Genomic DNA, 56475 nt, shown 5'->3' with positions numbered 1-56475 from the left:
TGGAACTCGCCGAGATCTGGACTGCAGCCCACCCCGCCCGAGGGCGGCCGAAAAAGTTGTCGGAACAGGGGCTGAAGGTGAAGTCGCTGAAGCGTTTGCAGCTCACCACAGCCAGTTCCCGGAAACCCTCGGGCACGGTTTTGTGAAGTTCCTCATCGACGAGTGCCTCCACACATCGCTCGTGGCCGTGGCGCAAGATCACGGCCACGATTGCTTTCACATCAATTGGTTGGGCCTGAGCGGCGAAACCGATTGGGATCTGATGCCTCGGATCGTCGCGGAGGACTTCACCTTCGTGACGAACAACGCGCGCGACTTCAGAAAACTCTACGCAAAGGAGGAGTTGCACGCCGGCCTTGTCATCATCGTTCCCCAGGTTCTGCCGGCACTGCAGCGGGAGCTGTTCTCGGCTGTTCTGCAAGAACTCGCCATCTCCGAAGGCATCGTGAATGAAGTGGTCGAGATTGCCATCGAAGGCGGTGAAGCCATCCTGACACGCTATGCACTGCCGGAATGAGGATCAATTCCCGCCGATGCGGGACAGATCGATCCGTATCCCGGCGCGATCGACATCTTGCGCCGCCTCTGGCTGTTTCTCCCCTGGTCTCGCTCGGGCGTCGTCTTCCTCGGCAGGGATCTCCTCCCTATCTTGCTGCGACGCCTCAACCGGTGTTCCCGGATCCTCCGCCTGAAACACGCTCACGCCCTCGAACTCGCCGGTCTTCCATGCGTAGACCGCATCCTCGAAGATCTGCGGGAAAACGTCTTTGCTTGTCGGGTTGCCATACCATTTCGCAACGATCCTCAGGACCTTGGCGAACATTGCCGTGCCTTTGCGGAGGTTTTGGCAGGCATCGACGAGGTCCGGCTTTAGATCCGCTGGTTCCTTGACGCCAACGCCTGCGGGAAACTGTGTGAGGCCGACACGGACGACCGCCTGACCAGCATATTGCCGAACGGTCGCCATCGCCTCTTCTGCCGACGTCGCTTTCGGCACGAGGACCAATCGGCCCCCCGATTTGACTGTGACGGCGAGGGGATCAGCCGAACCCGCAGCCATCACGAACTGCTCGACGATAGCGGGCTTGAGAGAAGAGTCGGCGCATTCTTTTATGAGGGCGGCGTCGAGCATGGTGTCTCCTTGGCGCTCAGGTGTTGATGGCAGTAACAAGTGGCTTGTCGAACAGCCGTGCCCAGGCTTCGGTGCTGGCACGCTGGATGGCGACGATCGATGTCCCCTCGGTCCACCAGCCGTTTCCGACGGCGACGACTAAATCCGGATCGTGAAGCATGGACTGAAGGATCGGCCAAACGATCAGCTGTTCGTAACAGATCAGCGGTGCTGCCCGGCCGGCGCCGATAGAGACGACCGGGTTTGCGAAAAAGTCCGCCCTGGCGCCGCCGCTCTCACCCAACAAGGATCGCCAAGGTTGCCACATGGAGCCAGGGACCGGCATGCGTTCGCGATAAAGGACGCGACTGCCCTTCCCGTCGATCGCAACCAACACATTGTCATAGCCGTCGGCATCGACAACCGCGGCCCCGGCGATGACCGCACTATCGCTCTCGGCGAGGGCACCCGTCCAAAGGCGCTCAGTGGTCGGCGTCCAGAAGCCAAGCGCAGTTTCCGGCAGCACCACAAAGCGTGCGCCATCGCTGGCCGCATTCCGCACCGTTGCGATCAGGTCACGCTGGCGGTGAAGACTGGCCTCGCGACCGAGGGAAACACCCATTTCCAGATCGACGCCCTGCCAGCCTTCCGGTAGTTTCGGGTCGGTCCAGATTGCGGCGGACCAGAGCCAAAGGCCTGTCAGGGCTATGGCGACAGCTGGCCAAAAGCGGGTTACGAGGCCAGCGAGGCCAGCTGTCATAAGCCCCAGTCCCCACCATCCCCATCCCGGAAACAGAACACCCGCGGCGGTGACTGGATGCGCCCAGCCGATGATGCCGAACGGCGGGATGGCCATGATGATCGCAGCAAGGAGGTAGCGAAGCGGACGAGCGTCGGCATTCTTCGTCCAGAGGACCGTATGAACGGAGACAAAGCTCAAGGACGCACACAGCCAAAGCAACAGGCCTGGCCAGAGATCCGATGAATAGAAGGTCGCAACGCCCTCCGGCAGGCCACGCGAGGCAGCCAGGAAATACCCTGCCGAGACAAGTGTCGCGACCAATCTCGTTCTCGCGATCGACCACAGAACTGGAAATCCCAGCGCGACGGGCAGGAGCAACATATGGCCGTTCCACGCCCCTACGCCGACCGCGATCGACGTGGAGATCAGCAGTGTCGGTCGAAGGTCATCACGGCGCATAGGTGAGCACCTCCTGCGCCAAACCGAGAACCCCGGAAGCGGGTAGGGGGCCGAAGTATCGGGAGTCGTAAGAGCCGGGAAACGCGGAGTGCAGGAAGACATATCCCGACGGTATGACGCCACCCGGAAACGGCGCGAGCGTCCGACCTTTTCCGTCTTTTGCTGCGAGACTGGAAGAGAGAACCGCCTGCCGATCGACGCTCACGCTGGCGCCGATTTCGACATACTGCCCTGCGACCGCGATCACCGTCTTGATGAGCGGCGCAACACCGGCCGGGCAAGGACCGAAGCGGAGATAACCACGCGCTTTCGCCTCCCGCATACCAGCGGTTTCCGGTGGGCAGATGAACACGAGGTCATTAACGGCCGCCGGCCGATGGAGCGGGATAATGCGCCACAGCCCAAGCGGCTCGCTCGGTGTCAGATTGATGCGGTAGCCGCAGGCAAGAGCTGTGACGATCACCGGCATGACGACGAGTGTCACAATCAAAGTGATCCAAGCCGCTCGCCGTTGTTGCCCGGTCATCGCCCAGCGCATTCCAGCCCCAACCGTCATTTCAGGGAGAGCCCCTGGCTCTTCGTCTGACGCATGGTCTCTGCCTGTTTCAGCGCCTCGGTCGTGCGTTCATGGGCGGCAAGTTGCTGGACCGTCCGCATGGAATTCCACGCGCTCCGGACCTCAGCCTTCTGGCCTGATGTCATCCCTGCCGTCACGGTGTCGAAGGTCTTGCCATCAGTGTCTTTCGCCGCAAGGGGGAGGAAAGTTCGCTCTCCAAAACGCTCGGACACAGCCTTCGCGAAACCTTCAAGTTCGGCCTTCACCATTTTGTCGGCCAGCGCATATTCGAGGCCGGCCGGAAGATCGTTGCGATCAATCGCATCGCGCACGCGTTCGAGCGTTTGCTTGGCGGAGGGAGAGAGCGCCGGGATGTCAACCGAAACCCTGTACCGGACCGCACGCTCCTCGCTCTCATGCTTGCGTTCTGCCTCGGCCCGCTCACGAAGATAGCGTTCGAGATTTCGCGTGAGCGCTGGCACATTGGCGATGGCTTTTTCCCGATCCTGTTTGTCGGCGTGGCTGGCGAGGAGACCGGTCTTGCCCTTGAGGGCGCCGAAACTTTCGGGCTCGCCGCCAATCCGTGCAAGCGTGGACTGAGCGACCGTCCGGTCCTTGAGCATGGCGTCGACGTTGATCGCCTTGAAGGCTCCATCCGGCTGCGCGTAGACGAGATGGAAGCGGGTCGACACGTCCTCCCATTGCTTCTTGAGGCCTGGATCGGCGGCGAGCTTGTCTTCGACAGCCTGCTCGAGCGATTTGGGAAAGGTGGTGATGCCTGACACCATGGGCTTGGCCTCCTTGATCGTGTTCGGGATGGATTGTTTGTTGCTGCCGCGAACCAGTCCGAGGGCCGCACCGATGGCGGCCAGACGCGCGCCGAGATCGGCGAGCTTCTGTTTCTGGCGGACGGTCCATCCGAGCTGGTCGCGAACCAGGGTCCGGGCGACCTTGACGAGATCGAGGCCGCGAGCCTCAGCGAAACGAAGTGCCTGTCGGTAGAAAGGACCGCCCGCATAATCGAGGGTCGTCTCCTTGGCATTCTTCCGTGAAAGTATCGGGATCAGCCCACCCGCCTTGGTAAAGGACCGTCGGCCGTAATAGACGCCGAGGTCCTCCCGATGACGGGTCATGGCGACATAGGTCAGATGCCGGTCCAGCGAGAGGGAAGCAAGCACCTTCACCCTGTCGACGGTCGCGCCTTGGCTCTTGTGGATCGTCGTGGCGTAGCCGAGATCGAGGTTGTTATAGAAGCGCTGTTCGACAGTCACCTGACGGCGATGTTCACCTTCGCCAATCTCCGCAACGATACGGCCGGGGGCAGCCTCGACGACCTTCGCCAGCATACCGTTCTTCACGCCGAGTGAACTCTCGTTCTTGAGAAAAACGATCTGGTCGCCTGCTGCAAAGTTGCGATCGCCATCCGCCGTCTTGAACATGGCGCCGTCGCCGAGGATCCCGCGCTCGAGCAGTTTGATCCGTGCCATCTGGTTCAGCATGCGAACGTCACGGCGAAGATGGGCAAGGATCAGCGAGGTCTTCGCAGGATCATAATCGCGGTCCCAAGCGGCAATGAGATTATCGACGGCATCCGCCTTCAGATCCGATCCAATCACCCTGCCATTGGCGCGGTAGGCACCGACTGCGTTGCCCACCTTGCCTCGCGCCAGATCGAGCGAGGCATCGCGCATCCATTGCTCGCGTTGGCGATAGATGGTTTCGAGTTCCGCGTATCCGATACGATCGGCGATAGCGCGGAACGCCGCACCCGCCTCGATCGGTTGGAGCTGCTCCGGATCGCCCACCAGAACGAGCTTGGCGCCGGCCTTGGTCGCCACTTCGACCAGCAGGGCCATCTGTCGCGACGAGACCATGCCCGCCTCGTCGAGCACCAATACCGTCTTGGCATCGAGCTGATTGCGCCCTTCGTTCCAGCGGAGCTCCCAGGACGATAACGTGCGCGAGGCGATACCGGCCTCCTTCTCCAGACCCTCGGCCGCCTTGCCGGCGAGTGCTGCGCCGACAACACGATAACCTGCCGCTTCCCAGGCCTCGCGCGCCGCCTTCATCATCGTCGTCTTGCCCGCCCCGGCGCGGCCGACCACCGCGGCGATCCGTTCGGCTCCTGCGACATGCTCGATCGCCGCTTGTTGTTCATCCGACAAACGGTGATGGCGTGAAAAGGTCGCCGAGAGCACGGCGGCGCGGACGCCATGCGAGGACCGCTGCGACAGCCAGACGGCGCGATTGGCCATCTCCGCTTCCAGTCGGATCATTTCGCGGGTGGTGTATTTTGCCGGCGCCCGCAGGCCCGTCGTAAAGTCGATCCGCTCTCGCTCGGTCCGAAGCGTGCGTGGGCTCTGCAGGATGCCCAGCATCAAGCGTTCGAACAGGCCAGCATCGTCGATATAGCGATGCAGGATCTTTGCCACGTCCCGCTCATCGAAGACGCTCTTTTCTCGCATGATGAGATCAAGCACGATCTCCGGGAAACGTTCGATGCGCCGGGCATTTTCGGATCGGCGTTGCTCCTGCTGCGCCAGCCGCTCGAGCGAAACAACCTCCGTGGCGCCGGCGGACTTTCGCTCGATCGCTTTTGTGCCGACGCCCAGGTGGATGGTCGGCTCGAGATCGATACCCTGCTTTTCGAAGGAACGACCATCGATGCGGATATCGAGGCCGGCAAGCGCCAGATGTTTGTTCTGGCAGGCAAACCAGCCGTCGCGAAACGCATTGAAATCCTCGGTGCTACCGGCCCACAGATCATAGACGATTTTGCCGGCGTCATTTCGGATTGGCTTACCACCCGGGCCGAGCACCGCGACCTTCTTCGAACCGAAACCGTCTTCGGTCAGCGGGCGCAATGTGGTCATGAGGTGGACGTGAGGATTGCCGGGGGCGTCGTGATAGACCCAGTCCGCGACCATGCCCTTCGACGTGATGTGGCCCGCCAAAAAGTCGCGCATGAGCGCGATGTTCTGCTCGGCCGTCAGCTCGAGCGGCAGGGCTATGATGACGTCCTTGGCGAGCTGGGCGTCGGATCGCCTCTCGCAGCCCTCCACTTTGTTCCAGAAGGCCTCGGATGCGCCGGCGACCGAGCGAGCGGCAATCATGCTGCGCACCCATTCCGGCGCGTCGGCAGGGATCACGAACTCCTCATGCAGGAGCCCTTGCTTTCGGGTGTAGTCGATCGTCCGGGCTTCCCGCTCAAACTCCATCTTAGCGCAGTGCCGGTAGGCCGCCGACAGGACGGCGCTGCGGCCGGAGCCACGGGCGACGACGCTGACGGAGAAGTGAGGGACGGCCACGACGGAGTTCTCTCCCGGTTGCGAACGAAATCAAAGGGTTCGTCGGGAGCGGCGGCCCCACAAGGCTCTCTTAGCAACACGTCGCGCCAGCGACGTATAATTGCGCCCTTGGATCCGCTCCTTCGGAACGGCCGGGATCATCCAGCAAAGCATCGCCCTTGGCGATTGTAGGATTCACAGTAGTGCGTACCGCACTCTTCTCCGAAAAACTGCGTTCGAAAGACAAGCTTTCCCACCCAAGGAGACGAACGGAATGAAAAGGCCATCCTCGAAAATCCGGGACGAAATCGCCAAGCTGCAGGAACAGCTCAAGCTCGCAGAGACCAGAGAAGCGGAGCGCATCGGCCGGATCGCGCTCAAGGCTGGCCTTGGCGAAATCGAGGTCGACGAGGGGGAGCTCCAGGCGGCCTTTGAGGACCTGGCGAAACGGTTTCGGGGAGGGAAGGGCGTTTCAAACGGAGGAAAAAAGGCCGCAAGCGATAGCGGCAGCGCAGCGTCGAACGCGCCGGTCACGTCTGGCGCGGCTGCGGGCGGGACTGGCGAGGCTTGAGCGGATGGCGAAGACAATGACATCCGATGCCCGCAAGAAGGACACGCGCGAAAAGATCGAGCTCGGCGGCCTGATCGTCAAGGCCGGGCTGCGCTACCAGAAGCGGGCGCTGCTGCTCGGCGCGCTGATCGATGTCGCCCGCCGCATCGAGAGCGACGAGAGCGAGCGGGTGAGGCTCACCGCGATCGGCGTGGAGGCCTTCGGCAATGACGATCAATAGGATTGCGCTTGTCGTCTTACCTGCAGCGTTGATGATCATAGCCGTGATCGGAATGACCGGGATCGAGCAATGGCTTTCCGGTTTCGGAAAGATCGAGGCTGCGCGACTGGCATGGGGGCGGGCGGGCATCGCCTTTCCCTATGTGGTGAGTAGCGCAATCGGGATCATCTTTCTGTTCGCGATCGCCGGCTCGATCAGCATCAAGGAGGCAGCTTGGGGCGTCGTTGCGGGGAGCAGCGGGACATTCCTGATCGCAGCCATCCGCGAAACGGTGCGCGTTTCAAGCTTCGGGAAGACGATCCCGGCAGACAAATCGGTCTTCGCCTATCTCGATCCGGCTACCTCGATCGGAGCGAGCGCTGCGCTGCTCTGTGCCTGCTTCGCACTGCGCGTTGCATTGGTCGGCAATGCGGCCTTCGCGAAGGCTGAGCCGAAACGTGTTCAGGGCAAGCGGGCGCTGCACGGCGAAGCGGATTGGATGAAGCTCACGGAGGCAGCAAAGCTCTTCCCGGATACTGGCGGCATCGTCATCGGCGAGCGCTATCGGGTCGACAAGGACAGCACCGGAGCACGGGCGTTTCGAGCCGACAGCGCGGAAACGTGGGGCGCCGGCGGCAAATCGCCCTTGCTGTGCTTCGACCGCTCCTTCGGCTCGTCTCACGGGATCGTCTTTGCCGGCTCTGGCGGTTTCAAGACAACGTCGGTGACTATCCCGACGGCGCTCAAATGGGGTGGCACGTTGATCGTGCTGGATCCATCGAATGAAGTCGGGCCGATGGTCTCCGCACATCGCGGCGGAGCGGGGAGGGACGTGTTCGTGCTCGATCCGAGAAAACCGGAAACCGGCTTCAATGTGCTGGACTGGGTCGGCCGTTTCGGGGGAACGAAGGAAGAGGACATTGCCTCGGTCGCATCGTGGATCATGAGCGACAGCGGCGGCGCGCGCGGTGTCCGCGACGATTTCTTTCGCGCATCGGCGCTTCAGTTGCTGACGGCACTCATCGCCGATGTCTGCCTGTCCGGTCACACGGATGAGAAGGACCAGACGCTGCGCCAGGTGCGCAAAAATCTCTCGGAGCCCGAGCCGACTTTGCGCAAGCGGCTGCAGGACATCTTCGACAATTCAGGCTCGGATTTCGTGAAGGAGAATGTCGCAGCCTTCGTCAACATGACGCCGGAAACTTTCTCCGGCGTCTATGCCAATGCAGTAAAGGAAACGCATTGGCTTTCCTATCTGAACTATGCCGCACTCGTCTCTGGCAAGAAATTTTCGACCAGCGATATCGCGGCCGGAAACACGGACGTCTTCATCAACATCGACCTCAAGACATTGGAGACACATGCGGGTCTTGCGCGCGTCATCATCGGCTCGCTTCTCAATGCGATCTACAATCGTGACGGTCAGATCAAAGGGCGCGCACTGTTTCTCCTCGATGAGGTCGCCCGCCTCGGCTACATGCGGATTCTGGAGACCGCGCGCGACGCCGGTCGCAAGTACGGGATCACACTCACAATGATCTACCAGTCAATCGGCCAGATGCGCGAAACCTATGGCGGGCGGGACGCGGCGAGCAAGTGGTTTGAAAGTTCGAGCTGGATCAGTTTCTCGGCGATCAACGATCCTGAGACCGCCGATTACATCTCAAAACGCTGCGGCATGACTACGGTCGAGATCGACCAGGTCAGCCGCAGTTCCCAGGCGAGGGGATCGTCGCGAACGCGGTCGAAGCAGCTTGCTGCCAGACCGTTGATTCAGCCGCATGAGGTCCTGCGCATGCGTGCGGACGAGCAGATCGTCTTCACAGCTGGCAACGCGCCGCTCCGCTGCGGTCGCGCGATCTGGTTCCGGCGCGACGACATGAAAGCATGCGTCGGCGAAAACCGCTTTCATTCACCGACCGGAAACGAGAGCAAAGGATTGCATTCGACACATCCGGAAAAGACCGATGAAACCAAAAGCACGGTAACGTCTGCCGTCGAGAAGGGGTGAGAGCTTGGCGCAGAAGAACGTCGTACCATTCAGGAAAAATCGCAGGCCTGGCAACCATCGCAATGCCGTTGACGCGTCACGCTCGACGTCACGTCGTCATGGCTCCAATCGCCATAGATGGATCCCGACGGCGATCGTATGGGCCGCGGTGATCGGTGTTGCCGGCTGGCTGTATCTTGATCGCAGTGGTCACCTCGACAGCGTCGCTGCCTTCGCCAAAGCGCCAACGCAGGATATGCTGTCAGCCCCGTTCGCGTTCTGCGGCGATAGCCGTCGAACGAACTGCGTTGTCGATGGCGACACATTCTGGTTTGAGGGACAGAAAATCCGCATTGCCGATATCGATACGCCTGAACTTAGCCCGCCGCGCTGCGAGGCCGAACGGGTCAAAGGCGAAGCGGCAAAATTCCGCCTGCTGGCGCTGCTCAACGCCGGAAAATTCTCGCTGTCGGCCGGGATTCGCGATGAAGACAAATATGGACGCAAACTTCGAACCGTGTCTCGAGCCGGCAAGTCCCTGGGAGGCGCTTTGGTCCAGGAGGGCCTCGCCCGATCGTGGGATGGAGCGCGTCACGGATGGTGTCAGAGCCAGTGACGACCAGTCTTCTATCACCTGAACGGGAGAGGGATTGGGGTTTCGGGAAAGGGAGGAGGGAACCGTCCCCTTTCCCCATGGAGGAAGCATGAAGGAGGGGCTTGCCCTTCCTTCATGGGGTGAGATTGAGAGGGGCGGCAGAGCCCCCCTTTCATAGCCGTGCCGGCCGGCGATCCGGATGGAACGGCTCACACGCATGGCAAAGACCAGAGACGGCAAGCCGCCTCTGGTCTGGACTTCAATCGCCTGGGTCGAAAGGCTCTCTGTCCTCGAGACCGATGCGCCATCGCCTGTCAGACCACCGGGATGGCAGGTAGATTTCGTCACCTCCGAAATGCGCAATGATGATCTTGCCGGCCTCATGGAACAAACCGAAATCGACCTTGTTCTCGATGGCGAAGAGAAGCGCCGCAGACAGAAACTCGTGCGAGATGTCGCTGGGCAGATGAACTTCCGCATCGAATTGTCGACGCAAAGCTTCAAGCCAGTCCGGCTGTTGATCCGGCACCTCCTGGTTTTCGCCAACCGGCTGTGTGATTTGCTGCTTTGTCATCAGAGTCTCCTTTTCGTTTTCTGACGAAAGGGGTCCGCACCGTACCGTAGCCGTGAGGGGTCAGGGACCGCGGAACGCGGCCGCTGTGCGGCGAGCGGAGGAACCGATTTTCTCGGTGCCGCTTGCGGCGCAGGGAAAATTGGAGGGGCCGCGATGTCCTTGACGCCGGAACGGCGGGTGCAAAATGGGACGTCAGAGAGAGATGGAACCGCGTCCTGAAGGGACGCGCCCGCTTGCCATCTCCGATGGCCATGAGACCTTCCGGCTGTCTCCGGACGTCGACTTTTGGCAAAGGCATGCTTCCTGCAACGAGAGGATCGTAACCCGACTGGGCGGAGACCGCGTGCGGGCTCCGGTCGCAGCGCGACTTGAGCCGTGCGCCGACGGCGCCTCGCCCAAGCGCCATTCTTCACGAAAATGAATCGGTCGCACCTGTAGGATTCACATATGTCGTTGGACGTGCCGGCGCCGTGTGAGGATCATGCGCGTATGGTCACACAGCCCTACCACCTCTATATCGAACGCGCGGATCCGGCGATGAACATGGCGCGGTACTATGCCATGGAGATCGGGCAGACGATGTTCGGAGAGGCCTGCCTGACCCGGCGATGGGGAAGGATCGGAAAACGTGGGCAGGAGAAGCAGCATGTATTCGAACGGGAAGAGGAAGCGGTGCGGCTCTTCCTCGACCTGTTGAGACAAAAGCGTGCTCGCGGCTATCGGCCAATGATGACGCTCCGGCCTACGCACAGCTGATTGCCTTCGGCGGTGCGGTCAAAGAAGGGGCCACCGAAGCGGACCCTGGCGCTTCATTTGCGCCGGTCCCGATCGGTCTCGAACGAAGCCTCGATCTCGACAAAAAACGGGATCTTGATCGCGAGCTACAGGCCGAGCTTTCCCTTGCGGAAGAGGTGGCTGACTACCTTGCCGAGGCCCTGAAGACTGCGGCCGGTGGTGCTGAGGAATTGAGCGAGTTGGCGCATGATGTTTTCTCCTTTCGATAAGTTGTCATCGCGGGGTGAGGTACGCAGACCGGGAAGGAGCGCTGCACCGGGACGGCCGTAGCGCACGCGAAGGACCTGCTGGCGACGGAATTTTGGTCCGCGAGGAAGCCGCGCAGCGGCGGGGAAAATTCTGGCGGCGGCGGGTTGCGGCGCGACGCCAGGCTGCAACATCCCCGATGTCGATGACAGGAGATCGAAAGGGAGCTGTGCCGACGTCTCCTCAGCGAAGTCTGAATGCCGGCGGTCTGGGATCGTTGGCTTGCCGCCTCAGAAGGGCGGCTCGACGTCAATTGATCCGTCCTGTTCGGCCATCGCCAGAGTCAGCTCGCCCTGGGCGAGTTCGAGTTCAGCTTCGATCTGGCGCCGCTCGACGGGGTCGTTGCAGGCCTGCAGCTCCGCGCGCAGTTCGTTGATTTGTTGTTCGATGATCATCGCCTTCATCTCCTTGGGTTTGTGAAAGATGACGACCGGGGTCGGGCGGGGATGGCGGCGTCAAGGAGCGCGCAAGCGACCGGCGGAGCCGGCGAGTGGGGGAGCCGATTTTCTAGAGGCGGCCGCAGGTCGGCGCCTGAAAATTGGGGGAACCGCATCGTCCTTTATGCCGTCGTTCACGCCCGGCATGATTGGGCATTCTGAGCAGATATTTCCGGTTCCGTATGGCACCAGAAAAGCCGGCAGCGGGTTCGATACCTGCTGCCGGCTTTCGCAATGCGGCCGGTTGGCCCCGCTCGGTGGCGGGGCCTCGATTGGATCTCAATCCCGGTTGGGGCGAGACCAGATCAGCTGGTAGCCGTCCTCGCCTTCGACCTCGGTCAGTGTGGCGTAGATCGGAGCCGGGAAGCTCGGGTCGTCCAGCTTGACCGAGAGGTAGTCGCGGTCCGTCTCAGCGGAGCGCTTCTGCCAGGCGGCACCCAGCTCGACGTTGCCCGCGTAGATGCGGAAGTGCGGGCCCTTGTCGGAGGGGTTCTCGATGCGGGCGATGCGAGCCTTGACGTTGAGGGCCAGCGTGCGGATCGAGCCGGAGAAGCCGGTTTCGGTGGAGGTGAAGGCGCCGATGGTAGCCATTGTCATGTTCCTTTCGTTTGTTTCGGGCCGCGCCCTTCGCGGCCTCGATGGCTGTCGCAAGGATCGGGGACGATCGGACCGCACCTAAAAGGACGAAACGAAGTGGAGGGCGGCCAGGAGGAACTTTGTTGTCGCGCGAGGAATGCGGCAGAGCCGCAGGGGAGGAAAGTTTCGGATGGTCGTTGCGGGAGAACGATCGAGGCGAAGCCGCTCTCCGGTCAGACATGCCTCATCGAGCCCGCGAAGGACGGGGCCCATGGCAACGATAGAAGGAACAAGCGATGGCGGCCCTCGTCACGCTTGCCGCGCTGAACCAGTGCGCCTGGTGAACGCGTTGCCCAACCTCCATGTCGGGCACGGAAATCGACGTGAGCGGCTGCCGGACGGGGAGTTGCGTCCGTCTTCCAACCGGATATCGTGAGCTCGCGATTCGTCGCCTGGAGGATTTATGCGTCAGCAGACAAAGCCGTTTATCGTCGAAATCAAGCAATCCCGAAAGCCCAAGGCCAACGACCGGAAAACATCGATCTGGGGCAAGCTGGACCTCACATCGGATCAGGACATGCAACCGGACAGAAACCCGATCGTGGTGTCGGCCGCAGCGGTGACAACGACCGACCTTGAAATCGGCTAGGCAACCGCCCTTTCGTCAGCCTGAACTGGCTGGAGGCCGTGCAGGAAGCTGACCGAGCGCTGAGCATGCGCCGCCGCCTGGAAGATGGCACGCTTGTCGTCGGAGAGAACGGTCAACCAGGACTGAAGATAGGAAGCGTGGTCCGGCCTCGGCTCCAGCTCGGGAGCAATCCCGAGGTCCGCACATAGAAAGCAACTGCCGAGTTCGGCAATCAGCTCCTCGCGGGCGCGCTCGGTCTTGTCCGTGGCGTAACGGCTGAGATCGCGGTCAACGCGGCGCGGGTTCGCTGTCCAGTGCATTCCCTCATGACTCAAGGTCGCCACGTAAGAAGCCGCGTCGCGGAAGGTTTCGAACGGCGGCATCTGGATGTGGTCCGTCACCGGGGAATAGTAGGCTTGCGAGCCACCGTGCCGGATAACGGCGCCGGTATTGCGGAAGAAGCGATCGGCATTTTCGATCCGCTCGACCGGATCGAGAACCGGTGTCGGGCGATGATAGTAATGGTCGGGTAGACCGTCGATTTGGTCCACGTTGAACACGGAATACGCCTTCAGAAAAGGAATTTCCCGGTCGACTTCCTTGCCGTTGCCGTCGGTCTCCGACTTTGTGAAACGGCTTGCAAACACGACCGTCGAACCGGTCTCGCCCTTGCGGACCGCGGCGCCGAGTTCCAGCGCTTGCTTGAACGTCATCCACATCGCAGATGTGAAACCTCTCGCCATCCCCTCGGACCATAGGAGGAGAACGTTCATGCCCGAATAGGGCTCACCATTGTGCCGAAGCGGCCGCGTAATCCGACGCTCAGTGTTCGCCGCATTCCACGGTTTCATCCAGGGACGAACCCCTTTCTCCAGATCGGCGACGATCCGGTCGGTGATCCTGGCGTAGATGTCGGCGTGCTCGCCTTCGGTTTTCCTGTTCATGTCTCAAGCCTCCTTTTGTGGGACCGCGCCTATCGCGGCCCGTCACGGAGGTCCGAAGGCAGGAGCGGAATGGCTTGGAGGGCACCGGAACGGCCGAAACAGCGTGAAGGACGGCGAAGCCGTTGCACCTCTAAGCCGGCTCCTGCAGGACCGCCGACCGGAACGGGTCGCGATCGGCTGCCTCTCCATTTCCTTCCTTTCCCTTTTGCTCGGGCGCGACATGCAGAAAGGCCGACCCCGAGAGGAGCCGGCCAATGCAAGCTTGAAAGCAAAGGGGAGGGCCGCACGTGGGCACCGCCCCGGGCGCTTTATCCCAGAGCGGCCAATTGCGCCTCGGCCGCCTTGCGGTCGAGATTGGCGCCGGGGTTTTCCACCGGCCGATCGAAGGGCTTCCAGGTTTCGCCAACGACCTGCTCGTAGGCCGCGACCGCGCCCTCGGCTGCCATGCGCAGAGCATGGGCTTGTACTCCCATGTCGGCCGCGAACTCGCGCTTGCGCTGGGCGGCGCTGTCGTAGCCGACCGGACCATCGAGATCCTCGTCGCGAGCATCGTTGGACGCCTTGGCCGTGGCATCTCGCGCCTCGGTAACGGCGCGGGAGTAGAATTGACCCGCGCCGTGAGCCGATCCGACGAAGGCGCCGATGATGCGCTGCAAGTGGATCTGCATCGCGCGTTCGCCGAGACCTTCGGACAGGCTGTCGGCGGTCTCGCCGATCAGCCGCTCATGCAGGTCGCGGAGGCCGTCGCTGTCGACCACCGCGGTCCCGAAGCTCTCGGCGATCTTCAGCGCCTGGGCGCTGTCGGGGCAGGTGAGGCGGACCATTTCGAGGGTAGCACCCTTGCGGAGCTGCACGACGCGGGAGGAAGAACGGTTGGAGGTTGCTGGCTTGGCCATGTCGGTTTTCCATTTCGGTTTCAACCGAAGCGGCTCCGGCCCCGTGCCGGTCTGCCCTTCGGTGCGGTCAAAAGGAACCGGCGAGGGACGGGCGATTTCAGAGGTCCGGAACGGCTGAGCGAGCGGAGCGGGCTTGCGACCAAGCGGGGTTACCCTGCGCGGGACGCGGGTTCGCTTTGCGCAGCGAGGCTGCTTCGGCCGCCTTGCGGCGCGACAGCGGCCTTGAAACGACCGGCCGCCGGTTCAGACCGCAACGAACACGAAGGGCGGGCCGGCATGGGGCTGAGGCTCTCCCCCAAGACCGAATGTGGGAAACGATGGCCATCCTCGCAAAGTCTCTCGCCGGACACGCTGGCGCACTCCGCCAACGCGCTACTGGCGGCCGCCACTCATGCAGCCTGTCGCCAGGCAGCGTCGCCGAGCTTCACTCGGAGGGTGGTGATGGCACGGTCCTGACGCTCCAGCTTTCGGGTCTGCGCCTCGATTTCACCGCGACGCTCGAATGACAGGCGATCGACGTGATCCTGAAACAGCATCTCATCGGAACGAGTCCATCGTGAGCCGGAGCGCTTGTGCGTTCGGTTTTTCGCCTTCGCCTTTTCGGTCACCGCAAGGCGCTCGGCACGCGCGGCAATCTGCCGATGGACGAGATCGAGATGACGGCGCGTTTGGCGCCATGCCGTCTCCATGCGGGAAAGGAGCACCCACGGACTGACCGGGTTCATGGCCCGGCCCTCCGCTGCCGCCAGCCGATGAAGTCCGAAGGACCGTCATAGACAGCGTGACGCACTTCATCGATGACGAAGCCGAAGCGCGCTCGGGTTGCGTATTCCGCGCTGGGCGCGAGAAAGCGCCGTTCGTCGGCACGCTGGTCCCGCATGCCTCCGCGCGTGGCGACCACTTCCGTCATACCGGCATGATGGCTGGAATAGATCGCCGAGATGACGATCCAGTCGCCGGCATGTTTGCTGGCGAAGGAATTCCGATCCTTTGTCGCAGACTGGCCTGGAGCCAACTCGCGCCCGTGGATCTCTTCCCAGGCGGACGGCCAGCTGTTGCGGACCGTCTCGTCTGCACATCTGCGCTCGTAGACAGTGAACAAGTCCTGAAAGGTGAGGGCGACGATGGCCCATTCGGCATCTTCCTCGTACCAGGGCGAAGACTTTCGCAGCAACGGAGATACCCGAAGATTCCGCTCGGCCGACAGATGAAACCCGCCATGGCCAGCCGTCATATGGGACACGATCCCCTCGCCATAGACGGTCGCAAGCTGCGACGGTCCCCAGGGCGTACTGGCCGTCATGCGGGTCTGGATCCGTCCGAGGGCCGATACCTCGCGCTTGTGCTCTACCGTCTCGAACACGCGGGCGTGAAACGCCGCTTCATTCTCAAGGCTGCCTTCGTGACCGTAGAAATCCGCGCGCGTCAGCTCCGAAAGCGGACGGTTAAGCCGCCAGGCGCTTGCAAGGAAGCTGGCGCCATCCCGCGCCGGCACCATTGCCAAGTGAGTATCGCCGATCCGGGCGACCGGAAAGCCGTCGGCGCTGGGGCCGAATTCCACGCCCCAATCCTCTGAAGTCGGAAGGATATCGTGTAGGAGGTCGAGCGAGTTCATGCGGCAGCCCTTCCTTCGACATGAGCCGCTGCGACCTCGTCGGCGCCCACATCCTCGAGGATTGCGTTTGGGCATCCGTGTCCTTTCAACCAGGCTTCGCCTGCCTCGCGATTGTCGGCGAGATGGACGAGCTCGGCGTTCGAACCGGCGCGATCGAAGACGCGGACCGAGCCGAGTGCGGGGCGCTCCAGAACCTTGAAGGTCAGATCGGAATCAAGGCCGAAAGTTCGATGAATGCGCATGACGATGGTGTTCTTGCATCCGAAATCCGCCTCATGCAGCGTGAAATATCCCGGCGACGCGTAGCTGCCGGATTGGCGCGGACCCTCCTTGCGGATTAGCCGGCCCTTGCTATTGCGGGTCTGCCAGACCGCAAGCTTCTTCCTGAAGCGCGCGGGCGGGCGGGTGGTGCCGTCGGACCAGGCAACGATGGAGCCGATCGGGACGAGGTCGTAGATCAGGGACGCAGACATTGGACATCTCCTCGAAGTTCTGCGGTTTATGGAAACGAAACCGCCGCCGGTGATGGCCGGCGGCGGGGTATCGATCGGAAAAAATGGAAGAGCGTCGGCTACTCGGCGGCGATGCCGTAGGCGGTTTCGTCCTCGCCGGGAGCGCCGTCAACGGCCTCCAGATCGGCGTCGAGATCGGGCTCATCGCCGGCGACGCTGCTATCGGAAAGCTCGCCTTCAAGACCATCTGGCGTTTCCTTGGAGGTGACACCCTTGTCCTCTTCCGCGACCTCGCCTTGCTTGATCAGTTCGGCGAGATCCTTCGGATCGGGGGCGAACAGGGCGGCCGGATGGACAAATTGCCCATCTTTCAAGTGCTCGATGAGTGCGGCGCGGGTCTCGCGGACCTTCGGGCGCGGCAGAACCGAGGTGCCCTTGCACGAAGCCTCAAGCGCCTGCCGCGACATGCAAAGCAGGAAATCTTCCGTGCCCATGTTCGCGAGGTATCCATCCGCGCCAATGGTGTCGCCGGCGATGCGGGAAACGATGCCACTATTCGACATGCCGCGGCGGCACGACAGCACATCGACCAGCATCGAGCGGGCGGCAACCCGCAAGGTGTCGCGATTGAAGGAGAGCTTGCCGTCACCGTCGAGTAGCTGAGCCGCATGGCGGGCAAACCGCTTCGCGCCGAAGACATGGTCGTTTGCGCCGGAGTCGACCCGAACATTCAGTCCGGCAAAGGCAAGTACCAGGAGCGCCATCAGCGTGTCGTCCTCGATCGGTGCGCGGGTGAGCGCCTGATGCAGCGCGTCGGTCCTGAGGTCGCCGATCATGTCGTGACCCTTTTGCGTGACGTCAGGACGCTGCTTCGGCGCGTCGATCACATCCTCGCCACCGGTGTCGCCACCTTCCGCGATCGCTCCCTTGCCCCTGGTCTTGTTCTCCTCGGGCATCCGGTAGTGCACGGTCTGGACCTTGCCGTTTCGATCCAGATACATGGCGGCGTGGTCGCCCTTGCCTGGCTTGCCGTAGACGCGGCTTGCCTTCTGCGGCAGCTTCGCCTCGCCCCATTGCGTGACCTCGGTGATCACGCCCTTCTTCGGCAGATTGTTCGTCATCCACTCCTGCTGGGCGCCGAGATAAGCTTCGACATTGGTTGTGTAGCGGCTGTCCTCATCGGCAGGAGCGAACAGATCCTCGATCCATTCGATGCCATAGGCTTCTCTGAGATCGTCGCCGAAGCTCGCATCCTTGGCATACATACGGGTCTTGCTCAGCGCGTTGGCAATCTGCCACCACGTGGCAGGCTGGCCCTTTTTCGGCTTCTGCGCCTTCCAGACCTCCTTCTGCTCATCGAGGTGTGCTGCCGCGATCGTGCGGAGCTGCTGCTCGTTCGGCATGTCGCCGAGCGCCATCTGGTCGAGCATCATCGGCAGGACGTTGGCGAGCAGCCGCAGCTTGCGGATCTGCCGGACGGGCAGGGCGAGCGCCACGGCAATCGCTTCCTCGGTCCAGTCGAGCGCGACGAGGCGTTCGATGCCGCGCCACTGGTCGACGGGGTTCAGCGGTTCGCGCGCGATGTTCTCGACCATCGACCGCATTGCGCCATTGTCGTTTGCGGCTTCGACGACGAGCACCTCGATTTCCTCGAGGTCCGCGGCAATCGCCATGCGCGTGCGGCGATGGCCGGCTTCGATGACGTAGCCGTTGCCACCACCGACTTCGGGAAAAATGACGGGCGGCTGGATAATGCCGACGGCCTTGATAGTGGCGAGCAGCAATGCATCGGCCTGAGGGGTGGATTTCGACTGGCGCGTATTGTCCGGATTGTCTTTCAACGAGCGCGGATCGACCTTCATGATGTGCATGGGATTTTCCTCTTCCGGGATGCGGGACACGGCCTCTTGCCGGTCCTTCCTGTCTTCATTTCTTTCCGAAGACACCTCCCGGCCCGCAGGGCGGACCGACCGGCGCAACTGCGGCCGAGCGTCCCTGCTGTGACGGACAAGCGGGGCTGAAAGCCCTGCGCAGGACGAGGAGCCGGGATGCGGAGGCGGCGGTTGAGCGCAAGCGGCGACGGGACGACCGGTCTGCGACCGGTTTTCTCTCTCCTTTTCCGTCTTCCTATTTTCCCCTCCTCCCGAAGGGTCGCTCACACTTTTGACAGTTCACAGCGACCGGAAAGGAGCCCTACACAGGACGCGGCCAAAGGAGGTCAGCGATGCACGCTACGAGAGAGATATTTGCCTATCAGGCGTTCCGGGAACAGACGAGATCCAGGCATTCGCCGAAACGTTGGGGATCGCGCGCCGAGAGGCGTCACAGCATTTCGAGGGGCTGAGAGCCACGAACGAGAATATCGACGCCGGTATTGCGATCTACAGGGTCGGTCTGAAGGATGCGAGCCTTTCCGACGTCGTGGCTCTCTTAAACCACCCGGAGGATCCGAGCGACCGGTTGATCGAAACGATCGAGCGCGTCGAGCTGATTTCATGTGCGCGGCAATGCCGCGTGCCGACATGATCATCGTGCCGACGACCGACATACGGACAAAAAAAGAGGGCCACGAGAAACTCGGGCCCTATAGGTATGAAGGTAATTTAAACCTCCAGAGGGGAACAGCTGCTGCGGCGGCACTGGGAGGTAAACCGCCATGTGCATCAGCTGTGTGCGTTATGAACGTTTTTTGATCAGAGGGAAATGATTTTTTGTGCAACGCAGCCATGCAAATGCTGCGACGCATACAAAACGGCACTCCTGATCAAGCAGTTACTACCGGGACGTCGGCGCCCTCGACCGCCGCGGCAGCGAGCGCATCATCGACGTCGCGGAGCTGCCGGCGTTTGTCGGCAAGTTCTTCTGCGAAGGCGAAAATTCCGCCCTCACGCAAGCGATAGGAGGCAAGCCGACGGTGCGCGTCCTCCAGACGATGGCGATTGCGAACCTGCTCCTCCTCGAACCCGTCGAGCGCATGCTCGAGGCGGGAAATCGCGCCGAGTGGCGTCACAGTCACCGCAAGACCGATCTCGTAGTCCGCGCCGGTGCGCTGCAGCGTTGTGGCGTAACGATACTTATCGCCCTTTCCCAAGCGCTCGCCCTCATAGACAAGATCGAAGCCACCGATGCTCGCCAGATGAAGCTCACCCTCCTGCTGCAGCTGGAGAAGCGTGAGGATTTCCTTCATCAGCGCGCGGCCGGCGTCCTTGCGCTCCTGGTAGGCTTTGCCGAGAACGGTCATTGCAAACGCGTCGCCCGCAGTCGTCACCAGCCGGTCGATATCCTGGCCGATCTCCCCGATACGGCGGGTCGAGACTTCGATGTCGCGCTCCGCATCGCGCATCTGCCGACGCACCGCATATTGGTCGTCGTCATGGGCGGCACGCAGCCGTTCAAGCCGGGCGATGTCGGCTTCGAGACCCGCCTTTTGCATCAGCCGCTCGTCACCGGAAGCGATCGCCTTGGCCATGGCGAACTGGTTGGCTTGCCCTTCACCGAGATCCTCGAGCCGCCGGATCGATGTGTCTCCGCTGAGAGCGGCGGCGATAAAGCGGGCCTTGCGCTCGTTGTTCTGCCACATGGAAGCGTCGAGTGAACCTTCGGTGGCATAGGCAAAGATATCGACCACATCGTGCTGATTGCCCTGCCGGACAATACGGCCTTCGCGCTGCTCGATATGGGAGGGCAGCCACGGCACATCGAGATGATGCAGCGCTTTCAGCCTGAGCTGCGCGTTGACGCCCGTTCCCATCGTCTCGGAGCTGCCGATCAGGAACCGCACCCGGCCGGCGCGCACGTCGGCGAACAGTCGCTGCTTGGAGTCGGTTTTCTTGAAATCCTGCATGAAAGCGATTTCGCAGGCCGGCACGCCCAGGCGAACCAGTTCGTCGCGAATCCAGCGGTAAGCCGAAAAGCCGCGGTTTTTCTCGACATTGATCGTACCGAGGTCGGAAAATATCATCTGCGCCGCACCTTGTAGCTCATAAGCCTTGCCGTCCGGGCGAAGGTATGTGGCCTCGCGCGTCTCCTCCCAGATCCGGAAGGCGTTGCCGACAAGAAGGTTGAGCTTGTTGTCTTCCTCATTGTCGTTGGCCGGCATGACGAGGCGCAGGTCGATCGCCGCATGGCGGCCGTCGGTGATGACCGAGAGCAGGATGTCGTCGCCGGGCTGCGCCGGTCCATCGCGCATCTCGATCGCCTTGATGCGGGCGTCGAGGATCTGCTGATAGGCCTTGAACGCCGGCGTCGGCTTGGCGGTTAAGATCTGCCTCCGGCCGGTTGCGATGTCCGGCACCCTGACGTATTCGCGAAGGTCCTCCGGCATGACGACATCAGCGAAGGCGCGGAACATGGCGATCAGTTCCGGCACGTTGACGAAGCTCGCGAAACGGCTGACAGGCTTGTATTTGCCCGAGGGCTGGATTTCGAGCTCAGTCGTCGTGTCGCCGAAGCACGACGCCCAGGCATCGAATTCGTGCAGGCCGCGATCGGCAAGCGCTTCGTGGCCGAGCAGGCGCTGGATCGAGAACATTTCTCCGAGCGTGTTGGTGATCGGCGTGCCGGAGGCGAGCACGAGGGCGCGCCCCGGGTTCTTGTTTTCGATGTAGCGGGATTTGACATAGAGGTCCCAGGCGCGCTGCGAGCCGTTCGGATCGATGCCCTTGAGCGTCGACATGTTGGTGGCGAAGGAGAGTTTCCGAAACTCCTGCGCCTCGTCGACGATGATCTGGTCGACACCGATCTCGGAAATGGTGAGAAGATCGTCCTTGCGGGTCGCAAGGCCCTCCAGGCGTTCCTGCAGGCCCTCCTTCAACCGTTCGAGGCGCTTGCGCGAGACGCGGTCCTCGCTGTCGACCTTGGTCAGCAGCTCCTCATAGAGTTCGAGCTCGTCGTGGATCATCTGTTGTTCGAAGGCAGACGGAACAGCGATGAACCTGAACGCCGAGTGCGTGATGATGATCGCATCCCAGGTGGCGGTCGCGGCCCGGCTCAGGAACCGTGCGCGCTTGTCCTTGGTGAAGTTGGTCTCGTCCGCCACCAGGATGCGGGCATTGGGATAGAGCGCCAGAAACTCGCGCGCCGCCTGGGCCAGGCAATGGCCGGGCACCAGCAGCATCGCCTTGGCGATCAGACCGAGCCGGCGCTGCTCCATGATGGCCGCGGCAAAAGTCATCGTCTTGCCGGCGCCGACGGCGTGCGCAAGATAGGTCGAGCCGGACGAGATGATCCGCCAGATGCCGCGCTTCTGATGCCGATAGAGAACGAAGGCGCCAGAGGCGCCGGGAAGTTTGAGATGCGAACCGTCGAAGCGTCGGGGTGCGAGATTGTTGAACCGGTCGTTATAGACGCGCGCCAGCCGGTCGGTGCGATCCGGATCGGTCCAGACCCAGTCCTGGAAAGCCTGCTTGATCTTCTGTAGCTTGTCGCGCGCCGCCTCCGTATCGACGACGTTCAGGACCCGTCGCTCGCCGCCGGCGTCCTTGAAGGTGTCGAGGATCTGCGGCACGCGGCTGTTCAATGCATCGGCCAGCAGCTCACCGGCATCGCGGCGGCTGGTGCCCCATTCCGACGTGCCGGCGGCACTGTATTCAAGCTGCCGCGCCTCCACGGTCCAGCTCCCAAGCTCCGCCATATGGTGGATCCTGATATCGGCGCCCATCATCTCCTTCACGAAAGCCACGACGTCACTTGCCGGAATCCATGGCGCTCCGAGACGCGCAGTGATGTCGGAGGGGCGAAGGTCGGCGGGCTGGACGGTCTGAAGCGCGCGTACATTGCGCTCATAGGCCGGATCGAGTGCTGCGGCCGCTTCGGCAACAGTGAGCTTGGTGCGGACCGGGCCGGCAAGATAGGCATCCGCCGTCTGCCAGGAGCCGTCGGCAGGATCCCGGAAGATCGCGTCGCCGAGTTCGTCGACGACGGTATCGGCATGGCTATGCAGCAGTTCAGCGACATGCTCGATATCGACGCGACCGCGTTCGTTGAGAACCACGGCGAGTGCGTCCGCGGCACTGGTGATTTCGGGCAGTGCAGGAGGCGAGATGACCCGCTCGGAAAAGATTGGACCGGGCTTTGCCGTGTCGGTCTCGAGATCGTAGTCCTCGATCGAGGCGACGAGCCAGCAGTCGGGGTCGTCCAGGAACGGCTGCAGGTTGGGGCGACGGTGCGTTTCGCGCACCTCGCCGGATTCCTCGTCCTCGCTGATCGAGACGGTGGTGTGATTGATCGGACCGAAGTCGCGCACGAAGCTCGACCAGGCGATCCTCAGGCGCACTTGGCAGTCGCGCCATGGCCGATCCTGCTCCTGGGCCTTGAGCACATCGCGCACGGCGTCGCGGATCGGGATCAGCTTTTTGATGATGCGGACGTGCTTTTCTAGAATGCCGTCGCCGGTGCGGCCCTTGCGGACTTTGATCTCGACAGGCGCGCCGTCGACCATCTGCACGAGACCGCGCCTGCTATCGACGAAGAAGCTGCCTTCCCGGACCTGTCGACTGTCGGGGCGAAGATCGACGATCTCGCCAAGCTCGGCCTCGAGGTCGATGTCGATCTCGGTCGGCTCGCCGTCATAGCGGCCTTCGGGAAGAAGGAGGATGGCCTCCTGCAGAGCCGCCTCAAGGTCCTCGCCGGCGCGCGGCAGGCAGGTGTAGGTTTCGCCGAAGGGGCCGGGGGTCAGAGCATGATCGCCGAGGACGAAATCGGGATGCCGCGCAAACCAGCGGTTCACCCGAGTTGCGCCTTCGTCCTGCGTCGCCGGCCGCACCTCCTCGAGATCGAGCCAGGAGAGGTCACCTTCAGCCTCGCCGGTCTTGCGCTTGCGGAAGAAGAGCAGGTCGACCACGACATCCGTTCCGGCGTCGCGGCGGAAACTGCCCTCCGGCAGGCGGATCGCGGCGATCAGGTCTGCCGATTTGGCGATGAGCTCGCGCGCTGTCGCATCCGCCTTGTCCATCGTGCCGGAGCTGGTGACGAAGGCGGCGAGCGCGCCGGGTTTCAGGAGGTCGATCGATCGGACGATGAAATAGTCGTGCAGCCGCAAGCCGAGCGAGCGATAGGTTCGGTCGGATCGGACGGTCCGGTCGGAAAAGGGCGGATTGCCGATGGCGAGATCGAAGATCGGCGCCAGGTCGGTGCGGGCAAAGTCGCCGCTGATGATCCGCGCCTTCGGCTGCAGCAGGCGGACGATGCGGGCGGTGACGGGATCGAGCTCGACGCCAGTAACAAAAGCCCGCTCGCGGAACGCCGTCGGCATCAGCGCAGGAAACAGGCCCGTCCCGATGCCGGGCTCGAGCACGCGGCCGCCACGCCAGCCCAGGCGCTGCAAGCCCGCCCAGATGACCCGGATGATGAACTCCGGCGTGAAATGGGCATATTGCGTGCAGCGAGCAAGCGACGCGTAATCCGCATCCGAAACAGCGCTTTCCAGCGAGCTTCCAAGCTCGTCCCAGCCGCCGCGGAACGTGGCCTCGCCTGGGCGGCGAAACATCCCGTTGGCCAGCTCGCTCGCGCCGAAACCGGTGAAGCGGATGAGTTGGTCCTGCTCCTTCGGTGTGGCTGCTCGATCCAACTTCTCTATATTGTGCGCGATCAGGATTGCCGCGACATTGGCGCGGGCGCGATCCTTCCACGATGGGGCCAAGTCTCGATCGACATCATCGAGGTAGAAGTTGGACCGGCCGCCCTGTCGCCGGGACGCGGGGCGCTCTGTTGTCACAACCGGCAACGCCGGTGCAGAAGGAGGCGGTGTCGGTTCGGGGTCGTCGTCATTGGCCGCGACCGGCTCAAAGCCGCCAAATGTCGTGACGCCCAGGCCAAGGCCGGACGACAGCGCGCTGCTGCCGAACATGTCGAGAGTGAAGGGATCGTTGCTCATAAAGTTCTCCTCGGGAAATGGCGAGCGTCATCACCCCCGCGAGAGAGCTCGCGGGATTGAGGCACGCTCAGGGTTCAGGCATTGGTGGCCTAACGGGGCCGGTGGTCGCAGTGATCAGGACTTCGCGATCAGGGTGAGCTGCATCGAGTCCTGATGAAATGCGATGCGAAGGTGCGTCGCCTCCGGAGCCGCCGCCATCATCGTTTCCAGCTGTTTGGCATCGATGAAATCGACGCCGTCATCGCCGCCGTACGTCCGGCGTTTGACGTCGAACCAGTCGTCATTGCTGTTTGGATTGCATTCCTCGGCATAGGCGACCAAAGGCCTGGCGCGATCGGGCAGTATGCCGTTGGACATCAGATAGACGCCATGGTCTCCGACGAGCCAGAGGCCGGGCTGTTCGCCTTTGCCAGGGCGCAGCCCGTAATAGGGGTTACGGAAGCCACCATTGGCTTTGGCGTCGGTACGACCGCGGGCAATCACCTCGCGGACGGATGCGAGCGGGAAGGAAAGCATGGCGCGGCCTCCTTCATGCGGCGATCTGCGAGGACAGGCGGCGCAGTTGCACCGGCAGCTTGGCTGCGATCTCCTCGTCGGTCAGATCCTCCAGCAGTTTCGGGATGCTGCCCGTCTGGCCGCCGTAAAGCATGAACGTGCGTTTGCCGCGCGCGGCTTCGGGCCAGCGATCGCCGGCATAGCCACGATAGTCGTCCGCCGTGACGCTCCAGATATGCTCCAGCCGTTCCTCGCGCGTCATGGCGCGCACCGGCCGGCTCTCACGATCGATGATTTCGACGCGCATGCGCTCGGCGGCTTGCCTGTCCGAGATATCGCAATAGCCATGGAAATGCCGGATGACGCCGTCGATCCTGAGGGCGAAGAACACTGATGTTACCGAACCGGTCAGGAACTCGCGCATGGCGAACATCGCGCCGCGGATCCAGAGCGGCGGCAGGATTTCGAACATGTAGTCGTGCTCGGTCTCGGCGATTTCGAACCATTCGCCGGCATAGAGCGTTGAGGCGTCGCCGTCCCAACGGTTCGGACGCCGGGCGTGCCGATCGAACATCCGGAACATTTGCTGGCGTGAGGCGACGCCCTGGAGAACCTTGCGGATTGCGGAAGAGGGATTCATCTGCGGCTCCTTCGGAGTGGTCCCGGACCGAAGTGCGGCATTGTCCTCTCGACCTTGCCATCCTCTTCAGTCCTTCATGACACTTTTCGGGCCGCCGGCATCGCGACCGGCCGGGTCAAGGGCCGGCTCCGCCGGGCGAAGCCTCCCTTGACGCGGGTGGCGCGCATGCGGCACGCCGCCTTCTTTCCTTTCCCTCTTTTCTATCTCCCTGATTTTCAGGGTCTCGTTCCAGTCCTCCTCGGGCGGGCGCAGTTGCGACCAGTCGCAGCCGACCTCGTAAGCGAGCGCCCGCAACCGCTCGGCAAAGATGTCCCCCTGTGCATTGGCGTCTGTCGCGGCAACCAGGACTACCTCCGGTCGCGATGCCATCTGCCGCAGCGCCGCCTCCGTCGACGGCGACCATCCGCCGCCTGTGCTGAGATAGAGCGTTCCCTCCCTCAGCCCTTCGATGGCGGCAAGGCTCATGGCGTCGATCGCAGCTTCGGTGACAGCCAGGCGCAACGCCGTGCCCGGCCCCAGACGGAAGAGAACCTTTGCTCCTCCGGAGGCAAAGCCGCGATACTCGGGACCTCGCGCCTCCCAACCGGTGACAGCTCCCGCATTGTCGGCATGTGCTGCCCACACGCTGCCATATGGTCCCTCGCGAAGACGGTCTTGCCGGATCGCGGCGCGGAGCAAAGATGCCGGCAGGAAACGTTCACCGTGCAGATAAGCCCATGTCGATGAACCGGGCCACGGACGACGGCGTGCCTGCCAACGCTCAGGCAAAGAAAGGTCGTAGTCGTGACCAGTCTCCTGACGCTGCCATTCCGGCTCCGTGATTGCAAAACCGACGAGCTCGGCGACACGTCCGGCGCCTTCGAGAAACCCGACATGATCGAGATGCTCGACAAGTCCGAACACATCACCTTTCGCATCGCTGAGCGGATCGAACCATCCGCGTCCATCGTGGGTGACGATGATGATCTCGCTCCCCCGCCGAAACTTCACCGCCCGCCGCGTGCTCTCCTTCATATCAATGGCGAAGCTCGCCCGCTCGAGAACGGCAGCACAACTCACCCGTTCGCGTAGGGCCTCTATATCTTTTCTGTCCATGCCTCTTCTTCCTCGCATTTCCTTGCCGTCTCTTTTCGGGCACGCTTCCGCCAGCCGCGAAGAGCAAAGGCCGCAAGGGCGCGGCTGACAATTGTCGGATCATGCAAGCGTCCGGTCGGCCGCGGCAAAGCCTCCCTTGCGGCCTGCCGCTCGCAAGCGGCACTGAGGAACGGCGGCTCAATGAGCCGCCCAGGGGAAAAACTCGTGGACGATCTCCAGATCGTCGCCGGCGTCGATTTCGTCGGACGGAAGGACGCCGTATTCGCCGTCGACCGTAAACAGGGTGACCGGGACCATCAGGTCGCGGGAAAGCTGGAAGGCGTGGGACTGGGCGAGAGAAAGATCGTGCGACATTGAAGAGGCTCCTTCGGGAGCGGGCCAATCCCGCTCGATGGCTCCTCAAAAGGCCCGGCGACGGGCGCGATCACCGCGAGGCGAAGCCGAAGCGGCCGCAGCCTGCTAGCGGACCCTTACGGGTTGATCGTGGAAGATCCGGCGCTGGGCCAGGACGCCATCACAAGAGAGCGGGATTGGCATGCTTCGGCGGGTGACGCAGGTCTGCGCACGGCTGTCCCAGTTGCTTCCCGCCGCTCCCGGCGGCAAGGTCGGTTCCGTTTTCAAGCCGACGGCAGGAGCGCTTGTAGAAGTCCATCAAGTCAATCGGACTCGAAGTCCGCTTTCTGAATCGCCTCCTTTATCGATTTTGCCTTCAGTGCGACCAACGCACTTTGCAGGCAGCTCTCGATGTTTTCGATGCTTTTGCCCTCAATCGAAGCGATTTCAGCGACGGTCCTGCCTCGAGAAATCCACCGAAGGCAGGTCTTTTCAAGTGGCGAAAGTATCCATTCCTTCATGACAAAAATCGCATTCAGTTGCGTCGCGGTGAGCGGCAGGTGTGGTTCCGGACGCCAGCATTGAAGTCTCGGTAGAAGCCAAGACGGCGATGCCCCCGAGAAATGTGGCTGCCGCCGAGACTTGTGCGACGGCAGCCAAGGTGCCCCGGGAGGAGGCTGGGAGTTCGAAATCCCTTCTTCAGTAGCCGATGTAATGTTATACCGTATCGCGTAATGCTTTTTATGGAACTATGATGCAGTTGTACTTTCGGCGACGGCCCCAGTCGTCAAACCGGCTGAAGGTAACGCGAAAAGGGTCTTCCTCAAAGACTCTTCTGCCTATTTTGATAACGACCTGCCGTGCCCTCCTGCGGCGCGACGGCCTATGCGATGATGCGCAAAAGCTCCTTCGCCATGCGCGCGTCCTTATCGACATTGGCGCCGATGGAGGTGCCTATGCCGAGATAACGCTCGGCTATGTCGGCGGACCCGGCAAGCATGAATGCCGCACCCGACATGACGATCTGCCCGTTTTCGATGACGTAGCCACGGTCGGCAATCGACAGCGCCTTACGTGCGTTCTGCTCGACCAACAATATGGTGATGCCCTCGCCGCGCAGACGCTGGATCAGTTGGAAGATCTCGTTGACCAAAAGCGGCGCCACCCCGAGCGACGGCTCATCGAGGATCAGAAGCCTCGGCCGGGACATCAGACCCCGTGCGATGGCCAGCATCTGTTGTTGTCCTCCCGATAAATTCCCTGCGACGTCGTCGAGCCGGTCCTTCATCACCGGAAAGAACGTGCAGACGAAGGCCAACTGGCTTTCGATATCCCTCGCCCGTCGCGACGGAACGCTATAGGCGCCGAGCCGCAGATTTTCTAGGACGGTCATGCCGCCAAAAATCTGCCTTCCTTCGGGAACATGAGCGACACCAAGCCGCAACCGTTCCGATGCCGAGAGGCCCTTGATCGCCTTTCCATCGAAAAGCACTTCGCCCTGCATGGGTGAAAGTATGCCCGAGATGACTTTGGCGATCGTGCTTTTGCCCGCGCCATTGGACCCGACGAGGGTCACGATTTCACCGGCGTCCAGCGACAGATTGACTTTGCTTAGAACGTTGGCACCGGCATATCCTGCGGAAACGCTCTTCAACTCAAGCAGCGGCATCCTGCTCCCTCCCGAGATATGCTTCAATGACTTGAGAGTTCCTTTGGACCTCAGCGGCCGGCCCTGCTGCGATCACCTTGCCGGCATCGAGAACGACCACGTGGTCGGCTACGTTCATGACCAGCGACATATTGTGCTCGACGACAAGGATCGAGATTCCGGCGGCGCGGACCGCCCTCAGAAGAGCGGCGAGTTCTTCGGTTTCGGTGTCGTTGAGCCCTGCAGCCGGCTCGTCGAGACACAAGAGCCTGGGACTGCTCATGACGGCCCGCACGACTTCCAGAAGCTTCTGTGCGCCCATCGGCAGATCTACGGCATGTTCGTCCTTGTATCGGTCGAGACCGACGATTTTCAACATCGCCTGGGCCTGCGCCCGGATCGCCGTTTCTTCGCGCCGACTGCTAGAACTCCACAGCATCTGGCTGAGACCGCCACTTTTGACCAGACGGTGGCAACCGACCATGACATTTTCCAAAACGGTGAGCCCCGGGAAAACACGTGCCGATTGGAACGTCCTGATCAGGCCGAGATTGGCGATGGCCATGGAACTCCGCCCGACGATTTCCTTGCCGAAGAAGGCGACGCTTCCTGCGTCCGGCGGGAAGATGTTGGTGAGCAGATTGAATACCGTCGTTTTCCCGGCACCGTTCGGACCGATGAGCGCGGTGATGGAATTCTCCTTCACGGAAAAATTGACGCCATCAGTTGCTTTCAACCCGCCGAACTTTTTGGACAGGCCGGTGACCCTCAAAATATCTGCGTCGTGGCCCTGCATCGGTTTGTGGCTCATCGAGCGCCTCCTTCTGCCACTTTGTGGCCGTTCGCGACGGGTTTCTGGTTCGATATGCGGGTCATCATCGTTGCGATGACGCCGTACATGCCGCGCGGCAGATAGAGGAAACAAATGATCAACAGCGCACCGCTGAAGAAGGTCTTGTAGATCGCCAGCGGCTGGAAGATCGTCGGCAACATGGTCAAGAGCACGCTTCCGAGCACAGGGCCGACGAGCGTCCCCTCCCCGCCGATGACCAGCATCGAGACAAGTTCGAGCGACCGCGCCGTGCCGACCATTTCAGGTGCGAGGAAATTGAATGAATAGGCCAGCAGACTGCCGGAGACCGACGCGAGAGCGGCGCTGATCATGAACACCGCAAGCTTGTAGCGGACAATGTTGATCCCAAGTGCACTCGCTGCCATCTGATCCGAACGGATCGACTGCAAGGCACGGCCGAAACTTGTCCGCAATGCGCCGAAGAGAGCAAAAAGGACCAAGATGTCGCTCGCGACGACGAGGAAATACATGGACATTGGTGTATCGAAATAAAAGGAGCCGACCGAGAACGACGGTATGCCGACCATGCCCGACGGCCCCCCGGTAACGTCGATGAAGCCGATGGCGCAGGAATCGATCAGCAAGCCGAACGCCAATGTTGCGAGAGCCAAATACAATCCGCGAAGCCGCAACGTCACGACAGACAGTACCAGTGCAGACGAAAGCGAAAGCACGATGCCGGCTGCTATCCCGACGATCGGCTCCATCTCGTAATTGATGGAAAGATATCCGGCGGTATAACCACCGATCGCCATAAAGCCTGCCTGCCCGAGGCTGACCTGGCCGGTATAACCCATCAGCAGATCCAGGCCGATCAAGGCGAGGAATATGATCGCGGCGATCGTCAGGCTGGAAATATACGCGTCCGGGATCAGCATCGGCAAGATGACGGCGATAGCGATGCCCACACCGGCGGCGGTCCAGGCGGTCCGCGGAGCCAGCCGCGTAAGGTGCCCCCAGATGCGCGGTTCTTCGCGAACGTCCTGCCTGCGGATTATCTTGGAAGGGATAAGACCCGTCGGTGCGTAGATCAGAATGAAAAGCAGGAGGATCAACGCGATCGCATTGCTGAACAGCGACGATACATAAGCTGTTGCGAACTGGGTGACGAGTCCGAGGAACAGGCCGCCGACGATGGCACCGGGAAACGATGAAATGCCGCCGATGACCACGGCTATGAAGCCGGATATGGTGAACAGCTGCCCCGTATTGAACTGAAGCGTCGTCGTCGGAGCGACGACCACGCCTGCAATCGCCGCAATCAGCGTCGCGAGCGTGAAGCTCAGCAAGGTCATCCGCTTGACGTTGATGCCCATCAGCGCCGCGGCAGATGGATTTTCCGAACATGCCCGCAAGGCCTTGCCGATTTTCGTGCGCGCGATCAGGAACCAAACCGCCAGAAAAATGACCAGGGCCGAGCCGAGAATCCAGAACGTCTGTGTCGTGATCCTCAGCCCCAAGAGTTCCAGCGGCCGCTCGCCGGAAAATGCGGGAACGGAATAGGGTTGACTTCCCCAGGCGACGAGCGAAAAACCCTCGATCAAGGTCAGGATACCGACGGTCAGCATCAGAACGTTGGCGTTGGACAGCTTCTTCAGCGCCGGCACGAACGTGAACCATCCGATCGCCAGTCCGGCGATCGTTGTTGCCCCCACAGCGCAAAGAAGCGCGATGGGAAGAGGAAACCCTAGCTGTTGGCTGAACGTGTAACCAGCGAGTGCTGCCAGCACCGCAAACCCGCCCTGAGACAGGTTCACGACACCAGTCACGCGATAGATCAGCGAAAATCCGAGAGCGATCAATGCATAGATAGCGCCCAGCAAAATGCCGCCTACGAGAATTTGTAGGACCTCAGCCATGTGTAGACTCCGAGTTCGACTGGAATTACTTCAGCGGGGTTCCGCCAACGTCGCTTACGGGGATCCAGGTCCCTGCGGACGTGTCCCAACGGGTGACGATGACGTTGGACCTGTCGAGGCCGCGCTGAAGATCGCGCTTGAAGTCATAGACGCCGTTGACGCCTCCGAATTCCTGAAGATCATTCAGGTAGTTGCGTAAGGCGTCCGCATCCGCCTTTTCAGGAAGGGCCTTCAAGGCACTGACTACGAGGAGCGCGGGGTCCCAGGCGAACGTCGAGGGGCCGTCAGGCTTTACATTGGCGGCTTCGAACGCCTTATAGAACGAAGCCTTCGCCGCGGCTGCCTTGGGAGACGCATCGCCATTCTCGGACTTCAGCCATTGCGGCGCGGGGATATATAGCTCCTTCGGAAGGAAGGACGCATATTGCTCCATCTGCGCGTAGGTCATGTTGCCGTCGGTCGTTCCCACCGGAACTTCGAAACCTGCATCGCGGATCGCCTTGAAGATAGTTCCGATCGGTGCGCCAGTAGACCACGCGATGACGGCGTCGGGGTTGGCACCTTTGATCCTCTGCACCAGAGCGCTGGCGCTCACCTCAGTCGGATTGAACTGCGCCTCGGCGACGATCTTGATGTCGGCGAGATCGCCCTTGCCCACGGAAGCGGTGACATTCTTGTAGGCGTCCTGTCCGGTTGCATCGGTGGAGGTGATCAGCCCAATGTTTTTCCAGCCGCGATCGCGGAAATAGCGAAGCAGGCCTTCAGCAAGCCCCTTGGTGGAAACGCTCGAGCTGAAGACGAATTCCCCGGGCTTTGGGTTCATGGATGGCGAAAGACAGTACAGAACCGGGCCGTTGCGAACCAGCGGACCCATGGCGTTGCACAGCCCGGACAACGCCGAACCGATAATGACCGGCGGGGTGCTGCCCTTGATGCTGTTGACGAGCTGGACTGCGATCTGCGGGCTGGACTGGTCGTCATGGAAGACGAACTTGATCTGCTTGCCATGCACCGTATCGTCCGCAACTGCGTTTTCATACAGTTGCAGCGCCTGTTGCTCGGCCTTGCCCAGAAACGCGCCACCACCGGTGAGCGGCAGAACGACATTGATGTCGAGGGTTTCCGCATGGGCGACGTGCGCGCTCAGCGATGCAGAAAAAGCCAATGCTGCGAAGATAGTCTGAACCCGACCCAAAACCAAACCTCCCTTAACTCAACGGCGTCCGCCTGAGGCATTTCGCTCCTCTGCGAACGCCACCAATAAATTCTTAGGTATCTTAGTATTTGTCAAGGGAGCAAAATCCTGGCAGCGATTTCGCTTGGTAGAGAGTGGTTCGACACAGGAATTCAAGCTTTTCGGCTCCGAACCGGCGCTCCGGGCGTCGCAAAGCGTGGAGCAGGAATTCCTTCGTGCACTAAGCACTTCCCTCTGACCTTCCGCACCCTGTCATTGCCATCGATTCCCAGCCATGTGATATTGAGAGGAAATGGAGTTCCTTAAACATGAAAGTTGATGCGGCTCGAAGCACCTATCTCGATATCCAAGCACGAGAACATGTCTCCCTGCCGTTCGCCGAAAGCTTAGGCTATCAGGTGCGTCTGACGCACAGGCTCATCCAGAAGTATCTGCAGCAGAGAATTGAACCTCACGGCGTTACGCTGGGCATGTGGTATTTCCTTCGAGCCCTTTGGAACGAGGACGGGCTGACGCAGAAGGAACTGTCTTTGATCGTCGGGACGATGGAGCCAACCACCCTGTCCGCAATCAAGGCGATGGAGCTGAACGGACTGGTCAAACGCAGCCGCAACAGTGACGACAAGCGCAAGATCAATATCTTCCTCACCGAGCGCGGTCAGCAATTAAAGGATGAGTTGATGCCCATCGCCAAAGACGTTGTAGATGCGGCCGCATCCGGCTTCACGGAGAGGGAAATTCAGATGCTGATGCAATTTCTCGGTGCCATTCAGGCAAACATGGCGACGAAAATCCAGCCGGACACGGAGGCTTAGGACGCGTTAGTTCCCCCGAATCAGGCCCGAGGTCATGGCGTGATTGTATCCGGGGCGGACGCCGGCGTCTGTGATGACGCTCTTGCCTTCCCGAGCACGGACCACCGCGGCTTTCACGGCCTATGGGAGTTCTTCCCAGCGGCTGACCGGGCCAATGTCTTCCAGATCCTGCGCCTGGCGATGGCGGCGATATTTGATGTTCGGATCGCCGATCAACTGGCCTACCCATGTGTCATCTACGGCCCCGGTTGCGCATCAGCGCTCGCTCAATGTTACGATGAATGAGCGCGGACGGCACCGGCTTTTGCTTATTCCGCTGCGATTGCCTGATCCGGATCCACCAGCGAGCGCCAGTCTACCGATTTGGGGTAAACGCCTTCGCGAGATGCGATACGCGCCTGTGGCAGTCGCGGAGCCTCGGTACCGATTGCGCTTCCTCCGGCCGCGACCTTGCGGGCCGCATCGACCATTAGGCGCCGGAACTCAACGATGGCGAGGTCGGATGCGCCTAGGACGTCATTCGTCCGGTTGACTATCGGACCCATCCCGACCCACATCGCTATGTCCTGGTTCGGAATACCTTTGATACCGGTGAAATTGCCGAGCTTCATTGCCTGGCGGTCCTGGAGGAAGTTGTTCTCCTTCGTCCGGAAGCTCTCCCATTTCTCGTTGAGGTGAATGCCCTTCTGGGCATGGTTGAACTTACGCCAGTCCTCGGTGCTCGGGCAATCTTTGCCCCCCCAGGCGATGAAGTGGAAGGCCGTCGTGACGTCGTCGATCGGGACGATGACGCTGGCGACGTTGTAGGAGCTGTTGGGCGGAATGAGGGAGTAGTAGGGAGCCACGAATTGAGTGATACGCAGATAGTTATGAGTATCAGCGCCCTTGATGGGCCTGCGAATGGCGGCGTAGTGGAAGCCGTAGCTGGTCGTCTGGGTCTGCATCCGTGGCGACTTGTCGGTAGACGGGCGATACCAGGATTTGTCGTCGGCGGCCGCACCCTCAACGCGCGCCGGCACCATGTCCGACGAATGAAGGCTGGACGAGTGCGCACTGTCTATCTGGCCCTCGTGGATCTGCGCCCAATTGCACGGGATGCGAATCTTCAGGATAGAGACCTGCGTATCCTCTGTCGGAGCGAATGCGGGGGGATCAAATGTCGAAACGTGATCCTTGTCTCCGAACCATGCCCAGACGAAGCCGCCCCATTCTGTGACGGGATAGGAACGGTGTTTGATCTTGTTCATGAGCGGGCTGCCTTCCGGTTCGGAAGACATCGCCAAGATGTTGCCCTCAACGTCCATCTTCCAGCCGTGATAGAGGCAGCGCAGACCGCATTCCTCGTTGCGGCCGTAAAGCAGCGAGGCTCGCCGGTGAGGACATAGTTCGTCCAGCAGGCCGAGTTTGCCGTCCGTATCGCGGAAGGCGACATAACGTTCGCCGAGGACTTCCACCAGCAAAGGCGTCCCGTCACGTTCAGCGACCTCCTCGACCAGGCAAACTGGCGTCCAGTGCTGGCGCATCAGTTTGCCCATCGGCTTGTCCGCCGATACCTGCGTCAGGACGTCGTTTTCTTCGGGGGTTAGCACAGATCAATCCTCCAAGTTAGCTTCCTAAGTAATTTATCATCCTGAACACCATCTCGTCCAGCGCTTGACAGATATTAATTAGATACCTAAGTAAATTGGGAGAGCCGCTTGGGAATTGGCGTGGCAAGGACGTACGAATGACTGAGGATACAAACGCGCGCATTATGAAAATAACCGGCCGCCGCGATCTCACACCCTACATCACCGAGTTCACGCTCGTTGCGACGGACGGAGCGCCGCTGGAGCCTTACGGACCGGGGGCGCATGTCACAATCGAGACTCCGTCGGGGGCGATGCGCCGCTATTCGCTCGTGGGCGATGGCCTGGACTCGCAAACCTATGTGATTGCCATAAAACGCGAACGGGAATCGCGCGGCGGATCGTCCTCGATGCATGAACAGGCGGAGGTTGGCAGGACCATCAAGGTCCAGCCGCCGGAGAATAATTTCAGCTTGAAGTCCGCCCCGAAATACCTGCTGATTGCAGGCGGTATCGGCATTACGCCCATTTACTCCATGGCATGCCGATTGGCGGCTGACGGCAAGGATTTCGACATCATCTACTGTTCGCGCAGCGTAGAGGAGGCTGCGTACCTGTCGGAAATGAAAGTGGCATTCGGCCGGCGGCTGAAAGTTCACCACGATGATGGCGATCCTGCCAAAGCCTACGACTTTTGGGACCATTTCGCTGAGATTAAGAACATGCACGTCTACTGTTGCGGTCCAAAGCCGCTCATGGACGAGATCCTTTCGATTTCCGGCCACTGGCCGGAAGGCCGCGTGAATTTCGAGGATTTCAAGCCAGTTGAGGTCGTACGCGTTGACGACGTTGCCTTCGATGTGGAGCTTGCCAAGTCGGGCCGCACAGTCACGGTTTCGGCCGACAAGTCGATCCTCGAAGCGGTCCGCGAAAGCGGCGTCAAGACGACGAGTTCCTGCGAAAGCGGCACCTGTGGCTCCTGCAAGTGCCGGCTTCTAGGTGGGGATCCGGATCACCGGGACATGGTCTTGATCGACGATGAAAGAGACGACTTCGTCATGATATGTGTCTCGCGCGCAAAGACCGGAGGTCTGGTCCTTGACCTTTGATGAAGCCTCCGGATCTCCAGTGCGCGTTGGCGTCGCGGGACTTGGGCGGGCGTTCGTCCTCAGCCGCACAGCCTTCGTGGAGGACCCAAGGGTCAGACTTGTCGCCGCAGCCGAGCCACGAGAGGTGTCGCGAAAGACCTTCGTTCAGGAATTCGGCGGCAAGACCTATGAGACGATCGATGACCTCTGTGGCGATGCCGACGTTGAACTGGTCTACGTCTCGACGCCACATGAATTCCACTTCGAACATGTCTGCAAGGCCGCGGCGGCCGGCAAGCACGTGCTTGTCGAGAAGCCGCTCGCCATTTCGCTGGACGATGGTATTCGGATGACGGAGGCTTGTAGCGCCGCCGGGGTGCATCTCATCATAGGCCCCAGCCACAGCTTCGATATGCCGGTTCAGATGGCCCGTGCCATCATAAGGGAGGGCGAGTTCGGTCGCCTCCGGCTCATCAACGCGTTCAATTATACGGATTTCCTGTATCGGCCCCGTCGTCCGGAAGAACTCGACACCGCGCGGGGTGGCGGCGTTGTCTTCTCCCAGGGCGTCCACCAGATCGACATCGTCCGCCTGCTCGCCGGCGGCCTGGTTCGGCAAGTATCAGCTTACACGGGCAGTTGGGATCCGGAACGCCCGACGGAAGGGGCTTATATCGCTCAACTCGATTTCGACGGGTGCATCGCCTCGATCACCTACTCCGGCTATGGTTTTTTCGACAGCGACGAATGGATGGACGGCTTCGGCGAATTGGGAGCCCGCAAGAACATGCAGGCCTATGGCAGCGCTCGGCGTGCACTCAAGGCACGCGGCGCCGCAAGCGAGATGGAATTGAAGGCAGCCCGCACCTATGGCCTTCCCGACAAGCCGTCCACCCCAGAATCCTATGAGCATTTCGGCCCGATCATCGTGTCGCTGGAGAAAGCCGATCTCCGGCTCACCCCTGCGGGGTTGTATGTCTATGCGGAGGATCGGCGCGAATTTCGGCCAGCGCCGCCTTTCCGGTTTTCCCGGTCCGAGATGACGGCGGCGATCCATTCCGCCGTCCGATTGCACCGCCCGCCGGTGCAAAGCGGCCGCTGGGGGCTGGCAAGCCTCGAGGTGTGCCATGCAATGTTGAAATCGGCTGCGGACAAAGCGCCCGTAAGACTGGAACATCAAGTGGGAGCGAACGACCATGTCGGATCTTAAATTGTCCCTGGCCATGGGAAATTACGATCGCACGCGTGCAATCTATGACGGGATCGTGAAGATCGACGGCGTTGATCCGACCTGCATGCTGCTGTCGCCCGAGGAAATGTTCTTCCGGGCCTTTCGCCATGCCGCTTTCGACATCAGCGAACTCTCCCTCTCGTCCTATTCCATCTCCGTTGCGCGAGGCGAGCCGCATTACATTGCGCTGCCGGTCTTCCTCTCCCGGGCCTTTCGTCACACGTCGATGTATGTCCGTAAGGACCGCGGCATCGATAGCCCGGCGGCATTGCGCGGCCGCAAGATCGGCATTGCCGAATACCAGCTGTCGGCCAATGTCTGGTTCCGCGGCATCCTCCAGGACGAATACGGCGTGCATCCGTCGCAAATCACCTGGGTTCGCGGAGGCATGGATACGCCGGGCCGACCGGAGAAGATCAGGGTCGATCTGCCGTCCGACATCAAGATCGTCGATGCGCCGGATGGCGACACGCTGAATGCGATGCTGGAGAGAGGCGATATTGACGGCTTCGTCGGTCCCCGCTCGCCGCGCTGCTTCGATCAGGGCAATCTCGCGATCGGACGACTTTTCACGGATTCGATCGCGGAAGCGGAAACCTATTTTCGTAAGACCCGCATATTCCCGATCATGCACGTCTTGGGGCTGCGTCGGTCGCTCGCCGATGCGCATCCCTGGCTTCCCGGAGCGTTGCTGAAAGCTTTCAACCGAGCGAAGTCGATTGCTGAGGAAGCATTGATGGACACGTCCGCGACCAAGGTGACCATGCCATTCGTAGAAGACAGTCTGAGCCGCGCCCGTGCATTGATGGGACCGAATATGTGGAGCTATGGCCTTCAGCCGAACCGCCATGTGCTGGACGCGTTTCTGCGCTATCACTACGACCAGGGCCTGTCGCCGCGCCTGGTCTCGGCCGACGAACTTTTCCATCAGGCGACGACCGAAGCCTACAGCCTTTAGGTAGGGCGAGATCGTCAAGGAGACGAGGAGAAAGAGATGCAGTTCAGCCCTGGCGACGTGGTGGAGATTTCGACCCCGGAGGGTTTGGCCTATGTACAGGTCACCCACACGCATGCCGCCTATCCGGAAGTCGTGCGTATCCTGCCCGGCTTCCATCAGGAGCGTCCCGCACTTGCCGCCGTCCCGTCCGCAAAGACCCGTAGCGTGGTGATGATACCGCTCGGCGGTGCGCTGGAACATGGAAAGATCGACGGCGCGAAGATCGGGACGGCCGAAATTCCAAAACCGGACAAGAAGTTCCCGACCTTCAAGATGCCGATCCGCGGCAAGAATGGTGAAATCGTCTATTGGTGGCTTTGGGAAGGAGACGGCCTGGCCTATACACTGGCAGACGATCCGCGCCTTCAACATGCCTCGCCGCGGGAAGTGCCGACGCTGCAGGACTTTTTGTCCATGCTGGGCTGACCGCGTCTGCGCCAACGCCGCAGAGCTCAATGTCCCACTTCTGATTCACCCGCAGATCCCGCAGACAAGCATTCGCGACACCTATTATGCGGGCTTCGGCGCGCCCATCGATCTCGCCTTGTCGACGTTTGCCCTCGGATGGCATTTCGAGGCAGGCATCCAGTTCGTGCGTCTGATCCTGGGGGGCGTCTTTGACCGTCACCCGAACCTCCAGGTCATCCTCGGGCACTGGGGTGAGCTGGTGCTGTTTTATCTCGAGCAGCTCGTCATATTGGATCGGGTGTCCAAACTCCAGCGGCCATTCCTCGACTATGTCCGCAACAATCTCTATCTGACGGCCAGCGGCATGTTCAGCCCCGCCTATTTGCGGCAGGCGATCATACCGTCGGCGTGGACCGCATCCTGTTCTCGACAGACTACCCATACCGATATCGCCCCGGAGGCGATGCGCGGCGATTTGTCGAAGATCTGGAGCTCGATGCAGCCGACAGGGCGAAGTTCGCGCATGCGAACTGGGAGCGCCTCACCGCAGGCCGCTTGCGCGCCTGATCTCGGCAGGAAGCTCTCGTTTCGTGAGGCAGACTCATAAGGCCTTGCAATTTGCAGCCGCTAATCCTTTCCGATGCGTGACCCATTTACTCACGTGAGCGATCCACTGCTTCGCCCCTGAGCACCGGTCCCAGCATCGACTATTCCGGCTGACGGACTGCTGATGGCGCGAAGCCGCGAGTCAAGAACCCGTTCGAGCTGTTGTTGGTGGAGCGGACGCTCAGCGACGTGATAGCGCAAGCGAGGACTGATCCATGAAGTTCGACACACCTGCAGAACCGAACCCGATTGACCGGATGACCGTCGTCGGCCAGCCTCACAACCGCTTCGAGGCAGAGCTCAAGACGACTGGGACGGCGACTTACGCCTACGAATATCACAACTTGGCACCGAATGCTGCCTACGGCTATATCCTTGGCGCGGCAATTGCCAAGGGCCGGATCTTATCGATCGACACCCGGCGCGCCGAGGCCGCGCCCGGCGTGCTGGCGGTCATTACTCACCGCAATGCCGGTCCGCTTGGTGTCGGAAAATTTTATGTTCAGCGCATGTTGGCTGCCCCTGATGTCGATCACTACCATCAGCCTGTTGCAGTCGTGGTCGCCGAAACCTTCGAACAGGCACGCGCGGCTTCCTCGCTGATCCGCGTCGACGATGCCCGCAGCCCGGGCCGCTTCGATCTCGTCGAGCAACTGGACAGCGCGCCGGTTGCACCGCAGATGGAGTTTGGGGGGCCGACCGAGACGCAGGTCGGAGACTTCGACCAGGCTTTCGCAGCCGCGGAGGTGAAGGTTGACGAGACCTATACTGTTCCCGACCAGGCGCATGCGATGATGGAGCCGCATGCGACGATCGCGACCTGGGATGGCGATCGAGTGACGTGTTGGACCACAATTCAGCAGATGAATTTGGGAACCCGCGATCTCGGACTCATTCTCGGCATTCCGCGCGAAAACATTCGGCTGATCTCACCCTTCATCGGCGGCGGCTTCGGCGGCAAGGGCACGGTGCAGTCAGATCTGGTGCTGGCGGCCGTTGCCGCGCGAATGGTGCGGCGACCGGTGAAGATCGCGCTTCAACGTCCGATAATGTTCAACAATACGATCCATCGGCCGAAGACGATCCAACGGATCCGGCTCGGCGCCTCGCGCGACGGCAAGCTGACGGCGGTCGGGCATGAGAGCTGGTCGGGCAATCTCGCCGGCGGCCGCACCGAGCCGACCACCCTTTCGACACGGTCGCTCTACGCCGGGGCGAACCGGATGACAGCTGCCCGGCTTGCGACGCTCGACCTGGCCGAGGGCAATGCCATGCGTGCGCCGGGAGAGGCGCCCGGTTTGATGGCGCTCGAGATTGCCATGGACGAGATGGCCGAAAAGCTCGGCATGGATCCGGTCGAGTTCCGCATCCTGAACGATACCCAGGTCGATCCGGAAAATGCCGATCGGCCTTTTTCCTCGCGTCCCTTCGTCGAATGCCTGCGCACGGGCGCCGAACGCTTCGGATGGAGCATGCGTAAATCTCAGACAGGTCAAGTCCGCGACGGTGACTGGTTGATCGGCATGGGCATGGCGGGTGCGGTCCGCGGAGCACCGATTTCAAAGGCCGCAGCGCGGGTGCGTCTCGATCGCCAGGGCATGCTGACGGTCGAGACCGATATGACGGACCTCGGCACCGGCAGCTACACGATCGTGCAGCAAACGGCGGCCGAGATGATGGGGCTGCCGGTTGAGCGCGTGGTGGCAAAGCTCGGGGATTCGAGCTTTCCGGAGACGCCGGGATCTGGAGGACAGCAGGGTGCGCCTTCGGTTACCGCAGGCGTCTACGCTGCCTGCACGAAGCTGCGGGCGGTGGTCGCCCAGCGTCTGGGCTTCAACGCCACAGAGGCTGAGTTCATTGGCGGTGAGGTTCGGTCCGGAAATCGAAAGGCGCTGCTCGCCAGCGCTGCCGCCGATGGCGATCTCGTCGCCGAAGACGTCATGGAATTCGGCGATCTGGCGAAGCGCTTCGCGATCCAGACCTTCGGGGCGCATTTTTCCGAGGTCGGCGTCGACGTCTATACCGGCGAAATTCGCGTTCGCCGCATGCTCGCCGTATGCACCGCCGGCCGCATCCTCAACCCCAAGACGGCGCGCAGCCAGGTGATCGGCGGGATGACAATGGGCATCGGGGCGGCCCTGATGGAAGAGATGGTGGTCGATAAGAGATCCGGCTTCTTCGTCAATCATGATCTCGCCGGCTATGAGGTTCCGGTCCACGCCGACATCCCTCATCTCGAGGCCGTGCTCCTCGACGAAATAGATCCAGCGATATCGCTGGTGAAAGCGAAAGGCGTCGGGGAACTGGGACTGACCGGTGTTGCGCCGGCCGTCGCAAATGCGGTCTACAACGCAACCGGCGTGCGGGTGCGGCAATATCCGATCACACTGGAGAAGTTTATCGACCGGATGCCTCATCGCGAATGATCATCGAAACCATCCTTCCACAAACAAGACTCATATTCGTCCGTGCTGCCATCGCAAAGATGTACCGTATCGGTCCTGCATAGCTTACGAGGCTCGTCGGTCCGGGCGGAAAGGGCTATATCGTCGATCGTCATGCCTGGAACCGCTCCGCCAGCCAGTCCGCAACCAGTGGCCGATACATCCAAGGAATGTTGTTGCAGACATGGTTTCCGGCCGCGATAATCTGCAGTTCTTTGTCAGCCCTGCAGATGTCCGCACATTTTTCCGCCTCTGATGGAGGAAAGATCGTATCGCGACCGCCGTGCACGATCAGCGCCGGGACTGCCGGACCATCAGCGCCGCGCAGAGTAAAGCGGCGAGCTTGCTCAACGACATCGGTTCCGCCGAGCGCGAAGGTCATGTTGTCCTGATAGACATTCGGTAGTGTCGGCCAGAGCGCGCCGAGATCATAAAAGCCGTTGATGGAGACAACGGCGGCAAGCCCATCCAGCGCCGCCGCGGCGCGGAGCGCCAAGAAGCCGCCGAAGGCCATGCCTACCAGGCCGACAGCATCCGACAAGCCGGGCTTTCCCTTGACTGTCACTATCGCCGCGGCAAGTGCCGGAGCAATGTCGGGCCGTAGAGGGCCGTGCGAACGTCCCTCCCCCTGTCCCGGCCCGTCGAACGACAACGTTGCGATGCCGCGGCTTAGGAAATGCCGTTCGAACGCCGGAAACTCCTCCTTGGTGGAATCCGAGCCCGGGACGATGATCGCAAGGGGGTGAGGGTCCAATCCATGCGGCCGGCGGAGATAGGCCCGCAGGGAGCCGTCCTCGAACGGCACCTCGACCAATTCGCCGGGGTGTTCGAACAGCGGCGCCGCCTTTCTGAAGACTGCGACCTTGCGCGCAGCCGCAGCGTACTTTGATTCGAGATCGTCAAAGGCCATGAACTGCCCGAAATGATAAAACAGGCTGGCACGAGCGAAGGATTCGCCGGCGGTAACTGTGCGCCCGCGAGCGAGAGCTTCTTCGCCCATCTCGGCGTGCCGGCCGCCCTCATCGCTCCAGGCTTTGAGCCAATTTTCCCAACTGCCTGCTTTTTCTATCACCGCTTTAGCCGTAGCGGAGGGAATACCGGCGACCTCAATCCGAGGCAACCAGTGTTTTACCACGCTCAGTAATCTGCTCTCAGTCTCGGTCATCCTATTGTCCTTCCAGGGTCGATGGGCACAGGTCGATCGCCTTAAGTTCCAGCGGACGGGATTTTGATTTCTAACGCTTCAGATCGGCATCGCCAGAAGAATCGATGCCGGCGCATTGGTGCGGTTGACCAAGGCGCGCGCCTCGCCCGGCGCCAGCCGGCAACTGTCGAGCACGCCGAGCGTCACGGCGACATCGATAGTTTCGATGGTCACCTCCCCGGCGACGACGATGTAGATTTTCTCGACGGCTGCACCTTTGAGCGAGGTGCGACCGCCCGGCAGAAGATGCGACAAGCCGATCCAGATCGTATCGGTCGTTGTCGCCTCCTTGCCTTGCAGGCGCAGGCAGAGCATGTCGAAGTGTTCTGGCGCCTCGTAGGGACTGGCTTCACTGTAACGGGTGACCTGCATGACGCTCCCTTACGGCTTGAGCAAAACCCGTTCGGGTGTGCCCCGCAACACCGAAGCGTAGGCCTTCGCCGCGTCATCAAGACCGTAGCAGCAGGCAGGATTGATCGGGAACGGCCTGAGCAACCCCTCCTCGAACTTCAGCTTGAGCCTGTCGAATATCCGCGCGCCGTCAACGGAGGACAAGGCGAGCGTATCGATGCCGATATATCTGTGCCGACCGCGGAAGAAATTGAAAATGTCGAAAGGCACGGCGCGGTCGAATGTCGAGATGAAGACCTGGCGCGCCTGCTTGGCCATCGCCTTGTTGGCGATCTCGAAATAGGGGCTGCCGACAGTATTGAAAACGATGTCGGCACCGTGGCCATCGGTCATGTCGCGGACGATTGCCGCAACATCGTCAACAGCGCTGTTCAGCATGGTGACCGGTCCGTTGGTGGGGCCCATCAATGGCTGGTCTTTGTATTCGACGGCAAAGACCTTTGCCCCGGCCATCGTCGCGAGCTGGATCGCCGCCTGTCCGACCTTGCCGTTGCCGCCGCAAACCAGCACGACATCGGTCGGCTGGGCGCCGCCTGCCTCGCGCAGGCCCTCATAGGCGGTGATGAACGGTACGCCGACCGACCCGGCCTCCTCCATTGAGAAGTTCTTCGGCTTTGCACGCACGGCTTTCTGGTCGAGAACCATCCATTTGCCGTGGCTACCATCCTGGCTGATACCGAGTTCGCCACCCCCACCCCAGATTTCCAGGCCGATCATGTGCGACGGCCCCTCGCGTACGATACCGCCGAAATCACGTCCCGGTATGCGGGGCCAGATGGCATGCGGCATATGGCCGAGCGACGCCTTGACGTCGCTGGGGTTGACGCCGGCCGCCACAATCTCGATCAAAACCTGGCCGGGTCCGGGACGCGGGACCGGCACCTCGACGATCTCGATCAGAAGGTTGTCGAGATCCGGCGATCTCTCGGAAACCCTGAGAGCACTGCCGGTCCTGGTGTCTGCTTGAATGTTCATCTTCTTCAATCTCCTTTGCTCCCGCCGCGCCGCTTAAGCCGCAAGCCCCAGCATTTCCCTGGCTTCCGATGGGCCGGCGATCTGCCCGCCGAGTTTTTCGATGAGGTCGCGGACGCGTTCCACCAGTTCGCCATTGCCTTTCGCCAGCACGCCCTTGGCGAGATACGAATTGTCCTCGAGGCCGACGCGGACATGCCCGCCGAGCAGATAGGCCTGAACAGCCATCGGAAACGACATCCGGCCAACGCCGAAGCCCGTCCAGACAGCATCGTGTGGCAACATTCGTGCGGCAGTCGCCATGACATCGGTCGTGGCGGGAAAACCGTATTTGACGCCAGTGACGATGGTGAACATCGCCGGTGACCTCAGCACGCCCGCCTTCATCATATCCTGCGCCAGGACGATGTGGCCGGTATCGAAGACCTCGAGCTCCGGCTTGGACCCGGCTTCATTGATCAGGTCGGCCATGATCTTCACGTTGCCGGGTGTGTTGATGACCACCTCGTTGCCGAAGGTCATGGTGTTGAGGTCGAGGGTGGCGATGTCCGGCTTCAGCGCGACGATGTGCTCGACGCGTTTTTCGGGCCGCATCAGCGTCGTTCGCGGGCCGGCCACCGCCGGATTTTCATCGCTTGGATGGTAGCGTCCTCCGGGACCGGTGGTGACGTTGAGGATCAGGGCAGTGTTCCTGGCCCGGATCCTGTCGACCACTTCGCGGTAAAGCTTCAACTCCATCGATGGCCTCGTCGTTTCGGGGTCACGCACATGGATATGGGCTATAGCGGCCCCGGCATCCGCCGCCTCAAGGCAGGCATTGGCAATCTCCTGCGGCGTCACCGGCAGGCCGGGGTGGTTTTCCCGCGTCGTCAGGTTGCCGGTGACGGCGCAGGTGATGATGACTTTCGGCTGCATTACAGGTGCCTCCCGCCATCAACGATGATCCGGCTGCCAGTCGAGAATTTCAGGCCAGTTGCGCATGCGACAATTGCCTCAGCGACATCTGTCGCGCTTGTGATCCGTTTGAGCGGCGTGGTTGCAGCGACCTTGTCCGCAAACTCGGCGCCACGCCCAGGCACGAACTGCGTGTCGACCGCGCCGGGCGACACAGCCATCACGCGGATCTCAGGCGCTAGTGCTCGGCCCAACGAGTTGGTCATGATGTCGATCCCGGCCTTGGCACCGCAATAGGCGACGTTGGAGCCTATGCCCGTAAACGCGGCGATCGAAGAGACGTTGACGATCAACCCGTCACCACTCGCCTTGAGGGCCGGCGCGAACGCGCGAATCGTGGCAAAAACTCCGCGCCAATTATTGATAAAGATCCGGTCAATCATTTCGTCGCTAAGAGTATCGAGATCGGAATGGGCCACCTGTTCGGTGACGCCTGCCGTGTTGACCAAGATGTCCGTCCTGCCAAGCCTTGCCATCACCGCGTCCCTGAAGCTTTCAATGGTTGCGGTGCTTTCAATCGAAACCGGCGCGGTTATATGACCCTCGCCGGCAAGCTCGTTTGCGACTTTCTCAGCCCGTTGCTTGCCCAAACGATAACCGACGACCACCGTGGCGCCTGCATCGGCTAGCGTCCGGCAGGTTTCACGACCGATGCCGCCCGAGCCGCCGACCACGACGGCGACCTTGCCCTCGAGCGGACGAATTGAATGCTGTATGGTCATCGTTCAGTTCGTCCTTTCCGAGTGGGAGCGGGCCCTTAGCTCGCGGACGAAATCCTCCGTGATCAGCATGCCCTGTCGCGATGTCGGGGCGGTCACGTGAATGCGCGCCGCAAATTTTACAACCGGCAAGGAATCGGTCTCTGCTGGCGCTTTGGCTGGGATTGCAACGGGGGCGTGCGACATACTTACTCTCTTTGAAAAAAGTAAAGGCGATCATTTGATCGGTGGCTTTGGGAGCTCGGATACGCCGCGCTCCATCACAAACGTGTAGTCGAACACGAACCAGGGTCCCGTGACATCCGCGGCCGGAGGCACGCCCTCACCTTTGCGGTAATTGCCAATGAGGTGTTCGGTGACGCCAAACACCGCGTCGCTGCTCAAATACTGGTCACCACTTACAAAGACTTGCGTGATCAGGGTCTTGTAGCCCGACTTTAAGCAGAGAAAATGCAGATGGGCAGGGCGATAAGGATGACGATCCTGGGCCCGGAGCAAATCCCCCACAGGTCCGTCTGTGGGCACAGGATATCCGGACGGCTTCACTGACCGGAACCAGAAACACCCATCGGCATCGGTGGTAAACTTGCCGCGCAAGTTCATGTCTGCCTGGTTCGCGTCCTGATTTTCATAAAGACCAATTGGGGAGGCCTGCCAAACGTCGACTTCTACTTCGGCGAGCGGTTGGCCCTGAGTGTCGGTGACAAGGCACTTCGCGAAGAGCGCTGGTCCTGGCGTGTCGGACCTTACGATCGACCCGCCGTTCGGAGTCAAGGGCGAGTTCATGCGCCAGAACGGTCCAAGCAAAGCGGCGGCCGTCTCCGTCGCACCATTCTTTCCGTTGTTCAACAGGCAAACGAGAGTTGAAAACCCGATGGCATCGGAAAAAAGCACCGCTTCATTGTGGGAGGCGTGGCTGGCTTGTCCGATGCGATTCAACGCATCGATGCCGAGATGAAATTCTTCCTCCGTGAGACGAACATCGCGGGCGAATGCATGCATGTGACGGACGAAAGACGTCATCACCTCGCGCAGCCGCGCGTTGGGGGTGCGAGCCATAGCGTCGAGCACAACATTCGTTACCGAGCTTTCGTCCGTGATGACGTTCAAGTTCTTTCGAGGCGGAATAGCCGACGGCCTCATACTCATTGCGCTACCTCTCTTAGCCATATTGCTCCGATCCGAAATCCGGTTGCCGCTGTTACGTGCCGTCGAGCGGCCGTGGAATTGCGCCAACGGCGCAAATCCTACCGACCATCCGACATGGCTCGTGAACTTCAGAAATATCCTGCCTTGTCCTCCAACTGCTCGACACACAGTGTCCAACGAAGTTATGCAATCGATTGCGTTATACATGCATCCGCGGTGGCAAGCAAGCAAGATTGTTGCTTGCTGCCCCGAGGGCTCAGACTTGGTTTTTGTCTCGAGAAAGCAACTGCTGAGAGAGCTGCGCATATTGCCGAGGTGACGTCGAAGCCGCTGCGGACAGTCGATCTGCGATTTCATCGGCAAGGCAAAAGGCTCAGTGACGGCGTGTCTCTCCGACCACCCCAAGTGTTCAACCGAAGATGGAGTGAGCAGATTGCACTGACCACAGCCATCGCATAATGTGGCTGCATGAATGAAGCAGTCACGATCAAGGACGTTGCGAACGAACTCGGTGTTCATCCATCCACCGTGTCGCGAGCGCTCGACCCCGCAAAACGAGGCCTTGTCGGCAAGGACGTGGTTCAACGGGTCATCGAAACGGCGCAGCGGCTGGGATACACACCTGATGCCGCCGCCGCCACGCTACGCCGCGGCCGGTCGAAATTGATCGGAGTGATCGTACCGGACATCGCCAATCCAGTATTTTCGCCCATCATCGGAGGGTTGGAGAACGCATTGGCCGAGGTCGGATATGCGCTGATTGTGGCAGATCAACCGGCCGATGCGAAAAGCCGCCTGGATATCATTGAGACGCTCGTTGCCCGTCGCGTCGATGGGTTGGTGCTCGCCACCGCTGCGCTGATAGACGACGCGGTCGAACGCTGTATTCGTCGGGGCGTGCCGGTCGTGCTTGTGAACCGGGCTGAGGAAAGCGACCGTGCTCCATCGGTTGTCTCGGACGATGTCGAGGGCATGAAGCTGGCCGTCGAGCATCTGATTAGCCTTGGACATCAACGGATCATCCATCTCGCAGGTCCGAAGGCGCTGTCCACTGGGTCGCTAAGACGGAAGGGCTTCAAGTCAGCAATGAAAGCTGCCGGGCTTTCCCTCAGTCGTCACGCGATCGTGGAATCCACTGCCTTCACGCGCGCAGCTGGAGCTTTGGCTGCGGCGGAGCTCTTAAAGCGAAATCCGGATGCGACTGCTATTGTCGCGGCCAACGACTTGCTGGCTTTGGGAGCCTACGAGGCCCTGACAAGCGTGGGGCGCCGCTGTCCAGAGGATGTTTCGGTCGTCGGTCACAACGACATGCCGCTTGTGGATATGGTAAGTCCTGCGCTTACGAGTATCAGAATTAGCCATCGCGAGATGGGCGACGCGGCCGGGCGACTCCTCGTTGCGCTTATCAATGGGCAAGAGACGTCCGGCAGTAGAATCGTAATGCGCCCGACACTCATCATCCGTCAGTCGACTGCCAAGGCGTCAACGTGATGTGCTTGCGGCCGAACACGTTCGCGAAGCTCGGCCGCTTCTACGAGGATCAGTCAGCGTGACAAAATGCAGCTGACCATACGAGGCCAGGACTTGTCATATCCTGGCCTCGGAGACTTCCTGTAGCACCCGACTGTCAAGCAACATGCCGGTCTTATTTTCCAAAAGGAGTCTCGTCTGGCTGCCGGTGGGAAAGGTAACGTGGGTCTTCAAGCGACTGAACCCTGTCTCCGCGAAAAAGTGCTCAACGAGGTTCTCGCCACGGCGCGACGTGTCGCATCAATCAGTCGTTACGTGTCAAGAACCAACTGACGAGACTGTTGAAATCTCGCCATCGATCGATCCATAGAAAGTGATTTGCTTTGTCAAAAACGTAGAACTCCGCACCTTTCATCCGCTTGTACAAGGAAACGCCGTTGTCCAGACCTTTGACGGAGTTGTTACCCCATATGATGAGCGGTTGCTTGGTGAGCCGATCCATATGTTCGCTAATATGCATACCATCGACTTCATATTGTTCGACGTTCCGTCTTCCCCCATCAGACCAGAACTTCATCCATGGCTTCTCCCAAATGGGCATCCATTTGGTGCCAAGTTCGACACATCGATCGAGGAACGAGTCAGGTAGAATTGAGGCATCGTAGGTCATCGTGGAAAGCCAGCGGCGGATGCCCTCACGACTCATTTCAAGCCCGCTCCGGACCATCGTACCCGGCACGAAAGCATCGGAATACTTGGTGTCGACGCCTTTCGAGCCGACACCGCCTCCAGGAAGAGCCAGGCTGGCACTGTCGACCAGGATGAGTTCGGCGACGAGATCTGGTCGGCGCAATGCGACGTAAGCCGCTATCCAGGCGCCTTGCGATTGACCAAGAAGATGAACAGGCCCGACGTCAAGAGCTTCGATAAAAGCAAGCACATGCTCTGCCCGCACACGGATATGCCCAATATCGTCGATATCTCGTGGTGGCTCGGTGTCGCCGCCGCCCAGTTCATCGATCGCAAAAACGTGGAAACGTTCGCCGAGCGGGATAAGGTTCGGAAACCAACGGTCGCTCCCCAGACCGACCTGAATGTTTGCTCCATGGACGAGCACGAGCGGGCGGCTGGCTGCGGAGCCGGTTTCGCGGTAGTGAGTACGGTAGCCGTCTACCGTGATGAACTTGCTTTGCACCTTTCCCGGATGATCATAGATTGTCGTCCATCCCTGTGTGGTGTTCTGCACGAAGGCATCGGTCATGAAGCAGGCTCCCTTTTCAACTCTCATGCCGGCCGCGGCCTATTACCGCTCGACCGGCTTTCAAATATTCCTTGGCGCGCGCCGGTTTGCCGCGCGCCAAGTTGACTAAAGCGATGCGGGGCGCCGCGGCAGGCCGAGCGCGTCTTGCGCTGCCCATAGATATTTTAGATCGATATGATCACGCCAATTGACCTTCGCCGAGATGTCCCCGGCCTCCTTCAACTCCTCGATGAACGTCTCCATAACCTCGGCGCTGTCGAACCCTCCGTCAGGGCTGATCACGTCGAGCTCTTCTTTGTATTGTGCCTCGAACGCCGGTGGGATCTCGTAACCGGCATCGCGCATAATCTTGTATGCTTCGTCTTTGTTAGCGGGATCGAAGAGCCACTGCCTCGCGCGGATGTCGGCAACCATCCATGCAACGGCAGTATCCTCATTCGCGGCAAGCCATGGTGCCAGTGCAATGACTGCTTCCGATGGTGCCGGAACAAGTTCGTCATGGATGAATTTTCCGCCCGCATCCTCGACGCCAGCGCGATGTCGGGGAAAGAGGACCGCGGCGTCGACGGTGCCGGTGATAACGGCCATCTGTCGGGTATTGGAGGCGCCGGTCATGGGAACGATCTCGACGTCCTTGCTAGGATCGAGACCCATCTTGATCAGAATCTGTTTCAGTACCCATGTGTTGTGACCATCAAGCGCACCGCCGGAAACTTTCTTGCCTTTCAGATCTGCCGATGTGTTGATGCCTTTGCGTGCCGCAAGTATCCAACGCTCCCGCTGGCGGAAACAGCCGATGATCTTGATCGGCATATTGCTGGCGACAGCAGCCGACAGGGCCTTGTCGGTGTCGCTGTGGGTCATGTCGAGACTGTTGCTCACCAGGCCGGCAACGTATTCCTCGGTCATGGTGGCCTTCATATTGCTTATGCCCACCTCCTTGAAATAGCCCTTTACGGTACCGATCGTCGTCGGCCAGGCATCGGCATAGTTCGGGCTTATCTCGCCGTAGCGCAGCGTGCTCAGGTTGGCTTTTATATTGCCCAAGCTTGGGCCTGCGTTCTGCGCGAGTGCACCGCGGCCAGTGGCCAAGGCCAGCATGACGCCGACGGCACTGTAACCACCGCGTCTGAGCACGTCACGGCGTCGCAAGCCCACGCCCAGGGTTTCGCTATCGTTCATTTTTTTCATTCTCATTCCCTCCCATTTGTTCTCTGGTTTTAAAATCTCGTCAGAGGCTGTCGATGCGGCGCCATGGGGCGACATAGGATTCCAACCAGCGGGTCGCCTGGACAAGCCCCAGGGAGACCACCACCAACACGAAGAGGACGGAGTACATCAGCGACGAGTTGAAAGTGTCGGCCGCGCGTTTGATCAGATAGCCGAGACCGCTCGAGCCTCCGAAGATCTCGGCGATGACGACGCCCACAAGGCCGCGGCCGATTCCCTGCTGGACGCCAGCGATAATGAACGGCAGCGTAAAGGGAAGGACGACCTTGGTATACAGCTCCCAGCGGTTTGCTCCGAAAACCCTAGCGGCCGCCAAGAGCGACTTATCCGTCGTTTTTACTCCCGCCCACGAATTGATGATGATGGGAAAGATCGCCGACAGGACGACGATCGTCACCTGCAATTTCACGGTGAAACCAAGCAACAGGATGAACAGCGGCACGAGCGCCACGCGCGGAACAGAGGCAAGCGCCCAGATGTATGGACTAAGGATGGTCTCGACATATTTGTTGCCGCCCATGAGCAGTCCAGCCGGGATGCCCAACACGCATGCGATGACAAGCCCGATGCCGAGATTTCCCAATGTGAAGAACAGATGATCGCGGATACTCCCGGACACTGAGGCGCCCGGCGGTGCTGAGGTGGTCAGTCCCTGCCATAGCGCAGAGAACATGTCGCTCGCCTTGGGCAGGAAGAGCTCATTGACAAAGCCCATCCTCACGAAAGCTTCCCAGATGAGGAAAAAACAGGTTAGGTTAACTGCTGTTATGCCCCAAGCGCCGTAGCGCTTCCACAGCTCGCGAAACGACCATTTCGTCTTGGTGATACGATCCGGCGCATCGGTTGAGAGCACGGTTTTAGTCTCTCCACGCACACTCATCGCTTGCCTCCTCGAGAAGACTGTATTGCCTCTTCCTTGACCAGCCGCCAGATGTGATCGCGCAGCCTGGTGTATTCAGGCAGTGTCTTGACGTCGTCGTTGAAGCGCGGCCGCGGAAGGTTTACGTCAACCACTTCCTTAATTCGGCCGGGCCGATATGAGATCACCACGACACGGTCGCCCAGCATGATTGCCTCGTCGATCGAATGAGTGATAAAAACGACGGTCTGCTGCGTCTTGGCGACGAAACGCTCCATCTCGCTTTGCATGGCTTCGCGTGTCATGGCGTCGATGGCGGCAAAAGGCTCGTCCGCCAGAAGAATGTCCGGCTCGGAAACCAGTGCGCGAGCGATACCGACCCGCTGCTTCATCCCGCCAGACAATTCATAGGGAAAGGACTTTTCGAAACCCGTAAGATCGACGAGACTGATGTATCGACGTACACGCTCGTCCATCTCCTCCCGGGAAAGCCCGAGATTTTGAAACTCGAACGGCATACGGACATTCGATTCCACCGTCCGCCAGGGCATCAGCGCATAATCCTGAAAAACCATGGCGCGGTCAGGGCCGGGGCCCGTTACCTGCCGGCCATTGACACTGACGCTGCCCGCCCACGGTTTAACCAAGCCCGAGATGGCGTTGATAAAGGTTGTCTTCCCACAGCCGGATGGCCCGACCAATACGATGAACTCTCCACGATTGATCGTCAGATCGATGTCGCTCAGCGCAGTGAGTCTCTGCCGCTCACGGAAGAGCTCGTATCCCACGGTGAGTCCCTTGGAGACAATCACTGGACTGGCACGTGAAGTGCCCGGCTGCAGCGAGCGCAGCTTACTCTCCTTAACATTCATCGGCCTTGTTTCCTCCCGGACGAAGCGTTTCTCAACATCTAATGCAATCGATTGCGTAGATGCTAGTTCAATAAGATCATCGGTGCAAGCAGAGTTTGCGCGAAACGCAACGCACTCCTGCTGGAGCGGGCTGTCGTGGATTTTGACGAAATGTGAGCAACAGCGCAGCGACATCGGGGGTTACTCGAACTGAGCCTATCCATGCTATTTGCGGCAGGTAAGGGTTCTGCTTAGGTCGCTGTCATTTGAAGCTCGGGGCTTGCCAGCTGCAGGCGAAATCGGATCGGTCTCATAAGCCTACACGAAGGCTCCGAACAGGGCGTCGCTCATGGCGTCAGCACCGAATGAGCACCAAGAACTTGCGGCCAAGATCATGTTGCCCGATCTGGTGGCCGAAACCGGTCTTCAAAAACACCGAAGGAAGATTTCGGTCGCCTTGCACAGGGGAGCGGCGCGTCGCACCCATGCGCAGAACGAGATGCTGTCACTGCTTGAGAAGCGGCGGTCTAAAATACCGGCGGGGCGAAAACTGGAACGTGACGGCGTCGTGGTTGGGGATACGGCGAACCGGCGCCGTGCCGCGGCGCGGCGCCGGTTCAAAAAGTTCGAGACGACGCTCGTCGCGTTGGGATGGGTTGAAGCCGCTTCTATCTATATCCCTGCGTTTAGAATCGCTATTTTGAGCTTTCTAGCCGTCGTTGAGGCATGTCTACGAAAGAGGCATCGAGGCCGCCGCCGCGATGCTCTGCGCGAACCTTCCCGACATTCCCTCGTAAGCGGTGTTCGTCATGGAGACGACGCTTCTCTTCTTGGCGAAGTCGATACCCCACCAGTTGCCATAGGTTCCACCCCAGGAAACCGACCCGTTGCTCCATTGGCTACCGGTGGACGCCGGGTCGATGAGGACGGCACCCAGCCAGGAAAACCCCCACCCTGGGCCCATCGCTTGTGCCTCTGCGCCGACCCTTGGCTTCCTCGCCGCTTCACGCAGATCGTCGCCCAGGAAACTGCCGGTGCGATAGGCCTCAAGCAGCGCCAGCACATCGCGGGAGCGGCCGGCCATGCCCGCTCCGCCCGAGGGCCAGGCGGTAGCGTCTCGAATGCGATCCGGATCGAAGCGCACACCCGTCCCCTCGCTGTAACGCTGCGGCAACTCGACGCCGACGGCCATTCGCACCGGCGCCAGTTTGCCGTCGTGATAGGGGACGGCAAGGTCCTCTTCGGGCCAATGAAACGCCGCGCTCAGTTGCAGCGGCCCCGATGCCAGGGCGCTGATGGCGTCGTTAAGCGTCATGCCGGTGACGGCCTCGATCACGCCGCCTAAAACATCCGTCGCCACCGAATAGCGCCAGCCTTCGCCGGGAACCCGATCCAGCGGCACGCTGGCGATGCGGTCGAGATTTGCATCGAGGGACCCTCTACTCTCATCAAGACCATCCGACACTCCGGCGCGGGCATAAGGTCCATCCGCAGCTTGTTGGGAGCGGTAGTCCAAGGCGGCCGTATGCGTCATCAGATGACTGATCCTGATGTCGGCGATCGAGCTATTGGCAAGACGAGGCGCAAACTTCGGAAGGTACTTCGTCACCTTGTCTTCGGGCGACAAACGTCCGGCTTCTATCAACTTCAGCGTGGCCATGGTCGTGAAGGCCTTTGTCACAGAGGCGAAACGGAAGGGCGTCTCGATCTGCATCTGCCTGCCCGTCTCGCGATCAGCGTGGCCCCCTGCACGCTCGTAAACAAGCTTGCCATCTTCGGCGACCAGCACAACACAACCAGCGATGCGGCCCTCAACAAGTGCGTCCTCAATCGCAACATCAATTGCGCTCGCTAGGCTATTTTGCAGGCTATGTGACTTCGGGGCTAAATCTTCGGTCATGGGTCACTCCAGGTTACAAGGATGTTTCCTAGATATTCCACCTTGATCGTGAAGTTGAGTTGGGCCATGCTTCAAAGGCCATGAAGCAGAGATTAACGATGGGAAACGACCTTTTCTCGCTGCTGCCCACGTTTCGCATGGTCGCAACGACAGGCGGCTTTACCGCCGCCTCTGGCCGACTGGGGATAACGCCGTCTGCCGTGTCGCAGAAAATCCGGCAGATCGAATCCATTGTCGGAACCCGGCTCTTCGAGCGGACAAGCCGCAGCGTCCGGCTGACGGAGGCGGGTCGCCGTCTTCTGCAAGACACAGACCGAGCTTTCAGCGATATCGCGGACGCACTCGACCGGGTTCGGACTGTTGAGAAGCGCCCCGCAGGCAATTTGCGGATCAATCTGTCACGGCTGGCGGCTCAGGTCTGCATCTTGCCGCGGCTGGCTGCTTTCGTCCGGCACTATCCGGACATCGCAGTCGAACTGGCAACAGATGATCGATTGACCGATATCGTTGCCGGCGGCTTCGACGCGGGCGTTCGATTTGCAGATACCCTGGAGATGGACATGATCGCTCGTGCCATCGGTCCAGTTCTACGCCGCTCGGTGCTGGCCTCGCGCTCTTACGTCGAAGCCGCCGGCATCCCCCAGCATCCCAATGATCTCGCAAGCCACCAGCTTATCCGCTACAGGTTTCCAGCGAGCCAGCGATTGGTGCCGTTGACCTTCAATATCGACGGTCAGGTATTGCGTCTTGATCCGTCACCACGACTGGTGTTCGATGACAATCACCACTTCGACTTCGCAGTTCGCTCGGGCCTGGGGATCGCCCAACTCTTTAGAGAGACGGAAATACCTGCCATCGAAGCAGGTGAATTGGTCGAACTCCTCACAGAATTTGAGCCGCGTCCCATCCAGTTCCAGCTATATTTTCCTAAACGGGCTCAGTCGCCAAAACTTCGAGCATTCATTGAGTGGTTTTGTGGTTAGTTCGGATGGCACTGTGGGAACTGACCGTTCGTGGCCAGTTCATTCTCCGGCCAGTGACCCGTTCGACGATGATGATACAATTCTGCCTGATTCCGAAAGCAAGGAACTTCAGGATCAACGCTGCTTTGCGTGATACAATCTATTCTCGCTGCAGATGGATTGCGACAATCGCCCCCCGCCCGACCGATTCGCAAGCTCGAGATGTCCTCCATGAGCGGCCGCTATATCTCGCACGACCGAGAGCCCGAGCCCAGTTCCGCCAGTTGCGCGCGAGCGCGACGGATCGCCCCGCCAAAAGGGATTGACCGCGACGGCCTGCATATCCTCAGGAAAGCCGGGACCACGATCGAGGAACCGGATGACGACGTTTCCATCCGGCAGCTGCTCCGTTTGCGGACAGGCCGTCCAGTTCGACAATCGCGAGTGCATCAATTGCGGCCATCTCCTTGGTTTCGTCCCGGAGCGCATGGCAATGGAACCTCCCCATCGCGCCAGCCTCAGTAGCCGCCGACGATCGGCAGGATTTCACCAGTGATGTAGCTCGACATCTGGGGTGACGCGAGGAACACGTAGGCCGGAGCAATTTCCTCGGGCTGGGCTGCCCTCTTCATCGGCGTCTGGCTGCCGAACTTCGCGACGTCCTCGGCCTGCTTGTCAGAAGGATTGAGAGGCGTCCAGACCGGTCCTGGCG

56 protein-coding genes (1 of these 56 only partly in view) are annotated in these 56475 nt (G+C 60.8%); 19 read left to right on the top strand and 37 right to left on the bottom strand.

All coding sequences use genetic code 11. From position 1 onward, the window contains the following. Window positions 1–146, top strand: partial view of a DUF433 domain-containing protein gene (locus tag HJB84_RS27265; RefSeq protein WP_221117445.1) — the final stretch only. The gene continues 484 nt to the left of window position 1, outside the view; 146 of the gene's 630 nt are visible here — the last part of the coding sequence; its start codon lies beyond the left edge, outside the window; the stop codon is at window positions 144–146. Further along, the gene (locus HJB84_RS27260) at window positions 143–517 is read left to right on the top strand and encodes a DUF5615 family PIN-like protein (protein WP_221117444.1); all 375 of its coding nucleotides are present in this window, start codon (window positions 143–145) and stop codon (window positions 515–517) included. The genes HJB84_RS27265 and HJB84_RS27260 overlap by 4 nt, the downstream gene beginning before the upstream one ends. Window positions 518–520: 3 nt before the next feature. Here HJB84_RS27260 and HJB84_RS27255 read toward each other — a convergent pair whose 3' ends face one another. From HJB84_RS27255 to traA, 4 genes are read right to left on the bottom strand one after another with little or no spacing between them, the layout of a single operon-like run. Next, window positions 521–1132, bottom strand: coding sequence for a TraH family protein (locus tag HJB84_RS27255; protein ID WP_221117443.1), 612 nt, complete (start codon window positions 1130–1132; stop codon window positions 521–523). A gap of 16 nt (window positions 1133–1148) precedes the next feature. Then, window positions 1149–2312 carry a conjugal transfer protein TraB gene (locus tag HJB84_RS27250; RefSeq protein WP_221117442.1) on the bottom strand — a complete coding sequence of 388 codons (1164 nt, stop codon included), beginning with the start codon at window positions 2310–2312 and terminating at the stop codon, window positions 1149–1151. After that, window positions 2302–2850 carry a conjugative transfer signal peptidase TraF gene (gene traF / locus HJB84_RS27245; RefSeq protein ID WP_259671188.1) on the bottom strand — a complete coding sequence of 183 codons (549 nt, stop codon included), beginning with the start codon at window positions 2848–2850 and terminating at the stop codon, window positions 2302–2304. Before traF ends, HJB84_RS27250 begins: the two co-directional genes overlap by 11 nt. A gap of 14 nt (window positions 2851–2864) precedes the next feature. Continuing rightward, entirely contained in the window at window positions 2865–6176 is a 3312-nt protein-coding gene (gene traA / locus HJB84_RS27240) for a Ti-type conjugative transfer relaxase TraA (RefSeq protein WP_221117440.1), read from the bottom strand. Between the two features lie 253 nt (window positions 6177–6429). Between traA and traC the strand changes: the two genes are divergently transcribed. The 4 genes from traC to HJB84_RS27220 all read left to right on the top strand — a co-directional run bounded on the left by traC (window position 6430) and on the right by HJB84_RS27220 (window position 9531). After that, window positions 6430–6726: a conjugal transfer protein TraC gene (gene traC / locus HJB84_RS27235; protein ID WP_221117439.1), complete on the top strand. Its 297-nt coding sequence runs from the start codon at window positions 6430–6432 to the stop codon at window positions 6724–6726. 4 nt (window positions 6727–6730) lie between these two features. Next, a complete protein-coding gene (gene traD, locus HJB84_RS27230; protein ID WP_221117438.1) occupies window positions 6731–6946 on the top strand; it encodes a type IV conjugative transfer system coupling protein TraD in 216 nt (71 codons plus the stop codon). After that, window positions 6933–8936 carry a Ti-type conjugative transfer system protein TraG gene (traG, locus tag HJB84_RS27225; RefSeq protein ID WP_259671187.1) on the top strand — a complete coding sequence of 668 codons (2004 nt, stop codon included), beginning with the start codon at window positions 6933–6935 and terminating at the stop codon, window positions 8934–8936. The genes traD and traG overlap by 14 nt, the downstream gene beginning before the upstream one ends. A 169-nt stretch (window positions 8937–9105) precedes the next feature. Then, window positions 9106–9531, top strand: a complete 426-nt coding sequence (locus tag HJB84_RS27220) for a thermonuclease family protein (protein WP_405049121.1) — start codon at window positions 9106–9108, stop codon at window positions 9529–9531. A 238-nt stretch (window positions 9532–9769) separates the two neighbouring features. Here the strand turns inward: HJB84_RS27220 and HJB84_RS27215 are convergent, their stop codons facing one another. Continuing rightward, on the bottom strand, window positions 9770–10084 hold the full coding sequence (locus HJB84_RS27215; protein ID WP_221117437.1) for a hypothetical protein: 315 nt from the start codon (window positions 10082–10084) through the stop codon (window positions 9770–9772). A gap of 447 nt (window positions 10085–10531) precedes the next feature. Here HJB84_RS27215 and HJB84_RS27210 point away from each other — a divergent pair, with 447 nt between their 5' ends. Continuing rightward, window positions 10532–10840, top strand: coding sequence for a WGR domain-containing protein (locus HJB84_RS27210; RefSeq protein ID WP_259671186.1), 309 nt, complete (start codon window positions 10532–10534; stop codon window positions 10838–10840). A gap of 515 nt (window positions 10841–11355) precedes the next feature. Here HJB84_RS27210 and HJB84_RS27205 read toward each other — a convergent pair. Continuing rightward, complete coding sequence (locus HJB84_RS27205; RefSeq protein WP_221117436.1) at window positions 11356–11520, bottom strand: hypothetical protein; 165 nt, start codon at window positions 11518–11520, stop codon at window positions 11356–11358. 321 nt (window positions 11521–11841) lie between these two features. Next, entirely contained in the window at window positions 11842–12153 is a 312-nt protein-coding gene (locus HJB84_RS27200; RefSeq protein ID WP_221117435.1) for a DUF736 domain-containing protein, read from the bottom strand. Window positions 12154–12601: 448 nt separating this feature from the next. On the opposite strand from HJB84_RS27200, the gene HJB84_RS27195 reads away from it, so the two are divergent. Beyond that, entirely contained in the window at window positions 12602–12787 is a 186-nt protein-coding gene (locus HJB84_RS27195) for a hypothetical protein (RefSeq protein ID WP_221117434.1), read from the top strand. On the opposite strand, the gene HJB84_RS27190 is transcribed toward HJB84_RS27195, so the two are convergent. The 6 genes from HJB84_RS27190 to HJB84_RS27165 all read right to left on the bottom strand — a co-directional run bounded on the left by HJB84_RS27190 (window position 12784) and on the right by HJB84_RS27165 (window position 18544). After that, window positions 12784–13710 (bottom strand): ArdC family protein, encoded by a 927-nt coding sequence (locus HJB84_RS27190; protein ID WP_221117433.1) that lies wholly within the window; start codon window positions 13708–13710, stop codon window positions 12784–12786. The genes HJB84_RS27195 and HJB84_RS27190 overlap by 4 nt on opposite strands. Before the next feature lie 308 nt (window positions 13711–14018). Further along, complete coding sequence (locus HJB84_RS27185) at window positions 14019–14606, bottom strand: hypothetical protein (RefSeq protein WP_221117432.1); 588 nt, start codon at window positions 14604–14606, stop codon at window positions 14019–14021. A gap of 389 nt (window positions 14607–14995) precedes the next feature. Continuing rightward, window positions 14996–15331: a hypothetical protein gene (locus tag HJB84_RS27180; protein WP_221117431.1), complete on the bottom strand. Its 336-nt coding sequence runs from the start codon at window positions 15329–15331 to the stop codon at window positions 14996–14998. Further along, a complete protein-coding gene (locus HJB84_RS27175; RefSeq protein ID WP_221117430.1) occupies window positions 15328–16221 on the bottom strand; it encodes a DUF7007 domain-containing protein in 894 nt (297 codons plus the stop codon). Before HJB84_RS27175 ends, HJB84_RS27180 begins: the two co-directional genes overlap by 4 nt. Then, window positions 16218–16694, bottom strand: a complete 477-nt coding sequence (locus HJB84_RS27170) for a hypothetical protein (protein ID WP_221117429.1) — start codon at window positions 16692–16694, stop codon at window positions 16218–16220. Before HJB84_RS27170 ends, HJB84_RS27175 begins: the two co-directional genes overlap by 4 nt. Before the next feature lie 98 nt (window positions 16695–16792). Next, a complete protein-coding gene (locus HJB84_RS27165; protein ID WP_221117428.1) occupies window positions 16793–18544 on the bottom strand; it encodes a ParB N-terminal domain-containing protein in 1752 nt (583 codons plus the stop codon). A 427-nt stretch (window positions 18545–18971) separates the two neighbouring features. Between HJB84_RS27165 and HJB84_RS27160 the strand changes: the two genes are divergently transcribed. Continuing rightward, window positions 18972–19199, top strand: coding sequence for a hypothetical protein (locus HJB84_RS27160; RefSeq protein ID WP_259671185.1), 228 nt, complete (start codon window positions 18972–18974; stop codon window positions 19197–19199). Window positions 19200–19437: 238 nt separating this feature from the next. Here HJB84_RS27160 and HJB84_RS27155 read toward each other — a convergent pair whose 3' ends face one another. From HJB84_RS27155 to HJB84_RS27110, 10 genes are all read right to left on the bottom strand, one after another. Continuing rightward, on the bottom strand, window positions 19438–24546 hold the full coding sequence (locus HJB84_RS27155) for a DEAD/DEAH box helicase family protein (protein ID WP_221117427.1): 5109 nt from the start codon (window positions 24544–24546) through the stop codon (window positions 19438–19440). 114 nt (window positions 24547–24660) lie between these two features. Continuing rightward, window positions 24661–25062, bottom strand: coding sequence for a DUF3085 domain-containing protein (locus HJB84_RS27150; RefSeq protein ID WP_221117426.1), 402 nt, complete (start codon window positions 25060–25062; stop codon window positions 24661–24663). 13 nt (window positions 25063–25075) lie between these two features. Continuing rightward, a complete protein-coding gene (locus tag HJB84_RS27145; protein WP_221117425.1) occupies window positions 25076–25681 on the bottom strand; it encodes a DUF1419 domain-containing protein in 606 nt (201 codons plus the stop codon). A 66-nt stretch (window positions 25682–25747) separates the two neighbouring features. After that, complete coding sequence (locus HJB84_RS27140) at window positions 25748–26776, bottom strand: DUF3991 and toprim domain-containing protein (RefSeq protein ID WP_221117424.1); 1029 nt, start codon at window positions 26774–26776, stop codon at window positions 25748–25750. A gap of 177 nt (window positions 26777–26953) precedes the next feature. After that, complete coding sequence (locus tag HJB84_RS27135) at window positions 26954–27130, bottom strand: hypothetical protein (RefSeq protein ID WP_221117423.1); 177 nt, start codon at window positions 27128–27130, stop codon at window positions 26954–26956. A 302-nt stretch (window positions 27131–27432) separates the two neighbouring features. Further along, complete coding sequence (locus HJB84_RS27130; protein ID WP_221117422.1) at window positions 27433–27630, bottom strand: LuxR C-terminal-related transcriptional regulator; 198 nt, start codon at window positions 27628–27630, stop codon at window positions 27433–27435. 362 nt (window positions 27631–27992) lie between these two features. Further along, window positions 27993–28778, bottom strand: a complete 786-nt coding sequence (locus tag HJB84_RS27125; protein ID WP_221117421.1) for an ABC transporter ATP-binding protein — start codon at window positions 28776–28778, stop codon at window positions 27993–27995. Beyond that, a complete protein-coding gene (locus tag HJB84_RS27120; protein WP_221117478.1) occupies window positions 28765–29568 on the bottom strand; it encodes an ABC transporter ATP-binding protein in 804 nt (267 codons plus the stop codon). Before HJB84_RS27120 ends, HJB84_RS27125 begins: the two co-directional genes overlap by 14 nt. Next, the gene (locus HJB84_RS27115) at window positions 29565–31469 is read right to left on the bottom strand and encodes an ABC transporter permease (protein ID WP_221117420.1); all 1905 of its coding nucleotides are present in this window, start codon (window positions 31467–31469) and stop codon (window positions 29565–29567) included. The genes HJB84_RS27120 and HJB84_RS27115 overlap by 4 nt, the downstream gene beginning before the upstream one ends. A gap of 25 nt (window positions 31470–31494) precedes the next feature. Then, entirely contained in the window at window positions 31495–32664 is a 1170-nt protein-coding gene (locus HJB84_RS27110; protein WP_221117419.1) for an ABC transporter substrate-binding protein, read from the bottom strand. Window positions 32665–32972: 308 nt separating this feature from the next. On the opposite strand from HJB84_RS27110, the gene HJB84_RS27105 reads away from it, so the two are divergent. Continuing rightward, entirely contained in the window at window positions 32973–33479 is a 507-nt protein-coding gene (locus HJB84_RS27105) for a MarR family winged helix-turn-helix transcriptional regulator (RefSeq protein ID WP_168322212.1), read from the top strand. 308 nt (window positions 33480–33787) lie between these two features. Here HJB84_RS27105 and HJB84_RS27100 read toward each other — a convergent pair whose 3' ends face one another. Next, a complete protein-coding gene (locus tag HJB84_RS27100; RefSeq protein ID WP_221117418.1) occupies window positions 33788–35068 on the bottom strand; it encodes a Rieske 2Fe-2S domain-containing protein in 1281 nt (426 codons plus the stop codon). A 137-nt stretch (window positions 35069–35205) separates the two neighbouring features. Between HJB84_RS27100 and HJB84_RS27095 the strand changes: the two genes are divergently transcribed. The 6 genes from HJB84_RS27095 to paoC all read left to right on the top strand — a co-directional run bounded on the left by HJB84_RS27095 (window position 35206) and on the right by paoC (window position 41803). Next, window positions 35206–36156 (top strand): PDR/VanB family oxidoreductase, encoded by a 951-nt coding sequence (locus HJB84_RS27095; protein ID WP_259671184.1) that lies wholly within the window; start codon window positions 35206–35208, stop codon window positions 36154–36156. After that, window positions 36146–37345, top strand: a complete 1200-nt coding sequence (locus tag HJB84_RS27090; protein ID WP_221117417.1) for a Gfo/Idh/MocA family oxidoreductase — start codon at window positions 36146–36148, stop codon at window positions 37343–37345. Before HJB84_RS27095 ends, HJB84_RS27090 begins: the two co-directional genes overlap by 11 nt. Beyond that, window positions 37332–38324 (top strand): ABC transporter substrate-binding protein, encoded by a 993-nt coding sequence (locus tag HJB84_RS27085; RefSeq protein WP_221117416.1) that lies wholly within the window; start codon window positions 37332–37334, stop codon window positions 38322–38324. Before HJB84_RS27090 ends, HJB84_RS27085 begins: the two co-directional genes overlap by 14 nt. Window positions 38325–38360: 36 nt before the next feature. Further along, window positions 38361–38789, top strand: coding sequence for a hypothetical protein (locus HJB84_RS27080; RefSeq protein WP_221117415.1), 429 nt, complete (start codon window positions 38361–38363; stop codon window positions 38787–38789). Then, complete coding sequence (locus HJB84_RS27075) at window positions 38734–39378, top strand: amidohydrolase family protein (protein WP_259671183.1); 645 nt, start codon at window positions 38734–38736, stop codon at window positions 39376–39378. The genes HJB84_RS27080 and HJB84_RS27075 overlap by 56 nt, the downstream gene beginning before the upstream one ends. A gap of 214 nt (window positions 39379–39592) precedes the next feature. Then, window positions 39593–41803: an aldehyde oxidoreductase molybdenum-binding subunit PaoC gene (gene paoC, locus HJB84_RS27070; RefSeq protein WP_221117414.1), complete on the top strand. Its 2211-nt coding sequence runs from the start codon at window positions 39593–39595 to the stop codon at window positions 41801–41803. Window positions 41804–41933: 130 nt separating this feature from the next. Here the strand turns inward: paoC and HJB84_RS27065 are convergent, their stop codons facing one another. From HJB84_RS27065 to HJB84_RS27040, 6 genes are all read right to left on the bottom strand, one after another. After that, window positions 41934–42986: an alpha/beta hydrolase gene (locus tag HJB84_RS27065; protein ID WP_221117413.1), complete on the bottom strand. Its 1053-nt coding sequence runs from the start codon at window positions 42984–42986 to the stop codon at window positions 41934–41936. Window positions 42987–43064: 78 nt separating this feature from the next. Continuing rightward, window positions 43065–43397 carry a cupin domain-containing protein gene (locus HJB84_RS27060; RefSeq protein WP_221117412.1) on the bottom strand — a complete coding sequence of 111 codons (333 nt, stop codon included), beginning with the start codon at window positions 43395–43397 and terminating at the stop codon, window positions 43065–43067. A 9-nt stretch (window positions 43398–43406) separates the two neighbouring features. Then, a complete protein-coding gene (locus HJB84_RS27055; protein WP_221117411.1) occupies window positions 43407–44411 on the bottom strand; it encodes a zinc-binding alcohol dehydrogenase family protein in 1005 nt (334 codons plus the stop codon). Between the two features lie 33 nt (window positions 44412–44444). Continuing rightward, the gene (locus tag HJB84_RS27050) at window positions 44445–45323 is read right to left on the bottom strand and encodes a 3-keto-5-aminohexanoate cleavage protein (RefSeq protein ID WP_221117410.1); all 879 of its coding nucleotides are present in this window, start codon (window positions 45321–45323) and stop codon (window positions 44445–44447) included. Beyond that, window positions 45323–46084 carry an SDR family NAD(P)-dependent oxidoreductase gene (locus HJB84_RS27045; RefSeq protein WP_221117409.1) on the bottom strand — a complete coding sequence of 254 codons (762 nt, stop codon included), beginning with the start codon at window positions 46082–46084 and terminating at the stop codon, window positions 45323–45325. Before HJB84_RS27045 ends, HJB84_RS27050 begins: the two co-directional genes overlap by 1 nt. A 213-nt stretch (window positions 46085–46297) precedes the next feature. After that, on the bottom strand, window positions 46298–47224 hold the full coding sequence (locus HJB84_RS27040) for a dioxygenase (RefSeq protein ID WP_221117476.1): 927 nt from the start codon (window positions 47222–47224) through the stop codon (window positions 46298–46300). Between the two features lie 474 nt (window positions 47225–47698). Here HJB84_RS27040 and HJB84_RS27035 point away from each other — a divergent pair, with 474 nt between their 5' ends. Beyond that, window positions 47699–48721 carry a LacI family DNA-binding transcriptional regulator gene (locus tag HJB84_RS27035; protein WP_221117408.1) on the top strand — a complete coding sequence of 341 codons (1023 nt, stop codon included), beginning with the start codon at window positions 47699–47701 and terminating at the stop codon, window positions 48719–48721. 283 nt (window positions 48722–49004) lie between these two features. Here HJB84_RS27035 and HJB84_RS27030 read toward each other — a convergent pair whose 3' ends face one another. The 5 genes from HJB84_RS27030 to HJB84_RS27010 all read right to left on the bottom strand — a co-directional run bounded on the left by HJB84_RS27030 (window position 49005) and on the right by HJB84_RS27010 (window position 54801). Continuing rightward, on the bottom strand, window positions 49005–49961 hold the full coding sequence (locus HJB84_RS27030) for an alpha/beta fold hydrolase (protein ID WP_221117407.1): 957 nt from the start codon (window positions 49959–49961) through the stop codon (window positions 49005–49007). Between the two features lie 105 nt (window positions 49962–50066). Beyond that, the gene (locus tag HJB84_RS27025) at window positions 50067–51152 is read right to left on the bottom strand and encodes an ABC transporter substrate-binding protein (RefSeq protein ID WP_221117406.1); all 1086 of its coding nucleotides are present in this window, start codon (window positions 51150–51152) and stop codon (window positions 50067–50069) included. Window positions 51153–51192: 40 nt separating this feature from the next. After that, a complete protein-coding gene (locus HJB84_RS27020) occupies window positions 51193–52071 on the bottom strand; it encodes an ABC transporter permease (RefSeq protein WP_221117405.1) in 879 nt (292 codons plus the stop codon). Next, window positions 52068–52922 carry an ABC transporter ATP-binding protein gene (locus HJB84_RS27015; RefSeq protein ID WP_221117404.1) on the bottom strand — a complete coding sequence of 285 codons (855 nt, stop codon included), beginning with the start codon at window positions 52920–52922 and terminating at the stop codon, window positions 52068–52070. Before HJB84_RS27015 ends, HJB84_RS27020 begins: the two co-directional genes overlap by 4 nt. A gap of 709 nt (window positions 52923–53631) precedes the next feature. Continuing rightward, a complete protein-coding gene (locus HJB84_RS27010) occupies window positions 53632–54801 on the bottom strand; it encodes a serine hydrolase (RefSeq protein WP_221117403.1) in 1170 nt (389 codons plus the stop codon). A gap of 98 nt (window positions 54802–54899) precedes the next feature. Here HJB84_RS27010 and HJB84_RS27005 point away from each other — a divergent pair, with 98 nt between their 5' ends. Beyond that, window positions 54900–55784, top strand: a complete 885-nt coding sequence (locus HJB84_RS27005; RefSeq protein WP_221117402.1) for a LysR substrate-binding domain-containing protein — start codon at window positions 54900–54902, stop codon at window positions 55782–55784. A gap of 114 nt (window positions 55785–55898) precedes the next feature. On the opposite strand, the gene HJB84_RS27000 is transcribed toward HJB84_RS27005, so the two are convergent. Next, complete coding sequence (locus tag HJB84_RS27000; RefSeq protein WP_311044134.1) at window positions 55899–56105, bottom strand: sensor histidine kinase; 207 nt, start codon at window positions 56103–56105, stop codon at window positions 55899–55901. A 37-nt stretch (window positions 56106–56142) separates the two neighbouring features. Here HJB84_RS27000 and HJB84_RS26995 point away from each other — a divergent pair, with 37 nt between their 5' ends. Then, window positions 56143–56319 (top strand): zinc-ribbon domain-containing protein, encoded by a 177-nt coding sequence (locus HJB84_RS26995; protein ID WP_221117401.1) that lies wholly within the window; start codon window positions 56143–56145, stop codon window positions 56317–56319. On the opposite strand, the gene HJB84_RS26990 is transcribed toward HJB84_RS26995, so the two are convergent. Beyond that, on the bottom strand, window positions 56282–56475 hold a 194-nt coding region (locus tag HJB84_RS26990), incomplete at its 5' end, for an SDR family oxidoreductase (RefSeq protein ID WP_221117400.1). The genes HJB84_RS26995 and HJB84_RS26990 overlap by 38 nt on opposite strands.

Source organism: Rhizobium sp. NZLR1b, from assembly GCF_019685155.1.
GTDB lineage: Bacteria > Pseudomonadota > Alphaproteobacteria > Rhizobiales > Rhizobiaceae > Rhizobium.
Note: the sequence above shows the minus strand (reverse complement) of the source record. Positions and strands in the feature narration are given on the sequence as shown.

Coding starts and splice junctions, on each gene's coding strand:
- HJB84_RS27255 (WP_221117443.1), bottom strand. CDS start 1,132: ATGCTCGACGCCGCCCTCATAAAAGAATGCGCCGACTCTTCTCTCAAG.
- HJB84_RS27250 (WP_221117442.1), bottom strand. CDS start 2,312: ATGCGCCGTGATGACCTTCGACCGACACTGCTGATCTCCACGTCGATC.
- traF (WP_259671188.1), bottom strand. CDS start 2,850: ATGCGCTGGGCGATGACCGGGCAACAACGGCGAGCGGCTTGGATCACT.
- traC (WP_221117439.1), top strand. CDS start 6,430: ATGAAAAGGCCATCCTCGAAAATCCGGGACGAAATCGCCAAGCTGCAG.
- traD (WP_221117438.1), top strand. CDS start 6,731: ATGGCGAAGACAATGACATCCGATGCCCGCAAGAAGGACACGCGCGAA.
- traG (WP_259671187.1), top strand. CDS start 6,933: ATGACGATCAATAGGATTGCGCTTGTCGTCTTACCTGCAGCGTTGATG.
- HJB84_RS27215 (WP_221117437.1), bottom strand. CDS start 10,084: ATGACAAAGCAGCAAATCACACAGCCGGTTGGCGAAAACCAGGAGGTG.
- HJB84_RS27210 (WP_259671186.1), top strand. CDS start 10,532: ATGTCGTTGGACGTGCCGGCGCCGTGTGAGGATCATGCGCGTATGGTC.
- HJB84_RS27205 (WP_221117436.1), bottom strand. CDS start 11,520: ATGATCATCGAACAACAAATCAACGAACTGCGCGCGGAGCTGCAGGCC.
- HJB84_RS27200 (WP_221117435.1), bottom strand. CDS start 12,153: ATGGCTACCATCGGCGCCTTCACCTCCACCGAAACCGGCTTCTCCGGC.
- HJB84_RS27195 (WP_221117434.1), top strand. CDS start 12,602: ATGCGTCAGCAGACAAAGCCGTTTATCGTCGAAATCAAGCAATCCCGA.
- HJB84_RS27190 (WP_221117433.1), bottom strand. CDS start 13,710: ATGAACAGGAAAACCGAAGGCGAGCACGCCGACATCTACGCCAGGATC.
- HJB84_RS27185 (WP_221117432.1), bottom strand. CDS start 14,606: ATGGCCAAGCCAGCAACCTCCAACCGTTCTTCCTCCCGCGTCGTGCAG.
- HJB84_RS27180 (WP_221117431.1), bottom strand. CDS start 15,331: ATGAACCCGGTCAGTCCGTGGGTGCTCCTTTCCCGCATGGAGACGGCA.
- HJB84_RS27175 (WP_221117430.1), bottom strand. CDS start 16,221: ATGAACTCGCTCGACCTCCTACACGATATCCTTCCGACTTCAGAGGAT.
- HJB84_RS27170 (WP_221117429.1), bottom strand. CDS start 16,694: ATGTCTGCGTCCCTGATCTACGACCTCGTCCCGATCGGCTCCATCGTT.
- HJB84_RS27165 (WP_221117428.1), bottom strand. CDS start 18,544: ATGCACATCATGAAGGTCGATCCGCGCTCGTTGAAAGACAATCCGGAC.
- HJB84_RS27155 (WP_221117427.1), bottom strand. CDS start 24,546: ATGAGCAACGATCCCTTCACTCTCGACATGTTCGGCAGCAGCGCGCTG.
- HJB84_RS27150 (WP_221117426.1), bottom strand. CDS start 25,062: ATGCTTTCCTTCCCGCTCGCATCCGTCCGCGAGGTGATTGCCCGCGGT.
- HJB84_RS27145 (WP_221117425.1), bottom strand. CDS start 25,681: ATGAATCCCTCTTCCGCAATCCGCAAGGTTCTCCAGGGCGTCGCCTCA.
- HJB84_RS27140 (WP_221117424.1), bottom strand. CDS start 26,776: ATGGACAGAAAAGATATAGAGGCCCTACGCGAACGGGTGAGTTGTGCT.
- HJB84_RS27135 (WP_221117423.1), bottom strand. CDS start 27,130: ATGTCGCACGATCTTTCTCTCGCCCAGTCCCACGCCTTCCAGCTTTCC.
- HJB84_RS27130 (WP_221117422.1), bottom strand. CDS start 27,630: ATGAAGGAATGGATACTTTCGCCACTTGAAAAGACCTGCCTTCGGTGG.
- HJB84_RS27125 (WP_221117421.1), bottom strand. CDS start 28,778: ATGCCGCTGCTTGAGTTGAAGAGCGTTTCCGCAGGATATGCCGGTGCC.
- HJB84_RS27120 (WP_221117478.1), bottom strand. CDS start 29,568: ATGAGCCACAAACCGATGCAGGGCCACGACGCAGATATTTTGAGGGTC.
- HJB84_RS27115 (WP_221117420.1), bottom strand. CDS start 31,469: ATGGCTGAGGTCCTACAAATTCTCGTAGGCGGCATTTTGCTGGGCGCT.
- HJB84_RS27105 (WP_168322212.1), top strand. CDS start 32,973: ATGAAAGTTGATGCGGCTCGAAGCACCTATCTCGATATCCAAGCACGA.
- HJB84_RS27095 (WP_259671184.1), top strand. CDS start 35,206: ATGACTGAGGATACAAACGCGCGCATTATGAAAATAACCGGCCGCCGC.
- HJB84_RS27085 (WP_221117416.1), top strand. CDS start 37,332: ATGTCGGATCTTAAATTGTCCCTGGCCATGGGAAATTACGATCGCACG.
- HJB84_RS27080 (WP_221117415.1), top strand. CDS start 38,361: ATGCAGTTCAGCCCTGGCGACGTGGTGGAGATTTCGACCCCGGAGGGT.
- HJB84_RS27075 (WP_259671183.1), top strand. CDS start 38,734: ATGCCTCGCCGCGGGAAGTGCCGACGCTGCAGGACTTTTTGTCCATGC.
- paoC (WP_221117414.1), top strand. CDS start 39,593: ATGAAGTTCGACACACCTGCAGAACCGAACCCGATTGACCGGATGACC.
- HJB84_RS27065 (WP_221117413.1), bottom strand. CDS start 42,986: ATGACCGAGACTGAGAGCAGATTACTGAGCGTGGTAAAACACTGGTTG.
- HJB84_RS27060 (WP_221117412.1), bottom strand. CDS start 43,397: ATGCAGGTCACCCGTTACAGTGAAGCCAGTCCCTACGAGGCGCCAGAA.
- HJB84_RS27055 (WP_221117411.1), bottom strand. CDS start 44,411: ATGAACATTCAAGCAGACACCAGGACCGGCAGTGCTCTCAGGGTTTCC.
- HJB84_RS27050 (WP_221117410.1), bottom strand. CDS start 45,323: ATGCAGCCGAAAGTCATCATCACCTGCGCCGTCACCGGCAACCTGACG.
- HJB84_RS27045 (WP_221117409.1), bottom strand. CDS start 46,084: ATGACCATACAGCATTCAATTCGTCCGCTCGAGGGCAAGGTCGCCGTC.
- HJB84_RS27040 (WP_221117476.1), bottom strand. CDS start 47,224: ATGAGGCCGTCGGCTATTCCGCCTCGAAAGAACTTGAACGTCATCACG.
- HJB84_RS27035 (WP_221117408.1), top strand. CDS start 47,699: ATGAATGAAGCAGTCACGATCAAGGACGTTGCGAACGAACTCGGTGTT.
- HJB84_RS27030 (WP_221117407.1), bottom strand. CDS start 49,961: ATGACCGATGCCTTCGTGCAGAACACCACACAGGGATGGACGACAATC.
- HJB84_RS27025 (WP_221117406.1), bottom strand. CDS start 51,152: ATGAAAAAAATGAACGATAGCGAAACCCTGGGCGTGGGCTTGCGACGC.
- HJB84_RS27020 (WP_221117405.1), bottom strand. CDS start 52,071: ATGAGTGTGCGTGGAGAGACTAAAACCGTGCTCTCAACCGATGCGCCG.
- HJB84_RS27015 (WP_221117404.1), bottom strand. CDS start 52,922: ATGAATGTTAAGGAGAGTAAGCTGCGCTCGCTGCAGCCGGGCACTTCA.
- HJB84_RS27010 (WP_221117403.1), bottom strand. CDS start 54,801: ATGACCGAAGATTTAGCCCCGAAGTCACATAGCCTGCAAAATAGCCTA.
- HJB84_RS27005 (WP_221117402.1), top strand. CDS start 54,900: ATGGGAAACGACCTTTTCTCGCTGCTGCCCACGTTTCGCATGGTCGCA.
- HJB84_RS27000 (WP_311044134.1), bottom strand. CDS start 56,105: ATGCAGGCCGTCGCGGTCAATCCCTTTTGGCGGGGCGATCCGTCGCGC.
- HJB84_RS26995 (WP_221117401.1), top strand. CDS start 56,143: ATGACGACGTTTCCATCCGGCAGCTGCTCCGTTTGCGGACAGGCCGTC.